The organism is Streptomyces sp. NPDC091281, assembly GCF_044757425.1.
GTDB lineage: Bacteria > Actinomycetota > Actinomycetes > Streptomycetales > Streptomycetaceae > Streptomyces.
Window position 1 is genome coordinate 221,608 of the sequence record NZ_JBIVUY010000001.1, and the last position, 57,394, is coordinate 279,001.

Sequence of the window (57,394 nt, forward strand, 5' to 3'; positions counted from 1 at the left end):
GCACTCCCCGTTCAACGCCGGGCCGTCGGGCAGGTCACGGCGGCGAGCGGGGGATCACTCTTGTCGAACACGAGAACAGCCCCGGCCGTCAGCCGCCGTGCGCGTGCTCCGTCACGAAGTCGGTGAGCGTGGCGATCGACTGGAGGCTGTCCAGACTGAGGTCGAGGGCGGGCACGTCGACGCCCCAGCGGGCCTCGATCGCGCCGAGCAGGGTCACCCCGGCCAGCGAGGTCAGCCCGATCCCCGGCCCGAACAGGTCGGTGTCGGCGGGCAGTCCGTCGACCAGGGCGGGGTCCAGCCGGGCCGCCTCGGCGATCATCGACCGCAGCGCGCGCTCCACCGCCGCACGGTCGGGGGCGCCGGGACCGGCGCCGGGGGTGTCGGTCATGCGTCGGGGTCCTCTCCGGGGGCCGGGGTGGCCGGGGTGGCCGGGGCTGTGTCCTCGGGGTTCTCACGGTCTTCGCGGGGGAGGACGTGCAGCCAGGCGGGTGGGTGGGGCAGGTCGCCGTCGAGGGAGCGGCCGAGGACGGCGGTCCCGGTCCCGTCGGCGGGGGGTGCGGGGTCCGGCGTCGGCGGGGCGGCGGTGTCGTCGATCCGGCGCAGGCCCGCCTGGCGGAGCAGGATGCGCATCTCCAGGTTGGCGTCGGTGGGCCGCAGGGTGACGCGGAACGCGGCGGCTCCGGCGGCGCGCGCCCGCTCGGCCAGCCAGAACAGGAACGCGGCCGCCGCGCCCCGGCCCGCCACCCGGCAGGACAGCGCGAGCAGCGGCACCGACCAGACGCCGGGGTCCGTCCGGTCGACCAGGGCGGCGCCGATGATCCCGTACGACCCGAAGCGGTCCGTCATCCGGGCCGTGTACAGGGCGTGCCCGTCGGTCGCGGTGAGCGCGCGGAGCCGGTCGGGGGTGAGGCCTGAGGAGTTCAACCGGTGGGTGCGGGCGGCGAGTTCGAGGGCGCGGGGCACCTCGTCGGGGGTGGCGGGGCCGACAGTGAGCTGCATGTCGCACCAGCGCAGGAACTCCTCGCGGCTGCCCGCGAAGCGTTCGCCCTCGGCGCGCCGGGTCTCCTCGGTGCGGTAGCGGCGGACGCGGTCCCGTGCCTCCGGGGTGACCTCGCGGCCCTCGAACGCGGCGAGCAGGGCGGGCACGTCGGCCGGGTCGAGGGTGCGGACGCCGGGCAGCAGGGCGGTCACCTCGGCCCGTTCGTACGGCGAGTCGTCGACGAGGAGGAGTGCCTCCACGGCGATCCCGAGGTCCTTCGCGATCCGGCGCAGCGACTCGCTCTTGTCCTGCCAGGACACCTGCGGGGCGAGGAACCGCGCGCGCAGCTCCGGTACGGCGGTCAGCCGGTCGAGGACGGCGGGCGCGCTGCGGCTGGCGATGCTGCTGAGCACGCCGCGGGCCGCGAGGGCGTCGATCGCGGCGAGCATCGCGGGCCGGGGCACGGGCAGTTCGTCGGTGGCGGACTCGACGGCGATGTCGTCCCAGAGGGTGCCGTCGAGGTCCCAGACCACGCACTTCACGCCGTCGGCGTCGAGCGGCGGCGGGGCCGTGTCCGTCATGCGGGGTCCTCCGGCCGGAGGCGCAGCTTCATGGTGAGGGTGGCCGGGTCGAAGCCGAACTTGCGGTAGACGGTGCGCATGGGGACGTTGCCGACGTGGACGCGGCCGACGACCTCGGTGATGCCGTGCGTCCGGCAGAACTCCAGGCCCGCGGTGAGCAGCAGTTCGGCGACGTCGGCGCGGTTGGCGAGCGGGGCGACGGCGAGGGAGCGGAAGTTGGCGTAGCGGTCGCCGGTCATCGCGTTCTGGTTGATGCTCACCCAGCACCAGCCGGCCGCCTCCCCGTCGGGGCCCTCGGCGACGATCATGCCCTTGCGGGACTTCTCCATGGCCCGGCCCAGCCGTGCCGCCCAGTGCGCGGGGTCGTCGACGGCGTCCTCGCCGAAGGAGACGCGGGCGATCTCGGCCTCGAACTCCCCGATCGCCGGGAGGTCCCGCTCGCCCGCCTGCCGGGTGGTGAACGGCGCGGCCCGCTCCGTGAGCGCGGCGAACGCGTCGGGGGAGGGGGGCTGCCAGGGGGCGGGGGTGCGGGGGGCGGGGGTCTGGGGGGCGGGGGTCTGGGCGTACGCGGGCGGCTGCGCCGGTGCGGGCACGGGCGTCTGGGCCGGTACGGCGGTGGGGGCCGGGGAGGCGTTGGGCGCCGGGGTGGCGGCGGGTGCCGTGACCGGTGCTGTGTCCGCCGCCGCGTTCCGCGTCTCCGTGACCGGGGGCTGTGCTGTGTCCGGGGTCTCCTCCGCCGCGACCAGGCGGCCGGGCCGGAAGGGGCCCTCGCCGCAGCGGGGGCAGCCTTCGGCGCGCAGGTCGGCCACGGCCGTCCAGCGGGCGCCGGGGCCCACCCGCACCTGGTGTCCGCAGGCCGCGCACGTGTACTCGCGCTGCCGGGTGCGCTTGTCGCCGGTGTAGAGGGGGCCGCTGTAGTCGCCCTGCCGGGAGGAGGTCGAGGTGGTGGTGAGGAGGTGCTGGAAGAAGCCGACCCCGCCGAGGATGCCGCTGCCCTCGTACTCGTTGAAGTTGCGGATGTATCCGTGGGTGACCAGGCCGAGGTTCATGATCTCGCGCTGGACCTCCAGCATCTCGTCGGGGCTCTTGCCGCCGAAGGAGAAGAAGACGCTGTGCGCCGGGCCGGGCCGCAGGCCCTCCACCGCGCGCGAGAGGAACAGCCGGGCGCCCTCGGGGGTGTAGGGCGGGTCGGTCATCGCCACGTCGAAGCCGTCGTGCAGCGTGGCGGGCAGCGGGTGGCGCAGGTCGTGCTCGACGGTCTCCACGCGGGTGCCGAGCCCGGCGGACACCTCGCGGACGTACGCCAGGATCTCGGGCGAGATGTCGACGACGGTGACCCGCTCCACGAGGGGCGCGCCGAGGACGTCCCCGACGACGGCGACCGCGAGGGAGATCAGGTCGTCGTCGCCGATCAGCAGCAGCGAACCGCCGGGCAGCGCGCCCGCGGTGAGCAGCGCCAGGACCCGGCGGACCTTCGTCTCGGGCGTGCAGTGCGACTGGTCGATCGCCATGTCGGCGGCGGGCCCGGACTCCATCAGGGCGCGCAGTCGCCGGACGGCCTCGTCCAGGACGTCCGGGATCACCAGTTCGCGGCCCGCGCAGGTCACGCAGGTGGCGTCGAGGGTGAGGTCCATGCCGAGCCGGGCCACGAGGTCCCGCCCGGCCGGGGTCAGCCGTGACGGGCGTTCCGTGCCGAGCAGGTCGCGGCGGCGCAGTTCGTTGCCGACGGCGGCGACGATCGGGACGGGCAGCCCGGTGGCCCGGCTGATCTCCTTCGTGGAGGCGGGGGCCAGACGGCGCAGCGCCCGCAGCACGGAGCGCACCCCGGGGGGTCCCTCCTGGAGCCTGACGGCCTCCGCGACTTCCGTGAGCACCTGATCGGGGTGCGTACTCCGACGGTGTCGAGGCGCGTTTTTCACAAAGCTGCTCCGGGCGGGCCGATGGAATCCAGGACTATCGAGTATACGGGCTTGGCGCGGGCCTCCAGGACGGGCCCGGTGGACGGCGAATGGAGAATTCCTCGGAAATTCCCGGAGGAAAGCGTAGGGAGAAGCGCGGGGAAAGGCGGTCGAGAATTCGAGAGGGGAGGCGACCGGCAGTTCGGGCGGGAATGCGTGCCCGTGGAAAGAGGGCGCCTTCCGTGCGGAATAGCCGGATCGTTTTCCGCCGCGCGTCCCCGATATCCGGCCGTCGGGGCCGCGAGGGTCCGTCCAGCTCCTTGACAGGGTGCGCGGGCGCGCAGTAGAGGGGGCCGGATGCTACGCTGGGCCCGATCGAGCGCCGTATTCCGGCCTCGCCACCTACCGTTTCGGCCGCGCGGACCAGCGCACTTCCCTGTGAAAGGAGACGGGGGCAGCCGTACCGAGCCCCCGGTTTTCCATGACCAACCCCGCCAGCCTCGCCACCGAGGGCATAAACGTCGACGATTTGTGCTCCTACGCCGTGGACGTATGGGTCAGTGACCACAGCATCCTGACCGACGAGGAGCGCCTCCTCAAGGTGCTCCGCACGGCCGCCGAAAAGGGGAACGCCCAGGTGCTGGGGGAGGCGTCGCACGTATTCCCCAATGGTGCGGTGACCGCCATTCTGCTCCTTTCGGCCTCGCACCTGAGCATTCACACCTGGCCCGAGTTCAGCCTCGCCAACGTCGACCTGCTGGCCTACGGCCGGCTCAACGGCGAGCGGATGATGCAGAGCGTCGAACTGGGCCTCTCCCCGACGAAGATCAACGTGACGCGCATGCTGCGCGCCGTGCACTAGGGCCTCTCTTTCGGATATGGCCCCAGGGCCTGCGCCGAGCGCACGGGACCGGGTGGGTGGGCGTGCCGTGGCGCGCCCACCTGATGCCGGGGTTTGAGATGCGGGGGCCGGCCTTCCTGTGCGGGGGTCCTGCGCGACCGTTTCGGTGTGGGCGTCTGTTGTGGTGAGCAGGCCGTGGACGATGCGTGCAGTATGAAATCGGTCTGCTTTCGCGGGTGCTTCCCGAGCGTCATGGATTCGGTCGAATCCGCGCCGGGGCCGGGCCGGTTCGTGGAATCAGCGCGGTTTCCGCGGGACGGCGGCCCGCTCGCCGCCGTGGCCGTCCGCGCACCGTGGCCCGGCCTCCGATCCGGCGCCACGTTTCCCTACCGGCCGTCCGTCCGCCCACGTCAGCAGGGGGTCCGCCCGCCCCGCGGAACGGCCGAATGACGTCCTGGGCGAGCCGTTCCCCAGGCGGAATTCCCCGCCCGCACCGCATCCTCCTGCATACGGCCGGGCGACGCCCGGCCCGGAAACGGAGGACGCGGCTGATGGAATTACCGGAGAATCGCGCGTACGACGTCGTCGTGGCCGGGGGCGGTCCCGTCGGCATGATGCTGGCCTGCGAACTGGCCCTGCACGGGGTGTCCGTCCTGGTGGCGGAGCAACGCGCGCACGGCACCCCGGAACCCAGGACGCTCACCCTCCACGCCCGCACCCTCGAACTGCTGGACCGCCGGGGCCTGCTCGCGGAGTTCACGGCGGCCGAGAAGGACACCGCCGACGTGGACGCGTACCGGCGGCGGCTCGCGAACTCCTCCGCGCGCGGCCACTTCGCCGGACTGTTCCTCCTCGGGCGGGACGGCGCCACCGCCGAACAGCCCCGCGAACTGCTGCTGTCCCGCGAGACCGCCACCGCCCTCCTCGCCCGCCGCGCCACCGCCCTCGGAGCCGTCCTCGCCGACGGCACCCGCGTCACCGGCCTGGAGCAGCCCGCGGAGAGGGACGGACGGGCGGCGGCCGGGGTGACCGTCACCGTCGAGGACGCCGAGGGCACGCGGACCCTCCGGGCCCGCTGGCTCGTGGGCTGCGACGGCGGACGCAGCACCGTGCGCAAGCTCGCCGGGATCGGCTTCCCGGGGACCCCGCCGCAGACGGTGAGCTGGATCGGACTCGGCACCCTCACCCGCCAGGAGCGGCTGCCCACCGGCTGGCACCGGGGCGAGCGCGGCTGGTTCATGCGGATGCCCGACGGCCGGATCTCCACCACCGAGTGGGACCGGCCCGTGCCCCAGGAGCCGCCCACCGCGCGCGAGGTGGAGGAGTCGATCCACCGGGTCACCGGCGAACGCGTCACGTTCACCGAGGTCCGGCACCTCTCCCGCTTCACCGACAGCACCCGCCTCGCCGCCCGCTACCGGGCCGGACACGTCCTGCTCGCCGGGGACGCCGCCCACGTCCACTTCCCCGCGGGCGGCCAGGGCGCCAACCTCGGCCTCCAGGACGCCGTGAACCTCGGCTGGAAACTCGCCGCCGCCTGCCGGGGCCGGACCCGGCAGCTCGACACGTACGAGCCCGAACGCCGCCCGGTCGCCGAGCGCGTCCTGCACAACACCCGCGCCCAGGTCGCCCTCATGCGGCCCGGCCCCCAGGTCGACGCCCTGCGCGACCTGTTCACCCGCCTCATGGCCCTCGACGACGTCAACGACCTGCTGACCCGCGCGATCTACGGCACGGACGTCCACTACGGCGGCGACGACGCGGGCGGCGGCGGTGCCCCGCGCGGCGGGGCCTTCGTCGCCGACCGGCCGCTCACGACGGACCTCGGGCCCGTCCGGCTCGCCGAACTGCACCGCGACGGGCGCCCGTTGCTGCTCGACTTCACCGACGGCTCCGTGGCCCGCGCGCCCGCCGCGCCCTGGCGGGACCGCGTCCGCGTCGTGGCCGCGCCGGGCACCGCCGCCGAGGCCGCCGTCCTGCTCGTACGGCCCGACGGCCACCTCGCCTGGGCCGCCGACGCACCCGTACGCCCCGAGGACGTACGCGCCGCCCTCACCGAGTGGGCCGGCCCGGCGGCGGACCCGGTCTAGGGTCTGTCGTTTGGATCATGCCGGTTTCGGGCCTGGGTGCGTGGTGAGTGCCGGTGAGCGGGGTGTGGTGCGTGCAGCTGCAAGGCGGAGGAGGGCGTCGACGCGGAGCGTCGGCAACCGACGACAACGCCGCTGGGGGTGCCCCCTCTGGGGGAGGGCGTGCCACACCCCGCGGCCCAGGCGTGATCCAAACGACAGGCCCTAGCCTTCCCCGGCGGACCGATCGGGGTGCTCGTGGGGCAGGCGGACGGTGAAGACGCTGCCCCGGCCCACCGTGCTGCGGGCCGTCACCGAGCCGCCGTGGGCCTCGGCCAGCTGACGGGCGATGGACAGGCCGAGGCCGCTGCCGCCGGTCTGCCGGGTGCGGGACTTGTCCGCCCGCCAGAAACGGTCGAAGACGTGCGGGAGGTCCTCCGCCGCGATCCCCGCCCCGGTGTCCGCGACCTGGAGCAGCGTCGCCCGCCCCTCCCGCCGCGCGGACAGCGCGACCCGGCCGCCGCTCGGGGTGTGCCGTACGGCGTTGCCGACCAGGTTGCCGACGATCTGCTGGAGCCGCAGCGGGTCCGCGTAGAGCTCGCCCGTGTCCCCGACGTCGTGCCGGTCCAGCCGCACGCCCGCCCGCTCGGCGGTGCCGCGGTGCGCGGCGGCGACCCGGTCCAGGACGTCGGCGGTGCGCACCGGCTCCCGGTGCAGGGTCAGCCGCCCGGCGTCCGCCGCGGCCAGGTCGCGCAGGTCGTCGATCACGTGCTGGAGCAGCACCGCCTCGTCCAGCAGCAGCGCGAGCAGCCGGTCGTCCGTCGGCGTCAGACCGTCCTGGGCCGCCTCCAGCCAGCTGCGGATGTTCGTCAGCGGACTCCGCAGCTCATGGGCGACGTCGCCGACCATCGACCGGCGCTGCTCCTCCAGCCGCTCGCGCCGCTCCGCGAAGTCGTTGAACGCGGCCGTCAGCCGCCCGATCTCGTCGTCCGTGCGCACCGGCACCCGCGCCATCCGCTCGGCCGGGCGCTGCGCCGCCGCCACCAGCGAACGCAGCGGCCGGATCAGCCGCAGCCCCACCGCGACGGTGACGGCGACCGCGACGGCGAGGACCGCTGCGGCGGCGGCGACGATCCGCAGCACGGCACCCCCGGACAGCGCCGTCCCGGACGGCTCGTCCGTGCGGCCCGGGGCGCCGACGAAGAGGAGGGCGGCGGGTGCCACGTAAGGGCGGAGCTGGTCGCGGCGGGCGTCGTCGACGCACTCCCGCGCCGCCGCCGGGGTCGCCGACGGCGGCGCCGCGCCGACCAGGTCCCAGGTGAAGTCGTCGGCGATGGTGAGCCCCTCCGGACTGTCCAGGCCGAGGCAGGCCGCGGCCCGTCCCGCCAGCTCGTCCAGCGCCCTGAGCTGGGTGGGCGGGGTCTGCCGGTAGGAGGTGACGTCGCAGTACTCCGCCAGCTTCCTCGCCAGTTCGGGCCGGTCGAAGCGCAGTTCGTACCGGCCGCTCGGCAGCTCGACGGCGTCCGCGCCGACGCCCTTGTCGCGCATGCACCGGGCCGTCGCCTCCGCCTCCGCGCGGACGTCGTGGCGCTCCTTCGCGGTCAGCCGGTACGGCCCCACCGCCCGCGGGTCGACGGCACCGCTGCCGTCCGACAGCGCCGCGTCGGGCCGCAGCGGGTCGACCCGCGCGGCGGCCCGTTCCGGCAGCGGGCGCGCGCCCGGCTCGGAGTCCGCGATCCGGGTCCGGGCTGGCGTGGTGAGGGTGATCGCCCGGCCGGTGCGCGCGGCGAGCCGGTCGACGAGCGGCCGTACGCCGTCCCAGTCGCGGTGGGTGGCGGCGTAGCCGATGAGGGCGTCGTAGACGCGGGTGTCGTCGGCCAGGGACTGGCCGCGCTCGGTGCGCAGCGCGCCGGTGGTCGTGGTCACCGTGATCCACGCGGTCGCCGCCACCGCGCACACCGCGACCAGCACGGAGGCGGCGAACAGGCGGGCGAGGAGGCTGCGGTGCAGCGGGACCCTACGCGGCCCCACGGCCACCGCCGTCGACGCGCGGGGCGGCGGGCCCCGGGCGGGGGGAGGGGAGTCCAGGGCGGGGGGAGGGGATTCCAGGGCCGTCGCCGTGGTCGTGGTCGTGGTCGATGGGCGGGCCGGGCACCAGCTTGTATCCGACGCCGTAGACCGTCACCAGGTGGACCGGGTGACGCGGGTCCCGCTCCACCTTGCGGCGCAGGTTCATGACGTACATGTCGATCGTGCGGGTCGTCGGCATGCTGTCCCAGCCGTGCGTGCGCTCCAGCAGCTGCTGCCGGGTGAAGACCCGGCCCGGCTCCGCCGCCATCGTCGACAGCACAGTGAACTCGCCGCGCGTGCACTCGACGGGCCGACCGTCGGCATGGACCTCGTGCCGCAGCGGGTCCACGGTGAGCGGACCGACCCGCAGCACCGCGTCCGCCGGGCCCGCGTTCCGCTCGACCCGGCGCAGGAGGGTGCGGACCCGGGCCATCAGCTCACGGGGGCTGTACGGCTTCGTGACGTAGTTGTCGGCGCCGACGTCGAGGCCGAGCAGCAGATCGTCCTCGGCGGACCGGGCCGTCAGCATCAGCACCGGCAGGGACGTCTCCCGGCGCAGCACCCGGCACACGTCCAGGCCGTCGACCTTCGGCATCATCACGTCGAGCACCAGCAGGTCGGGCCGGAGCCTGCGGACCGCGTCGAGGGCGGCCCGGCCGTCGTGGACCACCGAGACCTCGTAGCCCTCGGCCCGCAGGTACAGGCGCAGCACCTCCGCCTGCCGGGGGTCGTCCTCCGCGACCAGCACCGTGTCCCGCAGAGGGCGCGAGGGGCGCGCAGGGCGGCTCACCGAGTCGTTCATGAGCCGACCATAGGACCGTTCGCGCCGGTCACCGTAGCCCCGGGGCGAACCTGACAACTTCGATACTTTCCGCTGACGGCGGTCTGATCCCGCGCTGCCACAGTCGCCGCCATGGAACGAGAAGCGATGCCCGGCCCCGCCGACCGCGCCCGGCCACAACGGGGACAGCTGACCTCGGCCTCCCCGTTCACGCGGCCCTCCCGGTGAAGGACCCGACGACGAACCGGTCTTGGGGGCAGTACCCGACGGCGAACTCCCCCACGGGGACGCGGCGAGCCGGGACCGGGACTGGCTGACAGTGCCGGTCCGCCCGTCGCGGACGGTGCCGTCGGCCGCGTACGCCGCGCGGGCCGCCGTACGGCTCCCCGGAGGGCGCAGTCGGAGGGAACAGACGGTCGGGGGGTGCGAGTGACCGTCCGCAGCTGCCCACTCCCCGGCGGCTGCCCCGCCGGGCACCTCGTCACGTACCGCGAACCACGTGCCGACCAGCAAAAATGCCCTCCCGGAGGGAGGGCGGAGACTTGCGCCCCCGGCAGGACTCGAACCTGCGGCCAAGCGCTTAGAAGGCGCCTGCTCTATCCACTGAGCTACGGGGGCCGGGTGTGGTGGCCTCCGTCCGGGACCCGGTGCCGGGTCGGTCGTGACGGTGCCGGGGACAAGGATAGGGCTCCCGGTTCCTTGTCCTGAGTGCTTCGCCTCCGTGGCTCGATGTGGAGGTTCAGTGAAGCGGTCCTGATAATCGCAGGCAGGTGCGAATCGTGCATCGCTTTTGGTGCCCGGAGTCCCAGGGTGTTGTGCACTCGTTATGCCTTGGCTGTGCTCGTGTCCCGGTCGCGCCTTCCGTCCCTTGTGTCCTGTCGGCGCGCAGACATGTCTATATGCTTCATAAATCCCCCGAAATTGGGCATTCTTCGCATGTGGTGACCTTGGACGTACGGCCTCAGCTGCTCAACGCACTCTCCGCCCTGCGCGACCGCGTCGCCGCCGCACGCTTCCCGCTGCCGCTGGCGGGGGCGCCCCGCGCGCGTGCCAACCGCGACGAACTCCTCGCGCAGCTCGACGACTACCTGGTGCCCCGCCTCAGACAGCCGGAGGCCCCCCTCCTCGTCGTGGTGGGCGGGTCCACCGGCGCGGGCAAGTCCACCCTCGTCAACTCCCTGGTGGGGCGCCGCGTCAGCGAGGCCGGTGTGCTGCGGCCGACGACCCGCACACCGGTCCTGGTGTGCCACCCGGAGGACCATCACTGGTTCAGCGGCATGCGCGTCCTGCCCGACCTCACACGCGTGTGGGTGCCCCACCAGGAGCCCACCGACGACCTGTTGCTCCCCGGCGAGGACGGCCGCCGCATGCTGCGCATCGAGACCGCCGACGCCCTCCCGGCCGGGCTCGCCCTCCTCGACGCCCCCGACATCGACTCCCTCGTCGCCGACAACCGCGTCCTCGCCGCCGAACTCGTCTGCGCCGCCGACATCTGGGTGATGGTCACCACGGCCGCCCGCTACGCCGACGCCGTGCCCTGGCATCTCCTGCGCACCGCCAAGGAGTACGACGCCACCCTGGTGACCGTCCTCGACCGGGTGCCCCACCAGGTCGTCTCCGAGGTCTCCCGCCAGTACGGCGCCCTCCTCACCAAGGCCGGACTCGGTCACGTACCGCGCTTCACCGTGCCCGAACTGCCCGAGTCCGCCGGGGGCGGAGGGCTGCTTCCGGCCACCGCCGTGGCCCCGCTGCGCAGCTGGCTCGTCCACCACGCGCAGGAACTCGCCGCCCGCCAGGACGTCATGGCCCGCACCGCCTACGGCGCCCTCGACTCCCTCAAGTCCCGCATGCCCGAACTGGCGGGCGCCGCCGCCGCCCAGTACGCCGCCGCGCTCCGCCTCACCTCGGCCGTCGACGGGGCGTACGACAGCGAGTACGCGCGCGTGCGGGGCCGTCTGCAGAGCGGGGCCGTCCTCGCCGGGGACGCCCTCAAGCGCTGGCGGGCCTTCCCCCTCGACTGCACCGCGGGCGAACTCCTCGACGCCCTCGTGGAGAGCCTCGCCTCGCTGCTGCTGTGCGCGGTCACCGCCGCCGACGAGCGCGTGGACGACGCCTGGCGCCGCGAACCGGCCGCCGACGCCCCCGAACTCCTCGACCGCGACCCGTCCCTGGAGACCGCCGAGCACCGCATCGGCATGGCCGTACGGCGCTGGCGGCGGGAGTTGGAGGAGTACGCCGAGGAGGAGGCGCGCGACCTGGAACGCGGCACCGCCCCCGACACCGAGGTGGTCGCGGCCCTCGTCGCCACCACCCTGCTCGGCGGACGGCGGGCCCGCACGGCGGGCGAGGGCCTCGCCGAACGCATCGGCGCCCACGGCGCGCTGCGGCTGCGCGACCGCGGCGGACGGCTGCTCACCGAGCACCTCGACCGTGTCATGCACAACGAGCGCGAGCGTCGGCTCGCCCCGCTCGACGCCCTGGACGTCCACGCCGAACCGCAGGCCGAACTCATCGCCGCGCTGTCCGTACTGCAGAAGGAGAGGTGACCGGTGACCGCCGTCACGAACCAGGACCACACGGATCACGCACCGCACAGCGAGCGGGCGGACGACGCGCAGCAGGACGGAGAGGCGGCCGGTGAGCACGTCACGGCCGACACGCGCGTGGGCGACGGAGACGACGCCGGGGGTGACGGAGGCGGCGCTGACCGCGCTGATGCGGCTCACGGGGACGGCCCGGCCGACCGCGGGGCCGACGGGGCGCACGCGGGCGGGCACGCGGGTACGCCGCTGGCGGCGGACGCGGCGGCGGCTGGCACAGAGCCTGCGGAGCCGTCTGCGGAGTCGGCTGCGGAGGCTTCTCCGGGCGCTCCCGCGGAGGCTTCCGCGACGAGGGGCGCGGGGGTGACCGCGAGCACGGAGGACGGCGCGGTGGCAGCGGGCGGCGCCGAGGAGGAGGGGGAGGGAGAGGGGGGCGCGGGGTCCCGCCGGTCCCGCCCCGAGGGGACGAACTCCGCCGATCCGGCACCGGGTTCAGGGGGCGGCAGTGGCAGCGGCAAGGACAGGGGTGGCAGCGGGAGCGGTGGCGGGGGTGGCATCGGTCGTGGCGCCCTCGCGGACACGGGGGCGGGAGGCGCCCGCCGTACGGCCGCGCCCCTCGCCATGGGCAAGACCCCCCGTACGGGCGCGCCGCAGGCCCCCCGCCCCGCGCGCGTGGCCACGAGCGACCGCCCCGCGAACGAACGTCCCGCGCGCGTGCCCGCGAACGAACGTCCCGCGCGCGCAGCTGCGAACGGCCACTCCGCGCGCGTGCGCGATGCCGAGCGCGCCGGAGCCGTCGGGACCACCGGAACCACCGGAGCCGTCGGGTCCACCGGGCCAGCCGCTGCCACCGTGCCCGCCGGGCCCGCGGCGGGCGGCGACGAGGCCGCCGACGGGCCCTGGGGCGACGGGCTCATCGCCCGTCGGGTGACCGAGGCGACCGCCGCCGAGCAGGCCGCGGCCGCCCTGGAGGCACGTTCCGGCGGCGCCCAGGCCGTGACCCCGCTGGCCTACGACGGCAACCTGCGCTCCCGGCTGGACGCGCTGCGCGAACTGGTCGGCCTCTCCCGCGCCCGCCTGGACAGCAGGGCCCTCGCCGAGGCGGGCCGCGTGCTGGACGAGGCGGCGGCGCGGCGCAGGCTCTCCGGGCAGCACACGGTCGTCGCCATCGCGGGCGCCACCGGCAGCGGCAAGTCCCAGCTCTTCAACACGCTCGCCGGGGTGACCATCTCGGAGACGGGCGTACGGCGGCCCACCACCTCCGCGCCCATCGCGTGCAGTTGGAGCGACGGCGCCGCGGGCCTCATCGACCGGCTCGGCATCCCCGGCCGACTGCGCCGCCGCCCGGTCCAGAGCGCCGAGGCGGAGGCGCAGTTGCGCGGTCTCGTCCTGGTCGACCTCCCCGACCACGACTCGGCCGCCGTGGAGCACCGCGAGCAGGTCGACCGCGTCCTCGCCCTGGTGGACGCGGTGATCTGGGTCGTCGACCCGGAGAAGTACGCCGACGCCGTCCTGCACGAACGCTATCTGCGGCCCCTGGCGGGCCACGCCGAGGTCATGTTCGTCGTCCTCAACCAGGTCGACCGGCTGCCCGGCGAGGCCGCCGACATGGTCCTCGACGACCTGCGGCGCCTGCTCGACGAGGACGGCATCGCCCTCGGCGAGTACGGCGAACCGGGCGCGACGGTCCTCGCGCTGTCCGCGCTCACCGGCGACGGCGTCCCCGAACTGCGCGAGCTGCTGGGCGCGTTCGTCGCGGAGCGCGGGGCGGCGGCGCGGCGTGTCGCCGCCGACGTCGACGCCGCCGGGTGGCGGCTGCGGCCCGTGTACGCCACGTCCCGGCGCACCGGGCTCAGCGAGGAGGCGCGGGACGAGTTCTCCGACCGCCTCGCGGACGCGGTCGGCGCGACCGCCGCCGGGGAGGCCGCCGAACGGGCCTGGCTGCGCAACGCCAACCGCGCGTGCGGCACGCCGTGGCTGCGGCTGTGGCGCTGGTACCAGGACCGGCGCGACCCCCCGACGGGCCGCATGGACGCCCGTACGCAGGCCGACGAGGAGGCCACCGCCCGGCAGCGTGTCGAGCAGGCGGTGCGCTCGGTGTCGGAGCGGGCCTCCGCCGGGCTGCCCGCGCCGTGGGCGCAGGCGGTGCGTGAGGCGGCCGTACGGGGCGCGCAGGGCCTGCCCGAGGCGCTGGACGAGCTGGCGGCGCGGACCGGGCTGCCGCCGGGCCGTCCGCCGCGCCCCGGTTGGTGGCCGGTGGCCGTCCTGACGCAGGCGTCCATGACGATCCTTCAGGTGGTGGGCGGACTCTGGCTGGTCGGCCAGATCGCCGGGGTGATGGCGCCGAACCTGGGGGTGCCGGTGCTGCTGATGGTGGCGGGCATCGTCGGCGGCCCGCTCGTGGAGTGGAGCTGCCGGATGGCGGCGCGCGGCCCGGCCCGCAGATACGGCCACGAAGCGGAACGACGGCTGCGGGAGGCCGCGGCCGGGTGCGGACGGGCCCGCGTGCTGGACCCGGTCGCCGCCGAGTTGCTGCGGTACCGGGAGGTGCGGGAGCAGTACGGGCGGGTGATGGGGACGGAGGCCCTGGTGCGGTGACGTCTCCTTCGCGCGGGCCGGCTCCCCGGTGGGGCGTGGCTCCCTCGTACGGGTGACGGAGTTGTCCACAGGCGGTGGGTGATCCACAGCGCTCGGCGGGTCCGGCCCGGCGGCGGCAGTCTGGTGCCACGGAGATCGCGGCGACGCGGTCCTGACAGCCACGGAGGCTGTCACCGGCAGTTCCAGACGCCGCCGTACGGGACGGGCCCGTCGGCGTATCCGCCCGGCACGAGCGACGTGCGGGTTGAGGGAGGGGTGCGGGATGAACGAGACGCAGGTGTGTGTGGTGGGGAACGTGGCGACGCAGCCGGTGTTCCGGGAGCTGGCCGCGGGGGCCTCGGCCCGGTTCCGCCTGGCGGTGACCGCGCGGTACCTGGACCGGGAGAAGGGCGTGTGGACGGACGGACACACCAACTTCTTCACGGTGTGGGCCAACCGGCAGCTCGCGGCGAACGTGGCCGCGTCGCTGACCGTAGGCGATCCGGTCCTGGTGCAGGGCAGGCTGAAGATCCGCACGGAGACACGGGACGGGCAGAGCCGGACCTCCGCCGACATCGACGCCGCCACGATCGGACACGACCTCGCCCGGGGCACGGCGGTGTTCCGCCGCACGGGACGGAGCCCCGACCCGGGCGCCGGACCGGGCGCGGCACATGAGCAGGGCCCGGAGCCCGACTGGTCGACACCGGCGCCGACATCGCCGTCACCGTCGCCGTCACTGTCGGCACCGGCATCGGAGGAGGCACCGGCATCGGAGGAGGCGCCGATCCCGGTGCCGGCCGGTTCCTGAGGGCGCCGTGCCATGACCGCCCCCCGTCTGACACCGGATGCGGGTCCGGATTCCGCCCACCCGCGGTGGTCCCGCCGACACAACCTGTCAGTTGGCGATCATGGCCATAACGATTCCGAGTCGGATCGGGGGTCCGGCGACCGGAGCGCGAAGGCAGGCCCGCTCGCCTCTCTAGGATGCCGAACGTGGCTCAGGGGGCTTCTGATTCCGCTGGTGAGACCGGCGCCCCCGGGGCAACACGTCCCGCTCGAAGGGGAATTGCGTGATTTCTTCGTCCACCGCGTGCTCGGCGGCGTCCGCCCGCCGCGGGCTCGTCGTGCGCCACGCCACGGCGGCCGTACGGCTGTTGGCGTCCGGCCTGGCCGTCGCCGCGGGCGTCCTGGCCGCGCCCGGCACCGCCTCCGCCACAGAGACCGCCGGGGGAGCGCCCGCGGCCCAGCCGCAGGGCGGTGCGACGGCGACGATAGGAACCCTGAAGACGTACGGGGCCGCGGTCATCCACGGCGGGAGCGGGGACCAGGAGATCTCGGCGGGCCTCTTCGAGATGTCGGTCGACGGCGGCGGCACCCTCCAGACGTACGGCGTCGACCTGTTCACCACCACGCAGCGGGACGCGAAGTACCACGAGACGCCGTGGAGCGGCACCTCCCTCGGCGTCAACAAGGACGCGGGCCGGGTCCGCTGGATCCTTCAGAACTCCTACCCCCAGGTCAACGACCTGGCCACGCTGGCCCGGAAGGCCGGAGCCGGCGCCGGGCTCACCGAGCAGGACGCGGCGGTCGGCACCCAGGTCGCCCTGTGGCGCGTGTCGGACGGCGCGGCCGTCGACGCCGTCGACCCGCAGGCCGAGCGTCTCGCGGACTATCTCCAGAAGGCCGCGCGGAACGTGCCGGAGCCCAGGGCCTCGCTGAGTCTGGAGGGCGCCGCCGTGTCCGGCCGACCGGGCGAACCGCTCGGCCCGGTGACGGTACGGACCGACGCGGCAGCGGTGACGGTGTCCCCGCCACTCGACGCCGAGACCACCGGGGTGCGCGTGGTCGGGAAGGACGGCGAGCCCGTCACCACCGCGCGCGACGGCGCCGAGCTGTTCTTCGACGTCCCGGCCGACAGCGCGGCGGGCGCGGCCGAACTGACGGTGCAGGCGTCGACCACGGTGCCCGTGGGCCGCGCCTTCGTGTCGGAGAGCCGCAGCCAGACCCAGGTCCTCGCCGGGTCCAGCGAGTCGACGGTCTCCGCGCGGGCGGACGCGACCTGGGCCGCCACGGGCGCCGTACCGGCCCTCTCGGCGGCACGGAACTGCGCGGCGAACGGCCTGGACCTGACCGCGTCCAACCAGGGCGACGACGACTTCGTCTTCGAGCTGATGGGGCAGCGGTACACGATTCCCGTCGGCACCGCCCGCACGGTCACGGTCCCGCTCCAGGAGGACCAGGCCTACGACTTCACCCTCACCACGCCCCAGGGCACCGACAGCCGCTTCGCGGGCGTCCTCGACTGCCGCACCCAGGGCGCGGAGACCGGCCTCACCACGCAGACCCTCGCCGAGCCCAGCCCGGCCACGGTCGGCGGCGGAGCCCCCACCGACTCCGGCTCCGGCACCAACCTCGCGGAGACCGGCAGCTCCAACGCCACGCCCCTCATCGCGGGCACGGCGATCGGCCTGGTGGTGATCGGCGGCGCGGTGCTGCTGCTGGTGGGCCGCAAGGAGCACACGACCGAGCACTGACACGCCGGGACATCCGGCAGGACACGGGGGGGGAAGCAATGAGGCACGGCTCGCGGCCTGATGCCGGACGGTCGGCGATGGTGCGCGGCGCGCTCGTCGCCGTGCTGCTGGCCGGGGGAGCGGTCGGCTGCGCGGGTGACGGCGAGGCCGACACGACGGACCGGCCGCCCCGCCCGACGACGCCCGCGGCGGCCGTGAACCGGGCCGCCGAGGAGTCGGAGAGCATCACGTCCCTGCGCTACGAGGTCCGCGGCACGGTGTCCGGGAGAGGCCGGCTGGAGGCAGAGGCCACCATGACCGCCCAGCCGTCGACGCTTTCCATGACCCAGACAGGCGAGGCCTATCGGGGGCTGCGCCTGGAGACGCGCTTCGTCGACGGGGCGATGTACGCGAGCGGCAGCCTGCTCCGTTCCGACAAGCTGGTCGGCCGTAAGAAATGGGTCACCGCGGCCCCCGCCGTATGGGGAGGCGGTGCCATCGAGAACCAGTCGTACCTGATGGTGCCCCGGCAGCTGGAGGGGAGCCCCCTCGTCCAGTCGACGCTGCTCACCGGTTCCAGGGACGTGAAGCTGATCGGCACGGACAAGGTCCGCGGCAAGGACGCCCCCCACTACCGGGGAACGGTCACCTACGACGGGCTGATCGCTTCTCTCAAGACCGGCAAGACCGGCAAGGCCGGTGAGTCCGGCGGGGCCGGTGAGGACGCCGGGACCCGCCGCTTCGACCACTTCCTCAACCTGGAGGTCGCCGACCCCCTCACCATGGACCTCTGGCTCGACCCCGACGGCCGCCCCCTCCAGTTTCGCATGCGGGCCGCGTACGACAAGAAGAACGCCGGCCAGGACCTGGGCCCGCTCGACCTCACGGTCACCTTCCTGGAGATCGATCCACGCACCTCCATCAAGGCCCCGCCCCCGGACACCGTGATCCCGTTGAAGGACAGCGCGCGGCGAGACTGACGGCACTCGGCGTCGGACACGGGCGTCGGACCCCGGGAACGTGCACCGGCGTCGGGCATGGGTGCCGGGCGTGGGTGTCGGACACCGGCGTCGGCGGTGCGCCGCCCGTCCGTTCCGGGACCGTGGGCGCGACGCACCGCCGCCGTGTGGAGGGACCGGTCTACCGGCCGGAGTGGTCGATCACATTGCCGTTGGCGCAGTGGTTCTCGTGGTTCCCGGTCCAGTCGGCGCCGACGGGGACCACGGCCAGTTCCTGGAAGCAGACGGCGGCGGCCGAGAAGTTCCAGTTGTTCGCGGCGTCGACGCCCGGACCGAAGTTCGTGTCGTCGTCCGCGTGGGCGGGGGCGGCGAGGGCCACGGCGGTCAGTGCCAGCGCGGCCGTCATGATGATCTTTCGCATGCCCCGCGCAACGACCGCGACCGGCGGAGGGCACGCCCGCCTGCGCCGTACGTGCCTCAGGCGCCGAGTGCCGCCGGGTCCATCCACATGACCTGCCAGCCGTGCCCGTCGAGGTCGAAGAAGCTGCGGGAGTACATGAAGCCGTGGTCCTCGGGGCCGTCCGCCTCCCTGCCGCCCGCCGCGAGCGCGGTGGCGCAGACCGTGTCGACCTCCTCGCGGGAGGCCACGCCGAAGCAGTACAGCGCGAGGGCGTGCGTGGTCGGATCGCCCGCGGGCAGCTTCGAGAACTGCGCGAACTTCTCCCGGCTGAGCAGCATCACGTAGGCCTGCTCGCCGACCGGCATGCAGGCGGCGCCGTCGCCGGTGAAGTTCGGGTCGAAGCCGAACCCGAGCTTCGAGAAGAACGCCTGGCTGGCGTCGAGGTCGGCGACGGGCATGTTCACGAACAGCGTGCGGCCGGGGTGAGAGGGATGCGAGGGAGTGGTCATGGCGTTTCTCCGGTCAGTGGTTCCGACGACGTACGCGCGATGTCGACGACGTACGCCCATGAAGACCGCCCCACCCACCGAAACTCATCGCCGACCGCTCAGCTCATCACCGAGCGCCTGGGGGGGGAGGAGGAGGGAGCCGGAGAGCCGCGGTCGGATTGTCGGACCCGTCCGCCGGAGCCCTGCCCTGCCCGAACCCACCGCCGCCCCCACCCTGCGTACCCTCGGACGGGTGAGAAACGGGCTGCACGACCTGTACGACCACCCGTCCGACGCCGAGCTGCTGCGCTGCGCGCGGGACGGCGACATGGCCGCGCTGGGCACGCTCCTCGAACGGCACCGGGCCGGTATGCGCGCGGTGGCGCTGAGCGTGCTCGGGTACGGGCCCGAGGCGGAGGACGCCGTGCAGGACGCGTCGCTGATCGCGCTGCGCCGCGTCGGCGCCGTACGGGAACCGGACTCCGTGGGCGCGTGGCTGCGCATGATCGTGCGCAACGTCTGCCGCTCCCGGCTCCGCGCCGCCCCGCCCGTGACGCCGCTGCCCGACCTGTCTCGGCTCGGGGCCGGGACCGACCCCGAGCAGGTGATCGAGGCGCACGCCCTCAGCGACTGGATCTGGCGGGCGATCGACGAGCTGTCTCCCGCCTTGCGCATGACCCTGATGCTCCGCCACTTCAGCCCGCGCACCCCGTCCTACGAGCAGGTGGCGGCCCTGTGCGGGGTACCCGTCGGCACGGTGCGCAGCAGGCTCGGGGAGGCCAGGCGGAAGCTGGCCGAGGCGATGGCCGGAACCGCGGACGCGGCACACGCCGACGCCCGCGCCGCCGTCAGGGACACCGCGCGCGACGCCGAGGAGACCCTGACGGCGGCCGAGGAGGGCCGCTTCGCCGAGCTGACGGCCGAACGCTGGACCCCCGACGTCGGCTACTACACGGGACGGCAGCGCGTGGGGGGCCGGGACTTCCTGGTCCGCGGCATGGCCTGCGACCTCGAAGCGGGCGTACGCCAGCGGTTCGTCAGCGCAGTCACCAGCCGGGAGACGACCATCTGGGAGATGGACATGGTCAACCCGTCGCACCGGCCCGACCACTGCCCGCCCGCCGTCGCCTGGCTGATGACCCTGAAGGACGGCCGGATGCACCAGCTGCGCCTGTTCCACGCGGCACGCGAACAGTTCGACGGAACGAACGGGCCGACAACGTTATCCACGTGACGTGGATCACCACACCGTGATCGAACTTCTCCTACCCGGCCGCGTCCTGTGGGTGTTCCGAAGCACCACCCACAGGGAGAACCCATGCACGACACAACCGCCGCCGCGCTGTCCCCCGGCACCCACGACGCCACGGTCGACGGCCTGACCCTGCGCTACCACGTCCACGGATCGGGCCCAGTCTGCCTGGCCGTCCCCGGCGGACCGGGGGTCATCTGGGAGTCCCTGCGGGCACCGGCCCTGGAGGAGTTCCTGACCATGGTGTACGTCGAGCCGCTCGGCACCGGCGGCTCGCAGCGCCTCCCGTCGCACCCCCTCGGCTACACCCGCGCCCGCCACACCCGCAGCCTGCTCGGCCTCCTCGACCACCTCGCGCTGCCCCACGTACTCCTCCTGGGCCACTCGCACGGCGGCTTCGTCGCCCAGTACACGGCACTGCACCACCCCGACCGGGTCAGCGGCCTCGTCCTGTACGAGAGCGCCCCGCTCACGGGCCCCGCCCACATGGCCGAGGCCGCCGAACGCGTCGGCGACTTCGCCCACCGCAACGAGGACCGCCCCGGCCTGCCCACGGCCCTGGCCGCCCTCCAGAGCGTCGGCACCCTCACCGACGACGACGAGATCACCGCGGCCCTCCGCGGCCTGCTGCCGATCTACTTCGCGCACTACTGGGACCGCGAGGACGAGTTCCGCGCCTTCCGCTCCACCCTCACCTGCACCTACATCTCGACGGCCGACGAACACGGCCACCCCGAAACCATCGACGACCGCACCACCCTCCCCTCCCTCACCGTCCCCACCCTCATCATCGTCGGCCGCCACGACGTCATCTGCGGCCCCCGCTGGGCCCACGCCCTCCACACCCTGATCCCCACCTCCCACCTCACCGTCCTGGAAGACAGCGGCCACCTGGGCCACGTCGAGCAGCCGAAGGAGTTCGCGCAGGCGGTGCGCACCTTCACGGAGACACTGCCCCGGTAGCCCCGGTAGCCCCGGCACGCCGTAGCCAGCGGGCCGGACCCGACCTTCCCGCACTGCCGCGGGAGGGCCGGGCCGGGCCCCGACCACGCGGACGCCGAACGCTGAACGCCGGACTCGACGCTTCTGCCCGGCGAGGCATCTTCGCCCAAGGAGGTTCCGAGGCCTTCCAAGTCGAGAGCACGACGCCACGGCCCCGCCCTCTGGACCGGCCTCCGCGCCCGCACATGATCACCCGACGGTGGCTACTCGGAAGCGAGGTCGCCACCCTGAACGCGGACAGCGCCGGTCTGGCCGCGATCCGCGCGGCGGCCGGCTCACCGATGCTCTTCAAGCACGCCCTCGGCGACCGCCTCAGATCAGCCGACCCCCGATGCGTCACGACCACCGCCTACGCCGACCAGAAAAGTCAGCTCGTCCACCGCACCAAAACGTGACTTCATCGATACGAGGCGGCCTCACCCCGGCGCGCAGATGTTCTCCATCACGACGGAGACACGCCCCACGCCAGCCAGATCCCCCTCCACGAGGAGTCGTCCCGTGCCACCTGTACTGCCTGTGGATCCTGCACATGGCGATGCTGGCCTTCAACGAGGCTCTCACCGGCAAGCCGTGGACCACCGAACTCGAAGAGACCGCCAAGAAGTACGGGCTCGCCACAAGGCTGCCCGGGTGGAAAGGGCTTGGTGACTTGCGCGCCCAGTGACGGACACGGACCCTGCGGGCTGTCGTGACCTGCACGAGCCCAACCACTACTCCAGCCTCAGACCGTGATGCCGGTGGCGAGGGACACCGAGGCGACAGGCGGATCAGGGCCACCTGCACCTGGACCGCGTGGACTTCAACTTCTTTTCGGTCTGGCCGAGTTCACTGAGCCGGAGAGCATCCCTCACGTCGCTGAGCTACGCGGTCGTGGCGGGGGTCTGTCATCAGGAGGCCAGAGCCTGCCGCTCTCGTCCAGATTCCGGAAGTCCTTCATCACACCGAGTACCAGCTCACGGGCCTCGGCCCCGAAGACGGCGGCTTCCTCGAAGCGGCCGAACGTGTCCTCGTAGGCGGCGACTTCGGCCGGGTCGTCCAGGACTCGTTCGTCGCGGAGGGTCTCGACGGCGACGGCGGTGCGGTCGAGGAGGGTGAAGCCGTGGCGGGGCAGGGCGGGCACGGGGCGCGTCCAGGGGATGACGCCGATGCGGACGGTGCTGAGGCTTTCGACGGCGAGCAGGCGATCGAGCTGGGCCAGCATCAGGGAGGGTGTACCCGGCCAGGTACGCAGAACGCCCTCGGTGACCACGAACACGGACTCACGGCCCGGCTCGTAGAGCACGCTCTGCCGCTCGACGCGGGTGGCGACAGCGCGGCCGACGGCTTCCGGGGTGGCGCCGGGTGCGCTCTGGAAGACGTGGCGGGCGTACTCGGCGCTCTGGAGCATGGCGGGCAGTACGACGCACTGGAACGAGCGGACGAGGCGGGCGGTGCGTACGGCGTCATCGAGCAGGGTCCCGGCGGGCGCACCGTCGGGGTGGCGGGTGTCGGGGGCGTCGGGGGCCGCGGTTTCCACGGCGATCAGGAGGTCCCGCACCTCACGGACGGTCGGGGCGTCGAGGCCGAGGCCGTCACAGAGGCGCCCCAGGACGTCCGGGCTGGGCACCATGCGCCCGTTCTCCACCTTCGACACGGTGGGCTGACCGACCCCGGCCCGCTCCGCCAGCACCGCACCCGTCAGACCCGCCTCAACCCGAAGCCCACGAAGACGCACACCCAGCGCCCTCATCCGCTCCTGCCGTTCACTCCCCATGCCAGCGTTCTACACCACGAGTGCGCTCAACCCCGGATCGTGGGATTCGGGCAGCACCGGGAGCAGGGACCGGACGGATCATGATTCAAACTTTCTCTACTGGTTCAAGGCGGCTCGCTCCGCTCCCCGCGCGCGGCCCGGCCCCCGCCCGGGCCTGCGCTCCCGTCTCCGCCCCGCTTCAGCCCGGCCGGCGCCCGTGCCGCGCTCAAAGCATGCAGCCGCCTGATGCCAGAGAAGGGGTACATCGTGGCTGGGGCGGTCGGCTCCACGGCTTTAGGCAGCCACTTTGGCGCGAGCCTCGGAGATCATGGCCCCAACGTCGTGCTTTACCGGGCAGGTCCACAGACTGCCCGACGCGTCGGAAGCTTACGGGGCCATGATCACTCGCGCCAAAGTAGCGCCACCCCAAAGCCGCTCCACCGACCTTCGCGCGCTCAAGCAGTGGCACGTAAGTTGAACACAACAACCATCACCCCCTGTCGATCATGACCCGTGAGGTAACGGTACGGCAATAAGACCCCTGTGAGGCGCGCGCGCCTGCAAGGATTTCCAGTCCATGCTTTAGCGAGGCCGAAGGGACGGACCTTAACGTGAGTGACTTCGCCGTTGAAATCCTGGAGGCCGATAACAACAGGCGGGGAGATCTATTTGGCCGCCTCATACAGGATGTTTTCCACACCCTAGGCTATGAAGACTGTGTGCTCAACCTACACAAAAGTGGCCGAGAGTTGGACGTCACAGCAACGCACAGAACCGAAGATCGACTCCTCGTTGCCGAGTGTAAGGCGAAATCCGAAAAGATCGGCGGAGACGAACTCAACAAATTCGCCGGAGCCGTCGAAGTCGAAAAACGGAAGTCTCCTGCACCGATTTCCGCATACTTTATCTCTCTTAGCGGATATAAAGTAACAGCCTTAGAACAGGAGAGGGAGGCCCAGGGTCGTATGACCCTTCTCGATGGCCAACAGGTGGTAGAGGAGCTAATACGAGGCCGGGTAATCGTCACACAGAGCCAAGCTGCTTTGCTCGCAGGTTCGTGCGCGGATCTCCCTGCGGACGCAAGGCTCTCTAAAAGATCCATGATCCTCGCCCATGAAATCGGGTGGATATGGGCCATGTTTTTTTCCGTCGATGGCGAGAATTCTCATTTTACACTCATTCATGCAGACGGGCACCGCCTGAGTCTCGACCTAGTGGAGCAAGTTCTTCACAGTGATGAGGCCCACAAAGGAATTTTCCAACATAGAAAGTATCTACACCCAAGAGGGTTGCATAGGGGAACCGAAGAAGGTCATCAGGAAGCCCGTAATGAGTATCTGGCTTATATCGCGCGGGAGTGTGGAGAAATTACCCTAGAGGGTCTTCCGGCGGATGAAACCCTCGGCTCAAGGCGCATACGGTTGGAGTCTCTCTACGTACCCACTTATGTAGAACGAGCTTACGTTTCCGGAGGGGAGGAGGCTGAACAAGAGAAGCAGGTTAAGCGCATCCCCTTTGCTGAAGCTCTAAGTGCTGATAAGCACCTAGCTCTACTCTCGCCGCCAGGCGGAGGGAAAACGACGCTTTTGAAGCGCCTCGCTGTTGCCTATGGTGGATTCGGCCGGCGCTCGGAAGTCAACGACGCTCTTCCCGATGAGAGCTGGTTTCCTCTGCTTCTCCGTTGTCGACAACTGGGTCCTCACGTACGATCTCCTATCCTGACCTCCCTCGGCAGCCTCATGAATAACGCTGAGCGCCCAGACTTGTCAGAGACATTTGAGCAACTTGCTGCCCAACTCCTTAAGGGAGGTGAGGCAATTCTTCTTGTTGATGGGCTGGACGAAATCAACGACCCGAGCGATAGAGCAACTTTCGCCGCCCAATTGCGCACTTTCATTGGGACATATCCGCAAGTGCGAGTAGTCGTAACCTCCAGAGAAGCTGGCTTTAGAGTCGTATCCGGTGCCATGTCGAGTGTATGCCAGCTCTTCCGCATATCTGACCTTTCATCTAGCGGAATTAGGAAGCTTTGCTCAGCCTGGCATCGAGAGGTAGTGGGTGACTCGGAAACAGCAGGGCACGAACTCGCCGAAGCAGTACTTTCGAATGGACGCGTTCGACAACTAGCTGTCAATCCATTGCTCTTGACTACACTCCTGCTAGTTAGGCGCTGGTTGGGAGAGCTCCCTTCTCGCAGGAGCATCCTTTACGGAAAAGCGATCGAAGTTCTACTCATGACATGGAATACCGAAGCACGCGCACCTCTAGATCAGGAGGAAGTTATACCTCAGTTGGCCTACGCTGCTTTCGTCATGATGTCCAATGAGGAGCAATCTGTCAGCGCCAGAAGATTGAAAGGCATCCTTGAGGATGCCCGCCGCGAGATGCCTGAAGTTCTTGGATATGCGCGCATTTCTCCCGGGGAGCTAATCGAGCGCGTTGAGGACAGAAGTAGTCTATTGGTGCAAAGTGGCCATATCGCCGAGGAAGGGCAAATACGTCCACTCTTTGAATTCAAGCACCTAACGTTTCAGGAGTACTTGGCTGCTCTGGCAACTGTTCACTCATACCTCCCGCAGCGTGGCGAATACCTGTCTACAAGTGAGATTTTGGAGCCGCGAGTCGCTGATGCGTCGTGGCAGCAGGTGGTACCGCTCGCTGCGTCGCTCTCAAGCCCTCGTGAGGCCAAGGCTCTGGTCGAGCTATTGATGCGCAAGACGGAAGAGCTCGGAATCTCGGAGCGAGGTCTTTACAGAAAGGCCGACAGTCATCCCCCCTATGACAACCTGTTGCAGTGTCTGTCTGACGAGGTACTCATCCCGCCCGTATTGGTGCGTGAGGCCATTGACATTCTGCTCCGCCATGGTAATAACATGGCAAATCCTGCTGTAGCGCTTCGGAAGACCAAATTTGCTCGCGAAATAGAAGAGATCGCTTTCAATGGCTACATCATGGGTAACCCGCGGGAGCGAGCTGATTATTCTCATGCTCTCGCGATCAGCCATATCGATCACCATGACCTCCACGGTGAATCGCTTCTAGCAGCCGTGGTTTCCAGTATAGGCAACCCTGATTTGCGAACTCACGTGGTTGCCTGTACCACTGCTATGCATCTGAGTTTTCGAGCGCGGCGCCTAAGGGCGCTCGATACGGGGGAAGAGATCGGTTTCGCCGAGGAAATTGAGGTAGAGGTCTCAGGCGACGAAGTTGCGGTATCGGACGAAGATTTTCTTAACAGCGAAATGGCGAACGAATGGCCAGAACTGCGCCTGTCAGACGTCCCAAGCCGCAATCGAATTGCCGCAGAGATTAGCCCACCACTTATGTCGGCGCTGCTTAACGAGGAAGATGAGGAGCGGATCTTTCCTATTATGTGGGCACTGTGCTGGGCTTCGACTTTTAGTCATTTCAATGTGGACGACGTGTGTGCGGCTTTGATGAAGCTCATTCGGATTCTCTTGAATCATCCATCATCGGAAATGCGCAGATTCTCGGCATGGGCAATCTGGAGCCTCCCTCTGCTGGAAAGCAATGAGGCGTTCGTGGCGTGCTTCGATATATCCTTCAATGAGGAAAGAGATGCTGTTTTCGCTTTACTCGAGGAAGGCGTGGCTAAACCAGGAACCGGTGCCGACACTTTGTTGTCCGATATTCACAGGGCTGCACTCGTAATTACCGAATATCTGGACGGCCCTGTCGCGGAAGAGGAACGACATCAGGCACTCCGTACCATTGCTGATTCGTATGACAAGAGCTGGGCGAGGGACATGCTTGAACGCTTCCACGGCGAGGCTGAATCGTCTGAACCCTAGGGAAGGCTTCTGGGGCGCGGCCGATGCAACCCTTTCTAACCGCAGCGGCAGCGCTGCCAGAGCCGCCTGTAGGCCGTGGGCAAGGGATGCCGTCTGGTCCGCGTTCGGCGGGACTCTACGATCCTGGGGTTGTAGCCAGCCAGGCTCAGCACCTCAAATGCCGCCAACTTCTTAAGCCGAGAGTCCGATACCTACCCTTCGCTCAAGGTCGACATCGAGCTTCCGCGGGGTCTCATGGCGGCACTCAGGCAGTAGATGCCGAGCCAGCCCAGTGCGCCGGACCCCACGTGAGTGTTCAACTGCGTAACAACGCCCACGCACAGCGGCGGACAAACGCCAACGCTTGCGGACCGTTAGCGCAGGTGGGAAGCGCAAGAGTTCAAGGCAGCGCCCCCACCCAAGTTACTTCGGGACGAAGAGATCGTCACACAGGGTCTCACTGCCGCGCTTCCGCCGACGCAACTTGCTCTGGTCGACGACATAGCAGAGTGGCTGAGCCCGGTGGGGGTGCGGCGAGGCACACGCGCGCCTGATCGGTCGACGCACCCGCCGTCGTGGCTGACTGTCGTCGGCTGAGGATCAGACAGCACTCCCAGCGCAGCTACGCGAAGGAACGTCTGAGGGTGAAGGGCGGTCATGCCATTCGCGTGTCAGATCGTGAGGGGAACCACGGGAACTCGTCCTCAGACCGACCAAGACTCCAATCACCACTCCACCGCAGGTCAGCGCCGTAACCGCCGCCAAGAGACCCAAGCTTCCCAAGTCGAGGCCTTACATCACCGCCCGGGCCGCTCGGCTTGCTCTGGTAGGCGGTGGCATCCCAGGGGCCGAGCCATGTGGGACTGCGGCGAGGCGTACCACGCGTCGTCGGTCGAAGGCGGTCACCGTCCACGACTGTCGAAACCCTGACGATCAACCCCGGCTCCCCCGCCCCCCGCCACCCAAGCCACACCCACAGCACCCCCCACCCCCCCACCCCCGAACCCCCAGCTCACAGCCCCCCGCCCCCACGGGTTTCCCCCCAGGGGTGGCCGTCCGGCAAGATGGGGTGTATCTGCCCACTGCCACGTTTCAAGCTGCCGGACGGTTTCTCTTGGCTGAGTACATCTACACCATGCGCAAGACGCGCAAGGCACACGGCGACAAGGTCATCCTTGACGACGTCTCGCTGAACTTCCTGCCCGGCGCGAAGATCGGTGTGGTCGGCCCGAACGGCGCCGGTAAGTCGACCGTGCTGAAGATCATGGCCGGGATCGAGCACCCGTCGAACGGTGATGCGTTCCTCTCGCCCGGTTACAGCGTCGGCATCCTGCTCCAGGAGCCCCCGCTCAACGAGGACAAGAACGTCCTGGAGAACGTGCAGGAGGGCGTCGCCGAGGTCAAGGGCAAGCTCGACCGGTTCAACGAGATCGCCGAGCTGATGGCGACCGACTACTCCGACGCCCTCCTCGACGAGATGGGCAAGCTCCAGGAGGAGCTGGACCACGCCAACGCCTGGGACCTCGACGCCCAGCTGGAGCAGGCCATGGACGCCCTGGGCTGCCCGCCCGGCGACTGGGCCGTCACCAACCTCTCCGGTGGCGAGAAGCGCCGCGTCGCGCTCTGCAAGCTGCTGCTGGAGGCGCCCGACCTGCTCCTCCTCGACGAGCCCACCAACCACCTCGACGCCGAGTCGGTGAACTGGCTGGAGCAGCACCTCGCCCAGTACGCGGGCACCGTCGTCGCCATCACCCACGACCGGTACTTCCTGGACAACGTCGCGGGCTGGATCCTGGAGCTGGACCGCGGCCGGGCCATCGGCTACGAGGGCAACTACTCCACGTACCTGGAGAGCAAGGCCTCCCGGCTCAAGGTCGAGGGCCAGAAGGACGCCAAGCGGCAGAAGCGGCTCAAGGAAGAGCTGGAGTGGGTCCGCTCCAACGCCAAGGGCCGCCAGGCCAAGTCAAAGGCGCGCCTCGCCCGCTACGAGGAGATGGCCGCCGAGGCCGACAAGATGCGGAAGCTGGACTTCGAGGAGATCCAGATCCCGCCGGGCCCCCGCCTGGGCAACGTCGTCGTCGAGGTCAACAACCTCGGCAAGGCCTTCGGTGACAAGGTCCTCATCGACGACCTCAGCTTCACCCTCCCGCGCAACGGCATCGTCGGCGTGATCGGCCCGAACGGCGCGGGCAAGACCACCCTGTTCAAGATGATCCAGGGTCTGGAGGAGCCCGACTCCGGCTCCATCAAGGTCGGCGACACCGTCAAGATCTCCTACGTCGACCAGAGCCGCGAGAACATCGACCCCAAGAAGACGCTGTGGGCCGTCGTCTCCGACGAACTGGACTACATCAACGTCGGCCAGGTCGAGATGCCGAGCCGGGCCTACGTGTCCGCCTTCGGCTTCAAGGGCCCGGACCAGCAGAAGCCGGCCGGCATCCTCTCCGGCGGTGAGCGCAACCGGCTCAACCTCGCGCTCACCCTCAAGCAGGGCGGCAACCTGCTCCTCCTCGACGAACCGACCAACGACCTCGACGTCGAGACCCTCTCCAGCCTGGAGAACGCGCTGCTGGAGTTCCCCGGCTGCGCCGTCGTCGTCTCCCACGACCGCTGGTTCCTCGACCGCGTCGCCACGCACATCCTGGCGTACGAGGGCGAGTCCAAGTGGTTCTGGTTCGAGGGCAACTTCGAGGCGTACGAGAAGAACAAGATCGAGCGGCTCGGACCGGACGCCGCCCGGCCGCACCGCGCCACCTACAAGAAGCTGACCCGGGGCTGATCGGTCTTGCGCCACATCTACCGCTGCCCGCTGCGCTGGGCGGACATGGACGCCTACGGGCACGTCAACAACGTGGTCTTCCTCCGCTATCTGGAGGAGGCCCGGATCGACTTCCTGTTCCGCCCGGAGAAGGACTTCCAGCAGGGGTCCGTGGTGGCGCGCCACGAGATCGACTACAAGCGGCAGCTCGTCCACCGGCACACCCCGGTCGACATCGAACTGTGGATCACGCAGATAAGGGCCGCGTCCTTCACCATCACCTACGAGGTGAAGGACGGTGACACGGTCTACGTCCGCGCGTCCACGGTGATCGTGCCGTTCGACTTCGCCCACCAGCGCCCGCGCCGGATCACCGACGACGAGCGGGCGTTCCTGGAGGAGTACCGGGACGACGGCGAGAAGGCCGGCGACAAGGAGGCCGTCGCCGCATGACGGTGCTGCACCTCGCCGACGAGGGGGAGGCGGCGGATCTCGCGGCCTTCCTCTCCCGGCTGCTCCACTACGACCGTGGAGCGGCGGTCCGGCTCCAGGCGTCCGGCACCGCGCTGGCCGTCTTCGGCCGGCCGCCGTCCTTCGAGGTGCTCGCCGTCCGCGCGGTCCGGCTCGCCAAACCGTACGAGAACGGCCTGGAGTCCGGACTCGACGTGACCGTCTCCGCCGGGGAACTGCTGGAGGGCGTCGACGAGCCGGCGGCCACCGCCGCCGTGCCGGGCGCGGTCACCGGGCCGCCCTGGGCGGGCGTCCTCCCGCCGCGCGGCGGCTGGCGGGCCGAGAGCGGCCTCCCGGCGCCGGACGCCCTGCGCGCCCTGGTCGGCGCGGCCGTCGGCGAGTTCCGGCGGCGTACGGAGCAACTGGCGCCCGAGCGGCGTACGCGCGCCGAACTCGACCGGATCGGGCGGGAGATATGGTCCCGCACCGTCGGTGACACCGGGCTGCCGGTGCGGGTCGTGCACGCGGCCCAGTCCCTCGGCTTCCTGCGTCCGGGCACGGCACCGGCCCCGCCGCAGACCCCCGCCGGGCTGTTCTCCTCCGGCGCCTGGCTGCGGCTGCGCACGCCCTACGGCTCGGTCGCCGTCCGCCGGACCGGCCTCGGCGCCGGGCTGGGCGGCCTCAGCGTCCGCTGAGACCCGCCCGGCGCCCGGTCGAACACCGGCTCAGTCCGCGGTGTTGATCATCGAGGCGGCGGCGTACGTCAGGTAGTTCCACAGCGTCCGCTCGTGCTCCTCGGACAGGCCGAGCCCGTCCACCGCGTCCCTCATGCAGGCGAGCCAGGCGTCGTGCGCGGCCCGGTCCACGGCGAACGGCGCGTGCCGCATCCGCAGGCGCGGGTGGCCGCGGTTCTCGCTGTACGTCGTCGGCCCGCCCCAGTACTGCATGAGGAACAGCCGCATGCGCTCCTCGGCGGGGCCGAGGTCCGCCTCCGGGTACATGGGCCGCAGGATCGGGTCCTCGGCGACACGTTCGTAGAAACGGTGGACCAGCCGGCGGAAGGTGTCCTCCCCGCCGACCTGCTCGTAGAAGGTCTGCTCCTGAAGCGTGCCGCGCCGGATCTCTTTCACCCCTCCATGCTCTCAGACGCGTGGACCCAGGACTCCGGCCCTAGGACCACCGACCGGTTCCGGCCACCGGGCCCGGCCCTGCCCGGCCCGTGCCGCCGTTCGCCTTCCGCCCCCGGCGGTCGCACAGTGGAGGCATGGGTACACGCGCTCCCGGACGGTTCGTGAGCGGGGGCCTCGGGGACCTCGCCGTCTCGGCGCGGGCCGGGCTGGTGCGTGAGATCGAGGCGAGCGGTGCCTTCGCGGCCGATCCGGGGTGGCGGGCGGCGTTCGCGGCGGTGCCGCGCCATCTCTTCGTGCCGTACTACTACGTCGTCGGCCGCGCGGGATACGAGCGGCTGCGGGCCACCGGACCCGACCCGGAGGCCCGCGAGCGGTGGCTGCGCGGCGCCTACGAGGACGTACCGCTCGCCACCCGGCTGCGGGACGGGGAACTGCTCTCCTCCAGCAGCCAGCCCTCGCTGATGGCGCTGATGCTGGCCGAGCTGCGGGTGGCGCCGGGGGACCGGGTGCTGGAGGTCGGCGCCGGGACCGGGTACAACGCGGCGCTGCTGGCGTACCGGCTGGGGGAGGAGCGGGTCACCACCGTCGACCTGGACCCGGAGATCACCGCGTCGGCCCGGCGGCAGCTCGCCCGCGCCGGGTACCGGCCGACGGTCGTCACCGGCGACGGGGCCCTGGGGGTGCCCGCCCGCGCGCCCTACGACGCGGTCGTCGCCACCTGTCGGCTGCCCTCGGTGCCGTGCGCCTGGCTCGCCCAGTGCCGGCCCGGCGCCCGCGTCCTGACCCCCCTCGCCACCGGCCTCGCCGCGCTGACCGTGCGGGACGCCGGGCACGCCGAGGGTCGCTTCCTGCACACGCCCGCCTACTTCGTGCCGCTGCGCGGGGCGGGGCGGCACGGGGGAGGGGACGGGCCGGACCCGGACGCCCCCGACGGGGTGCCCCGGCCCGTCCGGGAGAACGATCTGTTCCGTTTCCTGCTGGCGCTGACCCGCGGCACGCTCGACCCGTGGGAGGCCTACGCGCTGTGGGAGCGCGAGGGGCGCCCGGCGCGGGACCGGTACGGCGTGACGGTGGACGCCACCGTCACCCCCGCCGTCGACGGGATCGGCCGTGGGACGGGCTGGGCCTGGCTGGACGATCCGGAGGGGCCGTACGCCTGGCCCCTCCCGTGAGCCGTCGGACCCGCCGCGGGGAGCGGGGTCAGCCGCGGCGGACCGTGATGGTCGTCCAGGCGCCGACGTGCACCCGGTCGCCGTCCTGGAGCGGTACCGGGACGAACGGCTGGATCGGCTCGTCGGAGCCGTTGACCGTGGTGCCGTTGGTGGAGTTCTGGTCGACGACCGCCCAGCCGCCGTCGGGCTGCTGCACCAGCACCGCGTGCTGGTGGGAGACGCCCGGGTCCTCCGGCGGCACCGACAGGTCGATGTCGGGGGTCTCGCCGGTGGAGTGACGGCGGCGGCCGATGGTGATCTGGTTGCCGCCGAGGGCGCGCTGCTGCTCCGGGGAGTACGCGGGCAGGTTCAGCCCCGTGGCCTCCGGGCCGGAGCGCTGCATCATCGCCATGAAGTACTCGCGGTCCGGACCTATGGTCGCGGTCCAGGTCGCGGGGCGCTGCTGCTGCCCGTACCCCTGCGTGGGCGGGGGCGCCTGCTGGGCGCCGGGCTGCGGATAGCCGTAGCCGCCGCCCTGACCGGGGCCGGGGCCCTGACCGGGGCCGCCGCCGTGGCCGGGCGGGGAGAGGACCCAGTCGTCGTCACCGCCGCCGAAGCCGGAGCCGGGCGGCTGCGGGCGACCGGTCTCCTGCGGATAGCCGGGGGGCGCCTGCGTCTGGTAGCCCTGCGCGCCGCCGGGGCCCTGCTGCGGGTAGCCCTGGGCGCGGGACGGGTCGGGGCCGTAGCCCTGCGGGCCGCCCTGCTGCCCCGGTTGCCCCTGCTGACCGGGCTGGCCCGGCTGGCCGTACGGGCCCGGTCTGCCGCCCTGCGGGCCGCCGCCGGGGGGACCGAAGGGGTCGCCGGACGGGCCGCCCGGACCGGCGGGGCCGCGTCCGAAGGGATCGCCGCCGGGGCCGGGGCCCCGACCGGGGCCGCCCGGACGCTGCGGCTCCCCGCCGAAGGGCGGGATCGGCTCGGCGGGACGGTTCACCTGGGAGGGCCGGGAGCCCTGGTACTCGAAGGAGTCGCCGCCGTAGGAGGGGGGCGGGGGCTGGTAGCGGCCACCGCCCTGACCGGGACCGCCGGGACCGCCGGGGCCGCCTTGTCCGCCGAAGGCGCCGGGGCCGGGCTGGGTGACCGGCGGGCGCGGGGCGGCCGGGGTGTACGAGGTGGCCGTGTTGGTGAGGAAGTTCCACCGGCACTCCTCGCAGAACGGAGCACCGCCCTCACGGGGCGTACGGCACTGCGGGCACAGCTCGGGGTCGCCGCCCGGCACCGCGGACAGGTGCCGGCCGTCGGGACGGCCGCCGCCCTGCGGGGGCGGGAAGCCGTACCCGCCACCGGGCGGGGGCGGCGGGGGCGGAGGTACGGAACCGGCCATGCGGTGACCGCAGACCTCGCACCAGTCGTCGGAACCCGACTGGTGTCCGTTCGGGCAGGTCGGCATGTCGGCGCGTCCCCCTCTCCTTCTGTTCCCTCTGTGGCCTGCCGCGGCCCGCGGACGCGGGCCGTGCTGTCCCCGGGCCGCGCTGTGACCGGTCCGGGCTCTGTCCGGTCCTGGCTACTTCTTCACGCGGACCGTCTTGGTGGACCGGGTCTCCAAGGTCATCTCGTCGGCCTCGGCCACCCTGGCCTTCAATCGCACAGTACCTGTCGCGGCGTCGACCACGTCCACCACCTTCGCAAGCAGTTTCGCAGTATCGGCGTTCCCCGAGACGCTGGCGAGCTGAACGGCCCGGCCCAGTTTGGCCGTTGCTCCATCCATATCGCCCGCTTTGCGGAGGTCCAGTCCCTGCTGGATGACCTGCGCCAGTTCGGCCTGCCCGGTGTAGTGGGCGACCTGCGGGTTGATCGACGTCGAGGCGCTCATGTCGTCGGTCCACACGGCCCGTACGAGGCCCTGGGCGCCGAGGTTGCGCACGCCGCCGTCGGCCTCCGGGACGACCAGGGAGACCCGCGCGGCCAGCATCTCCTGGCCCAGCGCGGCCACCGGGACCTCGACGCACACGTGGTAGTCACGGGACTCGTCGCCCCAGGAACCGGTGGGGTAGTCGCCGGAGCGGGGGCCGGACTCGGTGCGGCGGTCGGTGAGTTCGCCGACCGTCGGGGCGACCTGCTTGACGAACTTGACGGTGGTGCCGACCGGCGTCCACAGCCGCAGGGAGACGTCCGCGACCTCCTTGCCCATGGCCGCCTCCATCATCCCGGTGAAGTCGGCGGCGAGACCGGCCGGGTCGGCGACGATGTCGGCGGTGCCGAGCAGGGCGGAGGCGACCCCTGTGACTTCTTTCACTTCCCAGTCGGTGCCGACGCCGCGGGCGTCGCAGGTGAAGCGGCCCGCGCAGGCGTCGAGGGCGGCCCGGAGGTCCTGCGGTGACTCGTGTTCGTTGCGGCCGTCGGTGAGGAGGATGCCGTGCCGGATGGCGACGTCCTCGGAGGACAGCAGCCGGTCCGCGAGCCGCAGCCAGGTGCCGATCGCGGTGCCGCCGCCCGCGCTCAGCCGCCGCAGGGCCTGCTTGGCCTGCTCACGGGTGGCGGGGTCGGCGACCGCGAGCCGTCCGCCGCCCGGATAGACCTCGCGCGCGATGTGGGTGCCGTCGATCACGGCGAAGCGGGTGCCGTCGCGGAGGGTGTCGACGGCGGCGGCCGTGGCGTCGCGGGCGTTGCGCATCTTGGTCGGCGGGTAGTCCATCGAACCGGAGCAGTCGACCATGATCGCCACCGCCGCCGACGGGCCCTGGCCCGCCGTGTACTGGTGCGGGGCCGCCACGGGGCTGCCGACCGTGCCGCCGCCGGTGGCGGTGACCGTGACGATCGCGTTGACCTCGCGCCCGCCCTCCGGCAGGTACTCGTTCTGGTAGACGTCCACCGAGAACTGCGGCACGTTCGACTTCGAGAAGTTGGCCATGACTGCTCACATCCCCCTGGGGAGCCCCGTGGCGTACGGGGCGACGACGGTGGGGCGGACCGGTCCCCTCCGGTCCTCCCGTGGCTTCCCCCGCCGCTCCGGGCCCGTGCCGCGGCCCCGTGCGGGGCGCGCGGCCTGCGGGCGGGCCGGGGCGCGGGTGCGCGGCCTCAGGCCGATCCTGCCCCCTGCGCGGGGGCGGGGAACGGCAGGACGGCCACTGTTACGTTGTCGTGGCCCCCGCCGTCCAAGGCGTGTCCGAGCAGGACACGCGCCGCGTGCAGGGGCCGGGCGGCGGCGTCGGCGGGCAGCACCGCCGCCATCTCCTCGGCGCCCTCGGCGTAGTTCCACAGCCCGTCGGTGCAGACGAGGACCACGCCGGGCCGGTCCGGTTTGAACGCGGCGGTGTGCGGTTCCAGTTCGTAGGCGTCGGCGCCGAGCCAGCCGGTGATCGCGTGGGCCCGCTCGTCGGCGTAGGCCTCGGCTTCGCCCATGAGGCCCGCGGCGACCATCTGCGCGGCCCAGGAGTCGTCCTCGGTGAGCCGGGCCGGTGGCGCCTCGCGGTCGTCGGGGACCCAGTAGACGCGGCTGTCGCCGACCCAGCCGACGACCAGCAGTCCGGCGGTGACCACCGAGGCGACCAGGGTGCAGGCGGGCGCGTTCTGGTGCGGGGCGTGCTCGCGGGCCGTGGCGGGCTCACCGGCCAGCGCGTTCACCGCGCGGGAGGCCGCCAGGATGCCCTCGTGCAGGGCCTGCTGGGGGTGGGTGCCCTTGGGCAGGGCGGACATGACGCTCCGGCCGGCCGCGCGGGCGGCGGCGGCCGAGGCGTCGTCGGGGCGGGTCGCGGAGGACACGCCGTCGCAGACGATCGCGACGAGCGCGGGTCCGCCGTCGGGCAGCGCGGTGTGCCCGATGGCGAAGGCGTCCTCGTTGCGGTGGTGGCGCAGGCCGCGGTCGCTGACGGCGGCGATCGGGCCGGACTCCTGCTCCATGTGGTCCCGTTCGCGTGGTTGGGCGTGTCCGCAGTTCTCGCAGTAGCCGTCGCCGTCGACCCGGCCCGCGCGGCACGCCACGCAGACCTTCGCCGCTCCGGCGGCCACCCGGGGGTCGGGCGCCTGGAGGGCGTACTCGTCGGGGGCCGCGGCCGGTGCCGTGGCCTGCGGGGGCACGGCGGCCTCCGGCGGCGCGACGGCGGCGGGCGCTGCCGCGGATACGGATGAGGGGGCGGATGCGGGTGTGGGGTCGGGGGAGGGGGCGGCGGGCCGGTCGAAGCGGGTGCCCGCGAGGGACTGTCCCGCCCCGTTCATGGTGAGGGTCGGGGTGTCGACCGGGCGGGGCGGCACGGCGGACAGGTCGACGCCGCACGCGCCGCAGAAGCGGTCGGCCGCGTCCAGCGGCTCCGCACAGCTCGGGCAGGTCGGCAGCGCGGCCTGCCGGGGCATCTGCGACATTCGCCTACACCCACGTCCGGGGGCGGTAGCGATTGGCACGTTCCACCAGGTCGATCCTCTCCTCACCGCCGGTCGCCAGCCGGGCCAGCGTGCGGTACGAACGCTCCAGGCCGAAGCGCAGTCCGCGCTCGTCCAGGTCGCTGCCGAGCAGCGCCCGCCGGGCGCCGGGATCGGAACCCCGGCCTCCGGAGAGTATCCAGTCGAGGGCGCAGCCGAGGACCTCGGCGGACAACTGCTCCCGCCGCGTCGGGTCCAGCCCGTACGCCTCCAGCGCCTCGATCTGGGCCGCCGCGGCGGCCAGGTCCTGCTCGAACGGTACGTCGGCCGCGGCGGCCGTCCGCCGCCGCAGCCGGGCGCGGACGGCGGCGACCCGGGCGGCGGTGTAGTGGATCGACGCCTCCGGCACCGACTCCAGCGCCTGGACGGCCCCCGCGCGGTCGCCCGCGGCGAGGCGGACGCGGGCCAGGCCGAACGCGGCACTCACATAGCTCGGGTCGGTCGCCCACACCAGGCGGTAGTACTCGGCGGCGTTGTCGAGCTGGCCCAGCACCTCGGCGCACAGGCCGAGCGCCAGCTTCGGCGCGGGCTCGCCCGGGAAGGCGTCGTAGATCGCGTCGAAGGCGAGGGCGGCGGCCTCCCGGTCGCCGGTGACCAGCGAGGCGATGCCCCGGTACCACACCACCCGCCAGTCCTCGGGCCGTTCGCCCTCCAGTTCCGCGAGGACGGCCGTCGCGGCGCCCGCGTCGGCGTTCTCCAGGCGGGCCCGGATCTCCCGCAGCCGGGTCTCGGCGGAGGCGGCGGGCGCGGCGGCGAGGGCGGTGATCAGCTCGGCGGGCGCGGAGGCCAGCAGACCGGCGAGGAAACCGGCGTTGGGGTCGGCGGGGTCGACGTGCGGCACGGGCAGGGCGAGCGCGGCGGCCGGGGCGGGCACGGGCCGCACCAGTCCGGACGCCGTGGACCCGGCCCCGGCGGGGGCCACGCCGGGGACCGCGGGGAGGGCGCCGCCGGGGGCCGGGGCGGACGGCTGTACGCCGGTGGCGGCGGCGGTGCCGTTGCTCGACCCGGTGCCGGTGCCGGTGCCCGTGCCGTTGACGGAGCCGTTGCCCGTGGCCGGGTGGACCGGTGGGGTGGCCGCGCCCGCGGCGAGGGCCGTGGCGGGGACGGCGCCCAGGGCGGTACCGGCGGGCACCGGGGTGGCGAGGGGAGCGGCCCGGCGACCGCCGCGCCGCAGCGGTGCCCGGCGCGGGCCCAGGCGGGACACCTCGCCGTCCAGCCGCGGGAACAGCTCGGTGTCGGTGACCTTCACCTCGGGGCCGAACAGGGTCGACAGCGCGGGCCGGGCCCGCCCCGACTGGAGCGAGACCACCTCGCGCAGCACGCCGGTGAGCTGGTCGGCCATCTCCTGCGCGGAGCCGAACCGGCGGGCCGGGTCGGGGTCGGTGGCGCGCACCAGCAGCCGGTAGAACGACTCGTAGCGGCGGAAGACCTCGATGGAGTCGGGGTCGGGCAGCGAGTCGGCGTAGACCGTGGTGTAGCCCTGGAAGTCGAAGGTGAGGACGGCCAGGGTGCGGCCGACGGTGTAGAGGTCGCTGGCGACCGACGGGCCGACCTCGGCGACCTCGGGCGCCTGGTAGCCGACCGTGCCGTAGATCGCCGACTCGTCGTCGTCCATGCGGCGCACGGCGCCCATGTCGATCACCTTGAGCTGGTCCTCGGTCTGGATCGCGTTGTCGACCTTGAAGTCGCAGTAGAGCAGGTTGCGGCTGTGCAGGTGGCCGAGGGCCTCCAGCGCCTCGATGCCGTACGCGCAGGCCTGCTCCACCGGCAGCGGGTCGCGGCGGCCGTCGGCGGCGCGGCGGTCGTTGGCGATCTCCTTGAGGGACTTGCCGCCCACGTACTCCATGACGATGTACCCGTCCAGCGAGCCGGTCCGCTGGTCGAGGTGCTCGACGAAGTTGTAGATCCGCACGATGTTGGCGTGCTCGATCTCGGCGAGGAAGCGCCGCTCGGAGATCGCGGCGGCCATCGCGTCCTGGTCCCCGGTGTCCAGCAGGCCCTTGAGGACGACCCAGCGGTCGGCGACCGCGCGGTCCACGGCCAGGTACACCCAGCCGAGGCCGCCGTGCGCGAGGCAGCCCGCGACCTCGTACTGGCCGTGCACGACGTCCCCGGCGCCCAGCTTCGGCACGAAGGAGTACGGGTGGCCGCACTTGGTGCAGAAGCCCTCGGTGCGGCCCGTGGTCTCGCCGCGCGAACGGCCCACGGGGGCACCGCAGTCGGAGCGCGAGCAGAACCGCTTGCGCTCGGGCACCTCGGGGTTGTCGAGGACCATCGCGCGCGGGTCGGGGCGCGGCACCTGCGGCACGGTGACCAGTCCGGCGCCGAGCCGGGCCCGCCCGGAGGTGCCGGTGGTGGAGCCGGAGCCGCGCACCGACACCGAACGGCCGCTCGCCCGGCCCGACAGCGACCGCGACAGCCGCCCGGAGACCGAGCGGCGCGAGCGCGAGGACTGCGAGGACGTCCGGGTGGAACGGGCGCTGCGCGAACTGACCGGCGAACTCCCGCCGCTCGCGCCCCTCCTGGAGGCGCCGGTCCCGCCGCCGTCCCCGGCGGCGCCGGGCGGGACGACGGGAGCCAGCCCGCAGGTGTCGCAGTACAGCTCGCCGCCGCCCACGTCCTCGTACGACCCCTCACAGCCGGGGCGTTGGCAGGTCTGCGCGGTGGCGGGGGCGGGGGACGCCGGGGCCGCGGAGGCGCTGCCCCCGGTCCCGGTGCTTCCGGTCCCGGCGGTCCCCGTCCCGGTGGCTTCGGCGGGGGCGAGTCCGCAGGTGTCGCAGTACAGCTCGCCGCCGCCCACGTCCTCGTACGACCCCTCGCAGCCCGGTCGGCGGCACGTCTGCGCTGCTTCGCTCATGGCCTCTGCTCCCCCCTGTGGTCCTGAGGTCCGCCCTGCTCGGGCACGCGGGGCGCCGCGAGCAGTTCGGCGGCCGCCCGCTGGTAGCGCAGGACGGCCTGTTCGGCGACGCGCAGGTCGCAGGGCGCGCTCCACAGCATCCGCCGGGCGGCGTCGTAGCGCTCGATGAGGAACGGGTCCTCGGCGAGCCCGTGCCGGGCGACCTTCGCCTTGTACGCGTCGAGTCGGCCGCGCAGTTCCGCGCGGACCGCGAGCGGCGCGGTGACCGCGGTCAACGACTCGCGGGCGCGCAGCAGTTCGTCCTCGGCCTTCTCCTCCAGCGACTCCAGCAGCGGCGACAGCCGGTGCCACTGGGCGTGCCTGCGGTACTCGGCCGCCGTCGCGAGCTGCTCCTGGAGCGCGATCGGCGGTCCGCCCACCACGGGCACCTCGGTGGCGGCGATCTTCGCCAGCACCTCACCGCGCGCGGTGCGCGCCTCGGCGAGGGTGCGGTCGGCGCGGCTGAGCACGTCCCGCAGCCGCACCAGCCGCTGTTCGGCGTCCTGGCGGACCGTCAGCACCGCGTCGATCTCGCGGCGGACCTCCTCCAGGGCGCGCGCCTCACGGTCGTAGACCGTCGTGTCGGGGTGGCCGCCGCCGGGGGCCGCGCTGCCCTGCGCGGGCACCCAGAAGGCGAGCGGGTCGGAGATCACCCGCTCGCGCAGGGCGGTCAGCGAGCGGGTGATGGTCTCCAGGTCGTCGCCCGACGGGTGTTCGCCGGGCCGGACGCCCACGGAGTGCGCGAGGGCGCGGGTGCGCTGCAACTCCGCGGCCAGTAAATCGATCCGGGCGGGCAGCGCCGACCAGACGGCGTCGGCGGCGACGACCATGTCCAGCGAGGAGGCGTACAGCGCGTTCATCCGCTCGACGAGCGTGGTGAGCGAGTAGCTCTCGCTGAGCCGGCCGGTGCCGTGCAGGGTGGGGGCGAGGGCGGTGGCGGGGCTGCCCGCCGCCCCGGCGACGGTGACGGACTCGCCGCGCAGCAGGTCGGTCAGCTCCGTCAGGTCCTCCCGGCTGGACCAGCGGCGCCGGGAGCGGATGTCGCGCGCGGAGCGCAGCGCGTCGCTGTAGGCGTCGAAGTACGTCCAGAGCAGGGTGATCGACGCCTCGGCGGCGCTCCAGCGTTCCTGGGTGACGCCGGTCAGCGCGGCGCCTTCGAGGAGTCTGCGGCCCGCGTGGTCCTGGAGGGCGAGCAGCGAGGTCTCGATCGCCTCGTGCTCCGCGCCGAGCCGCGCCAGCGCACGGTCGACCTCGTCCCGGTCCATCACCGGCCCGGGGGGTCCCGTGACGCCCATCGATCACCTCTCGCTGCTGCCGTGTCGGTCTGTCGCCCGCTCTGCCGTCCCGCCGTCCGTCGTCGTCCGCCGGGTCACCCGGTGCGCAGGTACTGCGGCGCGGGCGGGCGGGCGGTCGCCGCGTCGTCCCCCAGTGTCGCCGACAGCCACTTGTCGTACGACGCCTGCCAGCCGTCCGCCCGGTACGCGACCAGGATGCGGTTGACGCGGCGGACGAGGTCGTCGGCGTCCTGCTTCATGGCCACCCCGTAGTACTCGGCGGTGAAGGGGGCGCCCTTGAGTTCCACCGTGGGGTCCTGGGCGGCCTGGCTGGCGGCGAGGGCGCCGTCGGTGACGACCGCGTCGACCTCGCCGAGCTGGAGCCGGACCAGGCAGTCCAGTTGGTTGGGGACGGTGGTGGAGATGTCGGCGCTGGCGGGCAGCTTGCCGCTCTGCCGGTCGGCGGCGAGGCGGCTGTTGGCGGTCGAACCGGTGGCGGTGCAGATCTTCTTGCGGGCCAGGGAGCCGTCGTAGCCGGTGATCGTCGAGGACTTGGGGGCGAGGACCTGCTGTCCGGTCCTGAAGTACGGGGCGGAGAAGGCGACGTCCTTGATCCGGTCGCAGCTGATCGTCATGGTGCGGACCACCATGTCGACGCGGCCCTCCTGGATCGCGGGGACGCGCTGGTTGGTCGGGATCGCCTTGAACTGGACGGCGTTCGGGTCGCCGAGGAGGTCCTGGGCGATCCGGCGGACCAGGTCGATGTCGAAGCCCTCCAGCGCGGCACCGGTGTTGTTGGGGTCGCGGTAGCCCCAGCGGTAGCTGTTCTGGTCGACGCCGACGACGAGTTTGCGCTTCTCGCCGGTGCGGGAGGTGATCGCGTCGATGGTGGGCCCGGAGGCGGCCGACGGCGCGAGGGTCTGCTTCTCCGGGGCCTCGCAGTCGGCGTCCACGGCGGGGTTCGCCGAGGCGACGCCCGGACCGCCGGTGCCGGTACTGCCGTCGCCGCCGGACTGGGCCCACGGCAGCAGCAGCACGAAGGCCAGCGCGAGGGCACAGACGACCGCCATCGCGCCGACCCCGCCCCAGCCCCTCAGGCCGGCCCGCACCCGTCGCGCGTGCATCGTCACGTCCCCCTTCCCGCTGCCGGTGTTCCCGCTCTGCCCGTGCTCGCCGTTCGCCGCGTTCACCGGTACTCCGACAGCCTGCGGCCTATGCCGAGGACCGCGCCCGCCGCGCCGAGGACGGTGAGGACGGCCGCGCCGAGCGGCAGACCGCCCATCGCGTCGAGGCCGCCGCGGGCCGCCTGCCTGAACTCGTCCTGTTCGTGGTCGAGGGCGGTCGCCAGGCTGGCGTCGACGCCGTCGAAGCACTCGCCGGTCGCGCCCTTGCCGCCGATCACCAGGTCCAGCGCCTGCGCGTAGTTGCCGCTGTCGTCCTGGGCGCGGGCCGCGGTGTGCCGTTTGCGCCACTCCGCCATGTTGCTCTCGGCGGTGGTGACGGGCTTCTCGCCCGCGCTGTCGTCGGCCAGGTCGGCCGCCGCCGCGAGGCCCTTGTCGAGGGTGGCCATCTCGGTGGTGAAGTCGTGGTCGTAGGCGTCGAGGGTGTCGTCGCCGACCTTGACGGTCTCGGCGCCGCGGGCGACCAGGGTGAGGTTCTCGTTGCCCCGCGCCTTGAGGGAGGCGATGCGCGCGTCGTGCAGGACGTCGAGGGAGCGGACGCCGTGGTCGTAGGAGTCGTGCAGTCCGGAGCGGGCCACGCTGTGTCCGGCGACCAGCCAGAGCAGCACGATCGCGGAGGCCGTCGTCGCGGCGACCAGACCGTGGTTGAGGACCCGGTTGGTGCGGCGGTAGGTGCGGTGCTGGGCCCAGCCGAGGGCGGCCAGCGCCAGGACGCCGAGGGCGATGGCCGCCCAGGGGTACGGCTCGGCGGCCGCGTAGTCCGCCCGCAGGCGCTGGTTCTCCTTCTTGTAGAGGTCCTCGGCGGCCGGGAGCATCTCCTTCTGCATCTTCTGGTTGGCGTACCGCAGATAGGCGCCGCCGACGGGGAAGCCCTGCCGGTTGTAGGTGCGGGCCCGCTCGACCAGGCCCTTGTACTCCGGGAGCAGGGTGTTGAGCCGGGTGATGGCCGCCGAGGACGGGGAGCCGGGGTCGGAGTTGTTCGCCGCGGTGACGAGCTTGGCGGCGGCCGAGTCGATGTCCTTCTCGTACCGCTCGCGGGACTCGGGGGTCTCCTGGCCGCCCGCCAGGAAGCCGCTGGAGGCGGCCGTGTTGGCGTCGGCGAGGGAGCGGTAGATGTCGGCGGCGGCGGAGCTGAGCGGCTGGCTCTTGTTGAGGACGTCGTCGGCGGCGGCCGCGCGGTCGGTCATCTGCCAGGCGGTGACGGCGCCGAACGCGAGGACGAGGACCGCCAGCAGGGCGCCGATGACGCGCAGCCGGCCCGGCTCGGTGGTCGCCGCCGAGCGCAGCTGGTCCACGCCCTCGGCGAACGCCGTGCGGCGGCTGTCGGGCGGCGGTGCCGTCCTGGTCATCGGCGGGTGTGCCACGTGCTCCGACCTCCCCCATGGTCATCCGTCGGCGTCAGTATCGCCGTTGGGGGCGTTCCGCGCACCGGCCTGTGCCGGATCTTGGTCGGATCACGGTGTCCCCCTCAGGTGAGAACGCGTTCGCGGACCGTTCGGTTCCCTGGTGGGAGCGGTGAAACGGGCCCCGGGGCGGGGGAGAGGCACCGCCCCGGGGCCCGGCCCGGTCCCCCGCGCCCGCTCGCGTCCCGTCCTCCGCGCACCCGTACCGCGCTTCTCATCCCGCCCCGAAGTACGCCCGCACCTCCTTCTGCGCCTCGGGGCCCGCGTCCAGCAGGTCGAGGCCGAGGAGGGCGGCGCCGAGGACCGGGCGTTCGCGGACCACCGCGGGCACGGCCTTCGGGGCGCGGGCCGCCAGCAGCCGCCGTACGCCGTCGTCCAGCAGGGGGTGACCGGCCGTCAGGACGCCGCCGCCGAGCAGGACGGGGGTCTCCTCGGTGAGCAGGTCGAGGCGGGTCAGGGCGACCGTCGCCATGGTGACGACCTCGTCGGCCAGGTGCTCCACGACGGCGCGCGCGACGCCGTCGCCGTCCGCGGCCGTCGCGAAGAGCACCGGGGTCAGTTCGTGGCGGCGCTCGTGCGGGACGCGCTCCAGGTGCAGCGCCTCGATGAGGGCGTACATGGTGGGCAGCCCGAAGTGGGCGGGCAGGGTGCGGGCGAGGGCGGTGGGGGCGCCCCGGCCGTCCTCCGCGCGCGCCGCGTGCCACAGCGCCTCCTCGGCCAGCCCCCAGCCGCCGCCCCAGTCGCCGGAGACGCGGCCGAGCGCGGGGAAGCGGGCGGTGCGGCCGTCGGGGCGCATGCCGACGCAGTTGATGCCCGCCCCGCACACCACGGCCACGCCGCGGGGTTCGGCGACGCCCGCGCGCAGGATCGCGAAGGTGTCGTTGCGGACCTCGACGGTGTCGCCCCACGCGCGCGCGTGCAGCGCGGCGGCGAGCTGCTCCTCCTCGACGGGCAGGTCGGCGTTGGCGAGGCAGGCCGACACATGGGTGACCGCGGTGACGCCCGCCGTGTCGTACGCGCGCGTGACGGCCTCCGCGAGGGCGTCGACCGCCGGGCCGACGCCGACCGCGGGCGGGCGGAACCCGCCGCCGCGCGCGGTGCCGAGGACCTTGCCGTCCGCCGTGACCACGGCGACGTCGGTCTTGCTGTTGCCCGCGTCGATGGCGAGGACAGTTGCCGTCAGGCCCACGCGAGGTGCTCCCGGTTGTGTGCGATCAGTCGGTCGGTGAGGGTCTCGGCGTAGGCGTACTGGCCGACGAGGGGGTGCGCGAGGAGCGCCCGGAAGACGCGGTCCCGGCCGCCGCGCAGGGCCGCGTCCAGGGCCAGGTCCTCGTAGGCGGTGACGTGCGCGGTGAGGCCCGCGTAGAGGGGGTCCACGGCGGCCACCGGCAGCGGGACGGGGCCCTGGGGGCCGACCGCGGCCTGCACCTCCACCACGGCGTCGTCCGGGAGGAACGGCAGCGTGCCGTTGTTGAGGGTGTTGACGACCTGGTACGGGCTGCCGGAGCCGGTGAGCAGGGCGGCGGCCAGGTCGACGGCGGCCTCGGAGTAGAAGGCGCCGCCGCGCTTCGCGAGCAGCCCAGGCTTCTCGTGGAGCGCCGGGTCGGCGTACATCCGCAGCAACTCGGCTTCCATCGCGGCCACTTCGGCGGCGCGGGACGGCTTGGTGCGCAGTTCGTCCACCACCTCGTCGTGGGCGTAGTAGTAGCGCAGGTAGTACGACGGGACGACGCCGAGGCGGTCCAGGAGCGGGCGGGGCAGCCGCAGGTCGGCGGCGATCGTCCCGCCGTGCTCCGCGAGCAGCTTGGGCAGTACGTCCTCGCCGCCGGGCCCGCCGAGCCGGACGCCGGTCTCCCAGGTGAGGTGGTTGAGCCCGATGTGGTCGAGGTGGACGCCGGAGGGCGCCACGCCGAGCAGCGCGGCGAACTTCCGCTGGAGGCCGATCGCCACGTTGCACAGGCCGACCGCCCGGTGCCCGGCGCCGAGCAGGGCGCGGGTGACGATGCCGACCGGGTTGGTGAAGTCGATGATCCAGGCGCGGGGGTTGGCGCGCCGGACCCGGTCGGCGATGTCGAGGACGACGGGCACGGTGCGCAGCGCCTTGGCGAGGCCGCCCGCGCCGGTGGTCTCCTGGCCGACGCAGCCGCACTCCAGGGGCCAGGTCTCGTCCTGGGCGCGGGCGGCCTGGCCGCCGACGCGCAGCTGGAGCAGGACCGCGTCGGCGCCGTCTACCCCGGCGTCGAGGTCGGCGGTGGTGACGATCCGGCCGGGGTGTCCCTGGGCGGCGAAGATACGGCGGGCGAGGCCGCCGACCAGCTCCAGCCGGTCGGCCGCCGGGTCGACGAGGACCAGTTCCTCGATGGGCAGGGTGTCGCGCAACCGGGCGAACCCGTCGATCAGTTCGGGCGTGTAGGTCGAGCCTCCGCCGACCACGGTGAGTTTCATACGAGGTTCAACCCTTCACTCCGGTCAGGGTGACGCCCTCGACGAACGCCTTCTGCGCGAAGAAGAACACGAGGATCACCGGGGCCATGACCAGCACGGTGGCGGCCATGGTGAGGTTCCAGTCGGTGTGGTGCGCGCCCTTGAAGGACTCCAGTCCGTAACTCAGTGTCCACGCGCCGGGGTTCTCGGAGGCGTAGATCTGCGGACCGAAGTAGTCGTTCCAGGCGTAGAAGAACTGGAACAGGGCGACGGCCGCGATGCCGGGCTTGGCCATCGGGATCACCACCCGCAGCAGGGTGCGCAGTTCGCCGCAGCCGTCGACCTTGGCCGCGTCCACGTACTCGTCGGGGATCGTGGTGAGGAACTGGCGCAGCAGGAAGATGGAGAAGGCGTCGCCGAAGGCCATGGGGACGATCAGCGGCCACAGGGAGCCCGACAGGTCGAGCTGCTTGGCCCAGAACAGGTACATCGGGATGACGACGACCTGGGGCGGCAGCATCATCATCGAGATGACCAGCATCAGGGTCAGATTGCGGCCGCGGAAGCGGAACTTGGCGAGCGCGTAGGCCACCGGGACCGAGGACACCACGGTGAGGACGGTGCCGAGTCCGGCGTAGATGAGGGTGTTCTTCCACCAGGTGAGGAAGCCGGGGGTGTCGAACACGCGGCGGTAGTTGTCCCACTCCCAGGTGTCGGGGATCAGGTCGCGGCTGAGGGCCTGGGAGTCGCTCATCAGGGAGGTGAGCAGGACGAACACGAAGGGCAGCACGAAGAAGAGGGCGGCGGCCACGCCGAGGGAGTGCACTGCGATCCACTCCAGCAGGGCGCGGCGGCGGGCGGTGCGCGCGGCGTCGGGGGCGGCGGCGGGCGCGGCGGGCGGGGCCGGGGTCCGGCCGGGCCGGTCCAGGAGTCGGGTCATACGTGGTCACCTGCCTGGATGAGCCCGCCCCGGCGCCGCATCAGCAACGCGGTGAACGCCATCGACAGGGCGAAGAGGACCAGCGCCACCACACAGGCCGAGCCGTAGTCGAAGCGCTGGAAGCCGAGGTTGTAGACGAGCTGGGGGAGGGTGAGCGTCGACTTGTCCGGGTAGCCGGGCTCGAAGGAGGTGCCGGCGCCCTGGATGACGCCGGAGGCGACCTTCCCGGCGATCAGCGGCTGCGTGTAGTACTGCATGGTCTGGATGACCCCGGTGACCACGGCGAACATCACGATGGGCGAGATGTTCGGCAGGGTCACGTACCGGAACCGCTGCCAGGCGGAGGCGCCGTCGAGTCCGGCCGCCTCGTACTGCTCCTTCGGGACGTCGAGGAGGGCCGCCATGAAGATGACCATGAGGTCGCCGACGCCCCACAGGGCGAGCAGGGTGAGGGCGGGCTTGGACCAGGCGGGGTCGTTGAACCAGCCGGGCGCCGGGAGGCCGATGCCCTCCAGGATCGAGTTGACGGGCCCGGTGCCGGGGTTGAGCAGGAACGCGAACGCCATGGTGGCGGCGACCGGCGGGGCCAGGTAGGGCAGGTAGAACAGGGTGCGGAAGACGCCCGTACCCGTCTTGATCTTCGTGATGAGCAGGCCGACGCCGAGGCCGAAGACGACCCGCAGGGTGACCATCACCAGGACCAGCCACAGGGTGTTGCGCAGGGCGGGCCAGAAGTAGGGGTAGTGGGCGAAGACGTAGGACCAGTTCTTCGTGCCGGTCCAGGTCGGCGGCTTGAAGCCGTCGTAGTGCATGAAGGAGAAGTAGACGGTGGACAGCAGCGGGTAGGCGAAGAAGACCGCGAAGCCGATCAGCCACGGCGACAGGAAGGCGGTGGTGCGGAGCGCCGCCCGGCGGCGCTTCGCCCTCAACGTGTACGTGCTCACGGTTACTTGGCCTGCGCGATGTCCGTGTCGATCTGTCCGGCGGCCTTCTTCAGGCCCGCCTTCAGGTCCTTGAGCCGTCCGCTCTCGTAGTCGTAGCCGAGCTGCTGGATCGTCGTCAGGTAGACGCCACCGTTGACCGAGGCCGGGGAGGTCGTCGAGTTCGGGTCGGCGGCGATGTCCAGGAAGGTCTTGAAGCGCGGGTCGTACTTCAGCTTCGGGGACTTGAGGGCGGCCAGCGTGGACGGCACGTTGTGGATGGCGTTGGAGAAGCCGACCACCGCGTCGGTGTCGGTGGTCATGTACTTCACCAGCTCCCAGGCCGCGTTCTGCTTCTTGCTGGTCGCGGCGATCCCGGCGATGGTGCCGGTGATGTAGCCCTTGCCGTACTGGTCGGCCCGGTCGTCGGGGACGGGCAGCGGGGCGACGCCGATCTCGAAGTCCGGCTTCGCCTCCAGCGCCATCCCGAGCCGCCACTCGCCGTCGAGCTGCATCGCCACCTGGCCGGTGTGGAAGGGGTGCTTGGGGCCCCACTCGTCGCCCAGCCCGGCCCGGTACTTCTCCAGCTTCTGGAAGCCGCCGAGCGAGTCGACCAGCTTCTTCTGGAGGGTGAACCCGGCCTGCACGGCGGGGTCGGTGGCAAGCGTGGACTTGCCGTCCTCACCGAAGTAGGTGGGGGAGAACTGGCCGAGGTAGTGCTCGGTGGTGGTCTCCCAGCCGTGGTAGTTCGGCATGAACCCGAGCTGCTTGTACGAGTCGCCGTCGGCGATCGTCAGCTTCTTGGCGACCGCCTCGAACTCCGACCAGGTCTTCGGCGGCGCGGTGACGCCCGCCTTCTCGAACGCGGTCTTGTTGTAGTAGAGGCCGTACGCGTCGCCGAGCAGCGGGACCGCGCACCGGTCGCCGTCGAACTGGGTGTACTCGTTCATCGCCTTCGGGAAGGTCGTCTCCGGGTCGACACCGGACTTCTTGAAGAACGGGTTGAGGTCGATCAGCGCGCCCGAGGAGCAGAACTTGCCGACGTTGTTGGTGGTGAACGACGAGATGACGTCGGGCGCCTTCGAACCGCCCGCGCGCAGCGCCTGGTTGATCTTGTCGTCGGTCATGTTGCCGACGACGTTCACATGGATGGTGGGGTGCGTCTTCTCGAACCCGGCGACCAGGTCCTTGACGGCCTTCACCTCACCGGGCGCGCTCCAGGCGTGCCAGAAGGTGAGGGTGGTCTCCTTCGACGGGTCGTCCTCCGCGCCGGAGGAGGCCTGGCCGGTACAGGCGGTGGCGAACAGAGCCAGGGACAGGGACGCGGTCAGGGCGAAAGCCGCTTTCCGGGCGAGCGTGGACGTGCGTGTGGGCATGGCGGAGCCTCCCGGGCATGGGACGGGGCGAGGTACGGGGTGGGGAACGGGCGGTGCGGTGACGGGCGGCGCGGTACGGGTGGGGCCGTACCGGGCCGTACGGGGTGGTGCGGTGCGGGTGTCGCGGTCGGGCGGTGCGGGGGTGGGGCCGGTGCGGGCGGGTTCGGGTGGCGGGTCAGCGCGAGGTGTCGAAGACCTCGTCGCGGGTGGCGGCCAGCGCGCTCTCCAACGCGCCGCGCAGGACGGGCCGTTCGGTGACGTCGCCGACGACCAGCCGGGGCCGGGGCGCGGCCAGCTCCGCCAGCTCGGCCTGGACCAGGGCGCGCAGCACCTCACCGCCCGCGGTCAGCGAGGCGCCGCTGAGGACGACGAGTTCGGGGTCGAGGACGGCGACCAGGGAGGCCAGACCGGTGGCCAGCCGGGTGGCGTAGGTGCGCAGCAGCTCCGCGAGCGGGCCGCCGTCACCACCGTCCCCCGTGCCGTCGCCGCCGCCGCTGTCCCGGCGGGCCTCCGCCTCGGCCGCCGCGCGGGCCACGAGGGCGGCGGCGACCTCGGCGTACGGCCCGGTCGGCAGGTCGGGGACGCCGAGGTCGCGGGCGAGCCGGGGCAGCGCCTGGGAGCCGGCGAGTTCCTGGTAGCCGCCGCTGTTGGCCTTGGCGACCTGCCGGACCAGGGGCGCGCCCGGCACGGGCAGGAAGCCGACCTCGCCCGCGCCGCCGGTCCAGCCCCGGTGCAGCCGCCCGCCGAGGACGAGGGCGGCGCCGAGTCCGCCCTCGTTCCACAGCAGGACGAAGTCCTCGTGGCCGCGGGCCGCGCCGAGCCGCTGTTCGGCGACGGCGACCAGGTTGACGTCGTTCTCGTACTCGACCGGCATCGGCAGCGCCGCCGCGAGGTCGTCGAGGAGTGCGGGGGTGTGCCAGCCGGGGAGGTGGGAGGCGTAGCGCAGCCGTCCGGTGGTGGGGTCGAAGGCGCCCGGGGTGGCGACGACCAGCCGCCGCACCTCGGCGCGGGTGAGTCCGGCGGCCTTGACCGCGCCGTCCAGCGCCTCGGTGACCTGCCGGACGACGCCTCCGGCCGGGGTGCGGCCGGGGGTGGGCAGCTCGTACGTGCCGACGGTGCGGCCGGTGAGGTCGGCGACGGCGGCGAGGATGCGCTCCGGGGTGACGTCCAGGCCGGCCGCGTGACCGGCCGCCGGATTCACGCCGTAGAGCTGGGCGTTGGGGCCGGGGCGGCCCTCGGTGGTGCCGGTGGCCAGGACCAGGCCCGCCGCCTCCAGCCGGGCCAGCAGCTGGGAGGCGGTCGGCTTGGAGAGGCCGGTGAGCTTGCCGATGCGGGTGCGCGAGAGGGGTCCGTGCGCCAGCAGCAGGTCCAGGGCCGCCCGGTCGTTCATGGCGCGCAGGACGCGCGGGGTGCCCGGCGTACCGGCGGTTCCTGCCATGGGGTCTGCACCTGCCTCTCAGCCGCCCAGCTTCTCAGTGATCGCGGAGGGAAGTCCACGTGGTCTCGCCCGCCACCACTGTTAGGAAAGTTTCCTGTTCGGTGGCAGGACGGTAGGCCGGGCGGCGCGGAGGCGTCAAGGGAGGGAGAACGAATCCGCCCCCGCGGCAACGGAGTCGTTACCTGCGGGGGCGGATGCGGGCGGGGTCGGGAGGGCGGCCGTTACTTGGCGGGGCCCGCGGGCGGGGTGAGGGGCGAGGCCGCCGCCGACTGCGGGGAGCCGGTGTTGGCGTAGACGGACGGCGCCGCCATGCCCGCCGTCGGGTCGGCCGGTTCCTCGGGGCCCACCGGGATCGGCGGGCCGCCCACGATGTCGATGTCGGCCTCGTCGAAGGCCTGCTTGATGCGCCAGCGCAGCTCGCGCTCGACCGTGAGGGCCTTGCCCGGCATGGTCTTCGCGGAGACCCGCACGATCATCGAGTCCAGCAGCACGCTGTCCAGGCCCAGCACCTCGATCGGACCCCAGAGCAGCTCGTTCCAGGGCTCCTCCTTGCTCATCCGCTCCGCGACCGCGCCGACGGTCCGCTTGACCTTGTCCAGGTCCTCGGTGGGCTTGACCACCACGTCGACCCCGGCCGTCGCCCAGCCCTGGGAGAGGTTCCCGATCCGCTTCACCTCGCCGTTGCGGACGTACCAGATCTCGCCGTTGTCGCCGCGCAGCTTGGTCACGCGCAGGCCGACCTCGATGACCTCGCCGGCGGCCACGCCCGCGTCGATCTGGTCGCCGACGCCGTACTGGTCCTCCAGGATCATGAAGACGCCGGAGAGGAAGTCGGTGACCAGGTTGCGGGCGCCGAAGCCGATCGCGACGCCCGCGACGCCCGCGGAGGCCAGCAGCGGGGCCAGGTTGATCTCGAAGGTGCCGAGGATCATCAGCCCGGCGGTGCCCAGGATCAGGAAGCTCGCCACCGAGCGCAGCACCGAGCCGATCGCCTGCGAACGCTGGCGGCGCCGCTCCACGTTCACCAGCAGCCCGCCGAGGGCCGTGCCGTCGACCGCCTGCACGGTGCGGTTCATCCGGTCTATCAGCTTGGTGATCGCCCGCCGCACCACCACCCGCAGGATCGCCGCGATCACCAGGATCAGCAGCACCCTGAGGCCGATCGCGAGCCACGTCGACCAGTTCTGCTCGACCCAGCTCGCGGCGTTGGTCGCGCTCTCCTGGGCGTCCTGGAGCGACGGGACCGTCACGGCGGTGGGGGAGTCCGAGGGGACCGGCGACGGCGACGGCGAGGGGCCGTCGGCCCGTAGGACGGCGGACAGGGACACGGCAGGTACCTCCAGGTGCTGCACCGCGGCTCCGGCACGGGCGGTCAGGTCGGAGAGATCGTCATGATCTCCAAGGTCACGAAAAGGTCACCGGAGGAGCGGAATCACCACACTAACGGGGCAGCGCGCGGCCCCGGCCCGGATCGGCCCCCCGAGAGACGGGCCTCACCCGCGACGCGCCGCCCGTCCTGCGCGGGAGCGGTGACGTGTGGTCGAAAACACTCCCGGCCCGTTACCGGCACATGGTGGCGCGCGGGGCGGGCCGGAGGGGAGACTGACCTCAGATCGTCCCGGCGCGAGCCACGCGCCGCCGACGCCCAAGGAGGCATCCGTGCCGCATGTCCTGGTCCTCAACGCGTCGTACGAGCCCCTCGGCGTCGTACCGCTCCGCCGCGCGCTCGTCCTCGTCCTGGAGAACAAAGCGGTCTCCCTGGAGGAATCCGGCGCCTTCCTGCACAGCGCGACCGTCACACTCCCCGCACCCAGCGTGGTCCGGCTCAAGCGGTTCGTCCGGGTTCCCTACCGCGGCCCCGTTCCGCTCACCCGCAGGGCGCTCTTCGCGCGCGACGGGGGCCGGTGCATGTACTGCGGTGGCGTCGCAACCAGCGTCGACCACGTCATCCCGCGCAGCCGCGGGGGCAAGCACGTCTGGGACAACGTCGTGGCGTCCTGCCGTCGCTGCAACCACGTCAAGGCCGACCGCCACCTCGTCGAGATCGGCTGGCGGCTGCGCCACAAACCCGCTCCGCCCTCCGGCCTGGCCTGGCGCATCATCGGGACGGGCCACAGGGACCCGCGCTGGCTGCCGTACTTGCAGCCGTACGGCGCGGACGACGCCCTGGCCCGGATCGACGGCATCTCCGCCTGACGATCCGGGCTTTTGCATGCCCCGTGGCCCGGCGCCACGGGGCGCTCCGTGCTGAGCCCCGCCCGGACCGCGCCCTTCGGGACGATCCGTCATGGAGACGGGCGGTATGTTCGGGTGGCAAATGTGACGAGATGCGCGTTCTCCCCCGTCCGGACGTCTGCCGCCGCGCCCACGGGGTAGGGCTGCGGTAGTCCGCCCGCCCCCCCGCCGGCGCCGCCCGCGACCCGTACGGCGACGCCGCCCCCGACCCCGAGGAGGTCACCGTGGCCGCACCCGCACGCCCCCTGCCCCCGGCCCCGTCCGAACGCCCGGCCCCGTCCGCCGCCCCGTCCGCCCGGCTGCCCCGGCCCCGCCCGGCCGCGTTCAGCGCGGAGGGCGCCCACGCCGAGGCCCCGCTCACCAGCGAGCCCCCGCTGCCCGACACCGAGCCCCTGACCAGCGAGCCCCCGCTCACCGGGGAGTCCCCGCTGACCAGCGAGGCCCCGCTGGACGCCGTGGACGCGCCGGACGCCCCGGACGGGCCCGTCGGCCCGGACTCCGGTGCCCCCGCCGCCGCGGACGCCGACCTCGTGAGGCCGTAGATGACCGCACCCCTCGACGAGGACCTGACCCGGCTCGCCGCGCTGCACGGGGTGGCCGTCTCCTACAACCCCTCCCCGGACCGCGTGGTCGAGGCCTCCCGCACCGCCGTCACCCGCGCCCTCGCCGCCCTCGGCGTCGACGCGGCCACCCCGGAGGCCACCCGCGCCGCCCTCGCCGCCGCGGACCGCGAACGGGCCGCACGACTGCTGCCGCCCACCCTCGTCGGCTGGACCGGCGAACCCGCGCCCGAGGCGCTGGCCGCGCTCCCCGACGGCACCCGCCTGCGGGTGGAGACCGAGCAGGGCGAGACCCGTACCTCCGCCGAGGGACTCCCGCCCGGCGTCCACACCCTCACCGCCACCACCCCCGACGGCCGCACCGGCCGCGCCCACCTCGTCGTCGCGCCGCCCCGGCTGCCCGCCCCCGACACCCGCTGCTGGGGCCTCCTCGTCCAGCTCTACTCCCTGCTCTCCCGCCGCTCCTGGGGCATGGGCGACCTCGGCGACCTCGCCGAGCTGACCGCCTGGGCCGGACGCACCCTCGGCGCCGGGTTCGTCCAGGTCAACCCCCTGCACGCGGCCGTCCCCGGCGCCCCCACCGACCCCTCCCCCTACCGGCCCTCCTCGCGCCGCTTCCCCGACCCCGTCCACCTGCGGGTGGAGGACGTCCCCGAGTTCGCGTACGTCGACGACCCCGCCCGGATGCGGAGCCTCCTGGAGCGGGCCGCCCTGCTGCGCGACACCGTCCTCGACAAGGGCGCCCTCATCGACCGCGACGCCGTCTGGGAACTCAAGCGCGAGGCGCTGGAACTGGTCGCCGCCGTCCCCCTCGGACCCGGCCGCCGCGCCGCCTACTGCGACTTCCTCGCCCGCGAGGGCCGGTCCCTGGAGGACCACGCCACCTGGTACGCCCTCGCCGAGGTGCACGGCCCCGACTGGCACACCTGGCCCGAGCCGCTGCGCGACCCGCGCTCCGCCGGGACCGCCCGCGCCCGCTCCGCCCTCATGGACCGGGTCGACCTCCACTCCCGGCTGGCCTGGCTCACCGACACCCAGCTCACCGCCGCCCAGCGCGCCGCCCGCGAGGCGGGCATGGCCGTCGGGATCGTCCACGACCTCGCCGTCGGCGTGCACCCCGGCGGCGCCGACGCCTGGGCGCAGCAGGAGTACTTCGCCGCCGGGATGTCGGTCGGCGCGCCCCCGGACGCCTTCAACGCGCGCGGCCAGGACTGGGGCCTGCCGCCCTGGCGCCCCGACCGGCTCGCCGCGTCCGGCTACGCCCCCTACCGGCACCTGCTGCGCGCCCTGTTCCGCCACACGGGCGCCCTGCGCATCGACCACGTCATGGGCCTGTTCCGCCTCTGGTGGGTCCCCCAGGGCGAACCGCCCACCGAGGGCACCTACGTCCGCTACGACGCCGAGGCCATGCTCGCGGTGCTGGTCCTGGAGGCCTCCCGCGCCGGGGCGGTGGTGATCGGGGAGGACCTCGGCACCGTCGAGCCCGGCGTGCGGGAGGCGCTGCGCGAGCGCGGCGTGCTCGGCACGTCCGTGCTCTGGTTCGAGCGGGACTGGGACGGCGACGGCCGCCCGCTGCCCCCGGACGCCTGGCGCTCCGACTGCCTGGCCACCGCCACCACCCACGACCTGCCGTCCACCGCCGCCCGCCTCACCGGCGAGCACGTCGGACTCCGCGACCGGCTGGGCCTGCTGACCCGCCCGCTCGCCGAGGAACGCGCGGAGGCCGCCGCCGACACGGGGGAGTGGCTGGAGGTGCTGACCCGGCTCGGTCTGCTGCACGGCGCGGGCGGCGGCGGGGACACCTCCTCGGAGGAGGCCGAGATCCAGGCCGTCCACCGCTTCCTGCTGCGCACCCCGGCCCGCATGGTCGGCGTCTGGCTCCCCGACGGAGTCGGCGACCGCCGCCCGCAGAACCTCCCCGGCACCTGGGACCAGTACCCCAACTGGCGCCTCCCGATCGCCGACCCGGACGGCCGCCCCGTCACCCTGGAGGACCTGGCGTCCTCCCCCCGGGTGCACGCGCTGCTGGAGGTGCTGCGGGCGGACGGGGGTCCCGCGCCGGAGGCGGCGGCGGACGGGTCCTGACACCGGGGGGCCACGCCCGGCGGGGGCCGTGCCGGGCCGCGCGGGGGTGCCGTACGGCACCCCGGACGCGCGGCTCGGGACGGCGTTCGCTAACTTGGCACCGTGGACAAGAAGAACGCCCTGCGCGCCGGCGCCCTGGCCGCCGGTACGACGCTGATGATGCTGCTCATGTCGTCCCCCGCGCTCGCGCTGACCCGCGACGACGGTGACGACCCCGGTCCGGGCCTGAGCGTCATCGAGACGCTGGGCCTCTTCGTGGTGGCCCCGATCGTGATCTTCGCGGTCATCGCCGGTCTGGTGTGGGTCCTGGACCGCTCCAAGGACCGGCACGACCCCACCTCCTCCAACATCGTGGTGAAGGGCGAGGCGCCCGCCGCCAAGGCCTGACCCCCGTCCCCAGCGCACCGTCCGAGGGCGCCGTCTCCAGAGCCGTACGCGTACGCGTCGTACGGTTCCGGGGGCGGCGCCCTCCGCCGTGCGCCGGGCCGCTCAGCGCTGTTCCGTCGTCCGGAGCAGTTCGCGCAGCAGGTCGGCCAGGACGGCGGCCCGTTCGGGGTCCAGCGCGGCGGTGAGCGCCTCCGCCTCGACGGCGAGGCCGAGCCCGACGGCCCGGTCGACCAGGTCCAGCCCCTCCTCGGTGAGGGTGACCCGCAGGCCCCGGCGGTCGTGCGGGTCGGGTGAGCGGCGCAGCAGCCCGGCCCGCTCCAGCTTGTCGAGGCGGCCGGTCATCCCGCCGGTGGTGAGCATCAGCGTGGCCGACAGTTCGCGCGGGGAGAGCGTGTAGGGCTCGCCCGTACGGCGCAGGGTGGCCAGGACGTCGAACTCGCCGCGCGCGATGCCGAGCGGGGCGTACGCCTTCTCGATGCGGTCGCCCATCGCGCGGGAGAGCCGGAAGACGCGGCCGAAGATCTCCATCGGGGCGGTGTCGAGGTCGGGGCGGACCGCCGACCACTGTCCGGCGATCGTGTCCACCGGGTCGGCCGGACCCCGCTGCTGCTCAGTACTCATGCGGGGAGTATCCGGGCCCGTCCGGTCGCCCGCAAGAAAGCGGGTCGATGGCCAGTGGGTCGGCAGCCAGTGGATCGGCGGACAGTGAATCGACGGCAAGTGACTTGACTGCAAGTAGCTTAGCGCTAAGCTAATGACGACCGAGCCAGAGCGCTGCCGGGCCGTACCGCCGCAGCCGCCCGTGAGAGGGGTGCCGGACATGAACCGGACCGCGACCGTCCTGCTCACCGCCGTCGCCCCCGTCTCCTGGGGCACCACCTACTACGTCACCACCGAACTCCTCCCGCCCGGCCGCCCCCTCTTCACCGCGCTGGTACGGGCCCTGGCCGCCGGGCTGCTGCTGCTCGCCGTGGCCAGGAAGCTGCCGCGCGGGATCTGGTGGGGGAAGGCGGCCGTGCTGGGCGCCCTCAACATCGGCGCCTTCTTCCCGCTGCTGTTCCTCGCCGCCTACCGCCTCCCCGGCGGCACCGCGGCCGTCGTCGGCTCCGTCGGCCCCCTGGTCGTCGCCGGGCTCTCCGTGCCGCTGCTGGGCCGCCGCCCCACCGTCCGCACCCTGCTCACCGGGGTCGCGGCCGTGGCCGGGGTCGGCCTGGTCGTGCTGCGGGCGGCCGGGGCGCTGGACACCGTCGGCCTGCTGGCGGCGCTCGCCTCCACCGTCTCCATGTCCACCGGGATCGTCCTCACCAAGCGGTGGGGCAGCCCCGCCGGGACCGGCCCGCTCGCCCTGGCCGCCTGGCAGCTCACCGCGGGCGGCCTGCTCGTCGCGCCGCTCGCCCTGCTCGCCGAGGGCGCCCCGCCCGCCCTGGACGCCCGCGCCGTCGCCGGATACCTCTACCTGACGCTCGCCGGGACCGCCGTCGCCTACTGGCTCTGGTTCCGCGGCATCGCCCGCCTCAGCGCCACCCAGGTCACCTTCCTCGCCCCGCTCTCCCCGCTCACCGCCGCCGTCGTCGGCTGGGCCGCCCTCGGCCAGGGCCTCACCGCCGTGCAACTTCTCGGCATGGCACTGGCGTTCGGCGCCACCGTCGCCGGACAGCTCCCCGGCCGCCGCCCGGCGGCCACCGCGCCCCCGGCCGGGCCCGCCGTCACCCCCGCCGCCGTGCCGGTCGCCGCCGGGCGCGGGCGCGCCGGAACGTCGTCGCCCCGCGCCGCACTCCCGTGGAAGGATGGCGCAACCCACCCATAACGAGGAGATGACCGCGTGCCTGGCACAAACCTGACTCGCGAAGAGGCGCGGCAGCGGGCGAAGCTGCTCACCGTTGACTCGTACGAGATCGAT

The 57,394-nt window shown here is 72.7% G+C and carries 46 protein-coding genes and 1 tRNA gene (1 of these 47 cut by a window edge); 22 read left to right on the forward strand and 25 right to left on the reverse strand.

Features of this window, described 5'->3' with window-relative positions; genetic code table 11:
• Window positions 1-88: 88 nt before the first annotated feature.
• From ACIQPQ_RS01055 to ACIQPQ_RS01065, 3 genes are read right to left on the reverse strand one after another with little or no spacing between them, the layout of a single operon-like run.
• Window positions 89-388 (reverse strand): acyl carrier protein, encoded by a 300-nt coding sequence (locus tag ACIQPQ_RS01055; RefSeq protein WP_383767799.1) that lies wholly within the window; start codon window positions 386-388, stop codon window positions 89-91.
• Entirely contained in the window at window positions 385-1,560 is a 1,176-nt protein-coding gene (locus tag ACIQPQ_RS01060; protein WP_401298072.1) for an HAD-IIIC family phosphatase, read from the reverse strand. Before ACIQPQ_RS01060 ends, ACIQPQ_RS01055 begins: the two co-directional genes overlap by 4 nt.
• Entirely contained in the window at window positions 1,557-3,434 is a 1,878-nt protein-coding gene (locus ACIQPQ_RS01065) for a GNAT family N-acetyltransferase (RefSeq protein ID WP_401298075.1), read from the reverse strand. The genes ACIQPQ_RS01060 and ACIQPQ_RS01065 overlap by 4 nt, the downstream gene beginning before the upstream one ends.
• Before the next feature lie 505 nt (window positions 3,435-3,939).
• On the opposite strand from ACIQPQ_RS01065, the gene ACIQPQ_RS01070 reads away from it, so the two are divergent.
• Window positions 3,940-4,320, forward strand: coding sequence for an S-adenosylmethionine decarboxylase family protein (locus tag ACIQPQ_RS01070; protein ID WP_383767790.1), 381 nt, complete (start codon window positions 3,940-3,942; stop codon window positions 4,318-4,320).
• A 530-nt stretch (window positions 4,321-4,850) separates the two neighbouring features.
• Window positions 4,851-6,389: an FAD-dependent monooxygenase gene (locus ACIQPQ_RS01075; protein WP_401298079.1), complete on the forward strand. Its 1,539-nt coding sequence runs from the start codon at window positions 4,851-4,853 to the stop codon at window positions 6,387-6,389.
• Window positions 6,390-6,590: 201 nt separating this feature from the next.
• Here ACIQPQ_RS01075 and ACIQPQ_RS01080 read toward each other — a convergent pair whose 3' ends face one another.
• The 3 genes from ACIQPQ_RS01080 to ACIQPQ_RS01090 all read right to left on the reverse strand — a co-directional run bounded on the left by ACIQPQ_RS01080 (window position 6,591) and on the right by ACIQPQ_RS01090 (window position 9,834).
• Entirely contained in the window at window positions 6,591-8,396 is a 1,806-nt protein-coding gene (locus ACIQPQ_RS01080; RefSeq protein WP_401298082.1) for an ATP-binding protein, read from the reverse strand.
• Complete coding sequence (locus ACIQPQ_RS01085; protein ID WP_401298085.1) at window positions 8,383-9,237, reverse strand: response regulator; 855 nt, start codon at window positions 9,235-9,237, stop codon at window positions 8,383-8,385. Before ACIQPQ_RS01085 ends, ACIQPQ_RS01080 begins: the two co-directional genes overlap by 14 nt.
• A gap of 524 nt (window positions 9,238-9,761) precedes the next feature.
• Window positions 9,762-9,834 (reverse strand) — tRNA-Arg (locus tag ACIQPQ_RS01090).
• 320 nt (window positions 9,835-10,154) lie between these two features.
• Here ACIQPQ_RS01090 and ACIQPQ_RS01095 point away from each other — a divergent pair.
• The 5 genes from ACIQPQ_RS01095 (at window position 10,155) to ACIQPQ_RS01115 (ending at window position 17,829) form a co-directional block, all read left to right on the forward strand.
• Window positions 10,155-11,762: a dynamin family protein gene (locus ACIQPQ_RS01095; protein WP_383767782.1), complete on the forward strand. Its 1,608-nt coding sequence runs from the start codon at window positions 10,155-10,157 to the stop codon at window positions 11,760-11,762.
• A gap of 615 nt (window positions 11,763-12,377) precedes the next feature.
• Window positions 12,378-14,354, forward strand: coding sequence for a YfjP family GTPase (locus tag ACIQPQ_RS01100; RefSeq protein WP_401299549.1), 1,977 nt, complete (start codon window positions 12,378-12,380; stop codon window positions 14,352-14,354).
• 262 nt (window positions 14,355-14,616) lie between these two features.
• A complete protein-coding gene (locus ACIQPQ_RS01105) occupies window positions 14,617-15,144 on the forward strand; it encodes a single-stranded DNA-binding protein (RefSeq protein ID WP_401298088.1) in 528 nt (175 codons plus the stop codon).
• Between the two features lie 316 nt (window positions 15,145-15,460).
• Window positions 15,461-16,870, forward strand: a complete 1,410-nt coding sequence (locus ACIQPQ_RS01110; RefSeq protein ID WP_401299552.1) for a TQXA domain-containing protein — start codon at window positions 15,461-15,463, stop codon at window positions 16,868-16,870.
• A gap of 38 nt (window positions 16,871-16,908) precedes the next feature.
• A complete protein-coding gene (locus ACIQPQ_RS01115; RefSeq protein WP_401298091.1) occupies window positions 16,909-17,829 on the forward strand; it encodes a hypothetical protein in 921 nt (306 codons plus the stop codon).
• Between the two features lie 160 nt (window positions 17,830-17,989).
• Here ACIQPQ_RS01115 and ACIQPQ_RS01120 read toward each other — a convergent pair whose 3' ends face one another.
• Both ACIQPQ_RS01120 and ACIQPQ_RS01125 read right to left on the reverse strand, forming a co-directional pair.
• On the reverse strand, window positions 17,990-18,229 hold the full coding sequence (locus tag ACIQPQ_RS01120; protein ID WP_401298094.1) for a hypothetical protein: 240 nt from the start codon (window positions 18,227-18,229) through the stop codon (window positions 17,990-17,992).
• A gap of 56 nt (window positions 18,230-18,285) precedes the next feature.
• Window positions 18,286-18,717 (reverse strand): VOC family protein, encoded by a 432-nt coding sequence (locus ACIQPQ_RS01125; protein WP_383767771.1) that lies wholly within the window; start codon window positions 18,715-18,717, stop codon window positions 18,286-18,288.
• Window positions 18,718-18,949: 232 nt separating this feature from the next.
• On the opposite strand from ACIQPQ_RS01125, the gene ACIQPQ_RS01130 reads away from it, so the two are divergent.
• The 4 genes from ACIQPQ_RS01130 to ACIQPQ_RS01145 all read left to right on the forward strand — a co-directional run bounded on the left by ACIQPQ_RS01130 (window position 18,950) and on the right by ACIQPQ_RS01145 (window position 21,614).
• Complete coding sequence (locus ACIQPQ_RS01130) at window positions 18,950-19,930, forward strand: RNA polymerase sigma factor (RefSeq protein WP_401298098.1); 981 nt, start codon at window positions 18,950-18,952, stop codon at window positions 19,928-19,930.
• An 84-nt stretch (window positions 19,931-20,014) separates the two neighbouring features.
• The gene (locus ACIQPQ_RS01135) at window positions 20,015-20,911 is read left to right on the forward strand and encodes an alpha/beta fold hydrolase (protein ID WP_401298100.1); all 897 of its coding nucleotides are present in this window, start codon (window positions 20,015-20,017) and stop codon (window positions 20,909-20,911) included.
• Window positions 20,912-21,135: 224 nt separating this feature from the next.
• Window positions 21,136-21,345, forward strand: a complete 210-nt coding sequence (locus ACIQPQ_RS01140) for a hypothetical protein (RefSeq protein WP_401298103.1) — start codon at window positions 21,136-21,138, stop codon at window positions 21,343-21,345.
• 134 nt (window positions 21,346-21,479) lie between these two features.
• Complete coding sequence (locus ACIQPQ_RS01145) at window positions 21,480-21,614, forward strand: hypothetical protein (protein WP_401298105.1); 135 nt, start codon at window positions 21,480-21,482, stop codon at window positions 21,612-21,614.
• Window positions 21,615-21,797: 183 nt separating this feature from the next.
• Here ACIQPQ_RS01145 and ACIQPQ_RS01150 read toward each other — a convergent pair whose 3' ends face one another.
• Entirely contained in the window at window positions 21,798-22,703 is a 906-nt protein-coding gene (locus tag ACIQPQ_RS01150) for a helix-turn-helix domain-containing protein (protein ID WP_401298108.1), read from the reverse strand.
• 590 nt (window positions 22,704-23,293) lie between these two features.
• Between ACIQPQ_RS01150 and ACIQPQ_RS01155 the strand changes: the two genes are divergently transcribed.
• The 4 genes from ACIQPQ_RS01155 to ACIQPQ_RS01170 all read left to right on the forward strand — a co-directional run bounded on the left by ACIQPQ_RS01155 (window position 23,294) and on the right by ACIQPQ_RS01170 (window position 30,376).
• A complete protein-coding gene (locus ACIQPQ_RS01155; RefSeq protein WP_401298111.1) occupies window positions 23,294-26,494 on the forward strand; it encodes an NACHT domain-containing protein in 3,201 nt (1,066 codons plus the stop codon).
• A 1,093-nt stretch (window positions 26,495-27,587) separates the two neighbouring features.
• Entirely contained in the window at window positions 27,588-29,252 is a 1,665-nt protein-coding gene (gene ettA / locus ACIQPQ_RS01160; RefSeq protein ID WP_383767758.1) for an energy-dependent translational throttle protein EttA, read from the forward strand.
• Between the two features lie 6 nt (window positions 29,253-29,258).
• Complete coding sequence (locus tag ACIQPQ_RS01165) at window positions 29,259-29,684, forward strand: acyl-CoA thioesterase (protein ID WP_401298115.1); 426 nt, start codon at window positions 29,259-29,261, stop codon at window positions 29,682-29,684.
• Window positions 29,681-30,376, forward strand: coding sequence for a hypothetical protein (locus ACIQPQ_RS01170; protein WP_401298118.1), 696 nt, complete (start codon window positions 29,681-29,683; stop codon window positions 30,374-30,376). Before ACIQPQ_RS01165 ends, ACIQPQ_RS01170 begins: the two co-directional genes overlap by 4 nt.
• 30 nt (window positions 30,377-30,406) lie before the next feature.
• On the opposite strand, the gene ACIQPQ_RS01175 is transcribed toward ACIQPQ_RS01170, so the two are convergent.
• Window positions 30,407-30,811, reverse strand: coding sequence for a globin (locus ACIQPQ_RS01175; RefSeq protein ID WP_401298121.1), 405 nt, complete (start codon window positions 30,809-30,811; stop codon window positions 30,407-30,409).
• A 134-nt stretch (window positions 30,812-30,945) separates the two neighbouring features.
• On the opposite strand from ACIQPQ_RS01175, the gene ACIQPQ_RS01180 reads away from it, so the two are divergent.
• Entirely contained in the window at window positions 30,946-31,983 is a 1,038-nt protein-coding gene (locus tag ACIQPQ_RS01180) for a methyltransferase domain-containing protein (protein ID WP_401298123.1), read from the forward strand.
• A 28-nt stretch (window positions 31,984-32,011) separates the two neighbouring features.
• Here ACIQPQ_RS01180 and ACIQPQ_RS01185 read toward each other — a convergent pair whose 3' ends face one another.
• From ACIQPQ_RS01185 to ACIQPQ_RS01250, 14 genes are all read right to left on the reverse strand, one after another.
• On the reverse strand, window positions 32,012-33,409 hold the full coding sequence (locus ACIQPQ_RS01185) for an FHA domain-containing protein (protein WP_401298125.1): 1,398 nt from the start codon (window positions 33,407-33,409) through the stop codon (window positions 32,012-32,014).
• A gap of 114 nt (window positions 33,410-33,523) precedes the next feature.
• Window positions 33,524-34,870 carry a VWA domain-containing protein gene (locus ACIQPQ_RS01190; protein WP_401298128.1) on the reverse strand — a complete coding sequence of 449 codons (1,347 nt, stop codon included), beginning with the start codon at window positions 34,868-34,870 and terminating at the stop codon, window positions 33,524-33,526.
• Window positions 34,871-35,037: 167 nt separating this feature from the next.
• Window positions 35,038-36,318: a protein phosphatase 2C domain-containing protein gene (locus ACIQPQ_RS01195; protein WP_401298131.1), complete on the reverse strand. Its 1,281-nt coding sequence runs from the start codon at window positions 36,316-36,318 to the stop codon at window positions 35,038-35,040.
• A 4-nt stretch (window positions 36,319-36,322) separates the two neighbouring features.
• A complete protein-coding gene (locus tag ACIQPQ_RS01200; RefSeq protein ID WP_401298134.1) occupies window positions 36,323-39,232 on the reverse strand; it encodes a tetratricopeptide repeat protein in 2,910 nt (969 codons plus the stop codon).
• Window positions 39,229-40,566 carry a hypothetical protein gene (locus ACIQPQ_RS01205; protein WP_401298137.1) on the reverse strand — a complete coding sequence of 446 codons (1,338 nt, stop codon included), beginning with the start codon at window positions 40,564-40,566 and terminating at the stop codon, window positions 39,229-39,231. Before ACIQPQ_RS01205 ends, ACIQPQ_RS01200 begins: the two co-directional genes overlap by 4 nt.
• A 74-nt stretch (window positions 40,567-40,640) precedes the next feature.
• Window positions 40,641-41,669, reverse strand: coding sequence for a glutamate ABC transporter substrate-binding protein (locus ACIQPQ_RS01210; protein WP_401299555.1), 1,029 nt, complete (start codon window positions 41,667-41,669; stop codon window positions 40,641-40,643).
• 62 nt (window positions 41,670-41,731) lie between these two features.
• Window positions 41,732-43,075, reverse strand: a complete 1,344-nt coding sequence (locus ACIQPQ_RS01215; RefSeq protein ID WP_401299558.1) for a hypothetical protein — start codon at window positions 43,073-43,075, stop codon at window positions 41,732-41,734.
• A 268-nt stretch (window positions 43,076-43,343) separates the two neighbouring features.
• On the reverse strand, window positions 43,344-44,318 hold the full coding sequence (locus ACIQPQ_RS01220; RefSeq protein ID WP_401298140.1) for an N-acetylglucosamine kinase: 975 nt from the start codon (window positions 44,316-44,318) through the stop codon (window positions 43,344-43,346).
• The gene (locus tag ACIQPQ_RS01225; protein ID WP_401298143.1) at window positions 44,309-45,574 is read right to left on the reverse strand and encodes a 6-phospho-beta-glucosidase; all 1,266 of its coding nucleotides are present in this window, start codon (window positions 45,572-45,574) and stop codon (window positions 44,309-44,311) included. Before ACIQPQ_RS01225 ends, ACIQPQ_RS01220 begins: the two co-directional genes overlap by 10 nt.
• Before the next feature lie 7 nt (window positions 45,575-45,581).
• Window positions 45,582-46,493, reverse strand: a complete 912-nt coding sequence (locus tag ACIQPQ_RS01230; RefSeq protein WP_401298145.1) for a carbohydrate ABC transporter permease — start codon at window positions 46,491-46,493, stop codon at window positions 45,582-45,584.
• On the reverse strand, window positions 46,490-47,437 hold the full coding sequence (locus ACIQPQ_RS01235; RefSeq protein WP_383767723.1) for a carbohydrate ABC transporter permease: 948 nt from the start codon (window positions 47,435-47,437) through the stop codon (window positions 46,490-46,492). The genes ACIQPQ_RS01230 and ACIQPQ_RS01235 overlap by 4 nt, the downstream gene beginning before the upstream one ends.
• A gap of 2 nt (window positions 47,438-47,439) precedes the next feature.
• A complete protein-coding gene (locus tag ACIQPQ_RS01240) occupies window positions 47,440-48,789 on the reverse strand; it encodes an ABC transporter substrate-binding protein (RefSeq protein WP_401298148.1) in 1,350 nt (449 codons plus the stop codon).
• Window positions 48,790-48,964: 175 nt separating this feature from the next.
• The gene (locus tag ACIQPQ_RS01245; protein ID WP_401298151.1) at window positions 48,965-50,227 is read right to left on the reverse strand and encodes an ROK family transcriptional regulator; all 1,263 of its coding nucleotides are present in this window, start codon (window positions 50,225-50,227) and stop codon (window positions 48,965-48,967) included.
• Window positions 50,228-50,448: 221 nt separating this feature from the next.
• A complete protein-coding gene (locus ACIQPQ_RS01250) occupies window positions 50,449-51,555 on the reverse strand; it encodes a mechanosensitive ion channel family protein (RefSeq protein WP_401298154.1) in 1,107 nt (368 codons plus the stop codon).
• A 331-nt stretch (window positions 51,556-51,886) separates the two neighbouring features.
• Between ACIQPQ_RS01250 and ACIQPQ_RS01255 the strand changes: the two genes are divergently transcribed.
• The 4 genes from ACIQPQ_RS01255 to ACIQPQ_RS01270 all read left to right on the forward strand — a co-directional run bounded on the left by ACIQPQ_RS01255 (window position 51,887) and on the right by ACIQPQ_RS01270 (window position 55,494).
• Window positions 51,887-52,423: an HNH endonuclease gene (locus tag ACIQPQ_RS01255; protein ID WP_383767712.1), complete on the forward strand. Its 537-nt coding sequence runs from the start codon at window positions 51,887-51,889 to the stop codon at window positions 52,421-52,423.
• A gap of 263 nt (window positions 52,424-52,686) precedes the next feature.
• Window positions 52,687-53,004, forward strand: a complete 318-nt coding sequence (locus ACIQPQ_RS01260) for a hypothetical protein (RefSeq protein ID WP_401298157.1) — start codon at window positions 52,687-52,689, stop codon at window positions 53,002-53,004.
• A complete protein-coding gene (malQ, locus tag ACIQPQ_RS01265) occupies window positions 53,005-55,107 on the forward strand; it encodes a 4-alpha-glucanotransferase (RefSeq protein WP_401298160.1) in 2,103 nt (700 codons plus the stop codon).
• A gap of 102 nt (window positions 55,108-55,209) precedes the next feature.
• Window positions 55,210-55,494, forward strand: a complete 285-nt coding sequence (locus ACIQPQ_RS01270) for a hypothetical protein (protein WP_383767704.1) — start codon at window positions 55,210-55,212, stop codon at window positions 55,492-55,494.
• 102 nt (window positions 55,495-55,596) lie between these two features.
• On the opposite strand, the gene ACIQPQ_RS01275 is transcribed toward ACIQPQ_RS01270, so the two are convergent.
• Window positions 55,597-56,115, reverse strand: a complete 519-nt coding sequence (locus tag ACIQPQ_RS01275) for a MarR family winged helix-turn-helix transcriptional regulator (protein ID WP_401298163.1) — start codon at window positions 56,113-56,115, stop codon at window positions 55,597-55,599.
• Window positions 56,116-56,314: 199 nt separating this feature from the next.
• On the opposite strand from ACIQPQ_RS01275, the gene ACIQPQ_RS01280 reads away from it, so the two are divergent.
• Complete coding sequence (locus tag ACIQPQ_RS01280; protein WP_401298166.1) at window positions 56,315-57,301, forward strand: EamA family transporter; 987 nt, start codon at window positions 56,315-56,317, stop codon at window positions 57,299-57,301.
• 15 nt (window positions 57,302-57,316) lie between these two features.
• On the forward strand, window positions 57,317-57,394 hold the start of the coding sequence (gene pepN / locus ACIQPQ_RS01285) for an aminopeptidase N (protein WP_401298169.1). It continues 2,490 nt past the right edge of the window; only the first 78 of its 2,568 coding nucleotides appear in the window; the start codon lies at window positions 57,317-57,319; its stop codon lies beyond the right edge, outside the window.

Excerpts from the sequence above, each read along its gene's own strand:
- ACIQPQ_RS01055 (WP_383767799.1), bottom strand. The coding sequence starts at position 388 with ATGACCGACACCCCCGGCGCCGGTCCCGGCGCCCCCGACCGTGCGGCG.
- ACIQPQ_RS01060 (WP_401298072.1), bottom strand. The coding sequence starts at position 1,560 with ATGACGGACACGGCCCCGCCGCCGCTCGACGCCGACGGCGTGAAGTGC.
- ACIQPQ_RS01070 (WP_383767790.1), top strand. The coding sequence starts at position 3,940 with ATGACCAACCCCGCCAGCCTCGCCACCGAGGGCATAAACGTCGACGAT.
- ACIQPQ_RS01075 (WP_401298079.1), top strand. The coding sequence starts at position 4,851 with ATGGAATTACCGGAGAATCGCGCGTACGACGTCGTCGTGGCCGGGGGC.
- ACIQPQ_RS01085 (WP_401298085.1), bottom strand. The coding sequence starts at position 9,237 with ATGAACGACTCGGTGAGCCGCCCTGCGCGCCCCTCGCGCCCTCTGCGG.
- ACIQPQ_RS01100 (WP_401299549.1), top strand. The coding sequence starts at position 12,378 with ATGGGCAAGACCCCCCGTACGGGCGCGCCGCAGGCCCCCCGCCCCGCG.
- ACIQPQ_RS01105 (WP_401298088.1), top strand. The coding sequence starts at position 14,617 with ATGAACGAGACGCAGGTGTGTGTGGTGGGGAACGTGGCGACGCAGCCG.
- ACIQPQ_RS01115 (WP_401298091.1), top strand. The coding sequence starts at position 16,909 with ATGAGGCACGGCTCGCGGCCTGATGCCGGACGGTCGGCGATGGTGCGC.
- ACIQPQ_RS01120 (WP_401298094.1), bottom strand. The coding sequence starts at position 18,229 with ATGCGAAAGATCATCATGACGGCCGCGCTGGCACTGACCGCCGTGGCC.
- ACIQPQ_RS01125 (WP_383767771.1), bottom strand. The coding sequence starts at position 18,717 with ATGACCACTCCCTCGCATCCCTCTCACCCCGGCCGCACGCTGTTCGTG.
- ACIQPQ_RS01135 (WP_401298100.1), top strand. The coding sequence starts at position 20,015 with ATGCACGACACAACCGCCGCCGCGCTGTCCCCCGGCACCCACGACGCC.
- ACIQPQ_RS01140 (WP_401298103.1), top strand. The coding sequence starts at position 21,136 with ATGATCACCCGACGGTGGCTACTCGGAAGCGAGGTCGCCACCCTGAAC.
- ACIQPQ_RS01145 (WP_401298105.1), top strand. The coding sequence starts at position 21,480 with ATGGCGATGCTGGCCTTCAACGAGGCTCTCACCGGCAAGCCGTGGACC.
- ACIQPQ_RS01150 (WP_401298108.1), bottom strand. The coding sequence starts at position 22,703 with ATGGGGAGTGAACGGCAGGAGCGGATGAGGGCGCTGGGTGTGCGTCTT.
- ACIQPQ_RS01170 (WP_401298118.1), top strand. The coding sequence starts at position 29,681 with ATGACGGTGCTGCACCTCGCCGACGAGGGGGAGGCGGCGGATCTCGCG.
- ACIQPQ_RS01180 (WP_401298123.1), top strand. The coding sequence starts at position 30,946 with ATGGGTACACGCGCTCCCGGACGGTTCGTGAGCGGGGGCCTCGGGGAC.
- ACIQPQ_RS01185 (WP_401298125.1), bottom strand. The coding sequence starts at position 33,409 with ATGCCGACCTGCCCGAACGGACACCAGTCGGGTTCCGACGACTGGTGC.
- ACIQPQ_RS01190 (WP_401298128.1), bottom strand. The coding sequence starts at position 34,870 with ATGGCCAACTTCTCGAAGTCGAACGTGCCGCAGTTCTCGGTGGACGTC.
- ACIQPQ_RS01195 (WP_401298131.1), bottom strand. The coding sequence starts at position 36,318 with ATGTCGCAGATGCCCCGGCAGGCCGCGCTGCCGACCTGCCCGAGCTGT.
- ACIQPQ_RS01200 (WP_401298134.1), bottom strand. The coding sequence starts at position 39,232 with ATGAGCGAAGCAGCGCAGACGTGCCGCCGACCGGGCTGCGAGGGGTCG.
- ACIQPQ_RS01205 (WP_401298137.1), bottom strand. The coding sequence starts at position 40,566 with ATGGGCGTCACGGGACCCCCCGGGCCGGTGATGGACCGGGACGAGGTC.
- ACIQPQ_RS01210 (WP_401299555.1), bottom strand. The coding sequence starts at position 41,669 with ATGCACGCGCGACGGGTGCGGGCCGGCCTGAGGGGCTGGGGCGGGGTC.
- ACIQPQ_RS01215 (WP_401299558.1), bottom strand. The coding sequence starts at position 43,075 with ATGACCAGGACGGCACCGCCGCCCGACAGCCGCCGCACGGCGTTCGCC.
- ACIQPQ_RS01225 (WP_401298143.1), bottom strand. The coding sequence starts at position 45,574 with ATGAAACTCACCGTGGTCGGCGGAGGCTCGACCTACACGCCCGAACTG.
- ACIQPQ_RS01230 (WP_401298145.1), bottom strand. The coding sequence starts at position 46,493 with ATGACCCGACTCCTGGACCGGCCCGGCCGGACCCCGGCCCCGCCCGCC.
- ACIQPQ_RS01240 (WP_401298148.1), bottom strand. The coding sequence starts at position 48,789 with ATGCCCACACGCACGTCCACGCTCGCCCGGAAAGCGGCTTTCGCCCTG.
- ACIQPQ_RS01245 (WP_401298151.1), bottom strand. The coding sequence starts at position 50,227 with ATGGCAGGAACCGCCGGTACGCCGGGCACCCCGCGCGTCCTGCGCGCC.
- malQ (WP_401298160.1), top strand. The coding sequence starts at position 53,005 with ATGACCGCACCCCTCGACGAGGACCTGACCCGGCTCGCCGCGCTGCAC.
- ACIQPQ_RS01275 (WP_401298163.1), bottom strand. The coding sequence starts at position 56,115 with ATGAGTACTGAGCAGCAGCGGGGTCCGGCCGACCCGGTGGACACGATC.
- ACIQPQ_RS01280 (WP_401298166.1), top strand. The coding sequence starts at position 56,315 with ATGAACCGGACCGCGACCGTCCTGCTCACCGCCGTCGCCCCCGTCTCC.